A 54481-nucleotide genomic window follows, 5' to 3' on the forward strand; every position below is an offset into this window, starting at 1 on the left:
GCCGCGGCGGCGGGCGGCCGGGGCCTGCGGGCCGCGCTCACGGAGGCGCTGCGGGAGGCCGCGCGCAGCGGGCGGCTCGCGCCCGGGACACGGCTGCCGTCGTCCCGTTCCTTCGCCGCCGACCTGGGGATCGCCCGCAACACCGTCGCCGAGGCGTACGCGGAACTCGTCGCCGAGGGCTGGCTGACCGCCCGCCAGGGCTCGGGCACCCGCGTCGCCGAGCGGGCCAGGGTCCGCAGGGCCGCCGGCTCCCCGCAGGTACGCCGCCCCGCGCGCCGGGGGCCCGCGTACAGCCTGGTCGCCGGCTCCCCGGACCTGAGCGGCTTCCCCCGCGCCGCGTGGCTGGCGGCGGCCCGGCGGGCCCTGACCGGCGCCCCGAACGACGCCTTGGGGTACGCCTCCGACGCGCGCGGCCGGGTGGAGCTGCGGGAGGCGCTCGCCGGGTACCTGGCGCGGGCGCGCGGGGTGTACGCGGACCCGGACCGGATCGTGCTGTGCGCCGGCTTCGCGCACGCCCTGACGCTGCTCGGCCGGGTACTGAGGGGGCGTCGGGTGCGGGAGGCGGCCGTGGAGGGATACGGCCTCGACGTGCACCGGGAGCTGCTGGCCGGGGCCGGGCTGGTGACCCGGCCGCTGTGGGTGGACGAGGCCGGCGCCCGCACCCCGGACCTGACCGGACTCGGACCCCGCACGGGCGCGGTGCTGCTGACCCCGGCGCACCAGTTCCCGACGGGCGCGGCCCTCACCCCCGGGCGCCGGGCGGCGGCCGTGGACTGGGCGCGGACCACGGGCGGGGTGATCCTGGAGGACGACTACGACGGGGAGTTCCGTTACGACCGCCAGCCCGTCGGTGCGCTCCAGGGCCTGGACCCGGACCGGGTGGTGTACCTGGGCACCGCGAGCAAGTCCCTGGCCCCCGCGCTGCGGATGGGGTGGATGGTGGTCCCGCCGGACCTGCTGGAGGAGGTGCTGGCGGCGAAGGGCCCGGTCGACTGGACGTCCAGCGCCCTGGACCAGCTGACCCTGGCGGAGTTCCTCACCTCCGGGGCGTACGACCGCCACGTGCGCGGCATGCGCCTGCGCTACCGGCGCCGCCGGGACGAGCTGGTGGCCGCGGTGGCGGGCAGGGTGCCCGTCTCGGGCATCGCGGCCGGGCTGCACGCGGTGCTGGACCTCCCGCCGGGCACGGAGCGGTCCGTCGTCCAGGCCGCCGCCTGGCAGGACCTGGCCCTGGAGGGCCTGGCGCGGTTCCGCCACCCGGACTCGGCGATGCCGCCGCGCGAGGCCCTGATCGTCGGCTACGGCACCCCCTCCACCAGCGCCTGGCCCCCCGCCCTGAGGGCCCTGTCGGCCGCCCTGCCCCCGCCCGCCTGAGCCCGCGCCCCGCCGCGCGCCTACGGTTCCGGCTCCGGTCCGGGTTCGCCGAAGCGGGACAGGGCCAGGGATCCGGCCACCGCCACCGCGAAGCCGGCCACCGCGAGCCAGGTCAGCCCCTCGCGGGTGCGGTCCCCGAGCCACGCCACGCCCACGGCCGCCGGGCCGACCGTCTCGCCCAGCACCAGGCCCGCCGTCGCCGCCGTCACGGAGCCGCGCTGCAGGGCGGAGGTGAGCAGCAGGAACGCGGCCGCCCCGCCCAGCAGCAGCGCGTACAGCGCGGGGTCGCGCAGCGCCCGGGGTGAGACGGAGTCGATGAGCCGGACCGCCACCTCCACCACCCCGAAGCCCGTCCCCGCGGCCAGCCCCAGCACCAGCGCGCGCGGCCCGTCCGGCAGCCGCCCCGCCACCGTGCCGACCGCGGGCACCAGCACCGCCACGCCCAGCAGGCCCAGCTCCAGCGCGGGGGTGCCGCTGCCGGAGCCCTCCTCGCCCGAGGCCAGCCCGAGCATCAGCAGCCCCGCGCACACCACCCCCACCGCGCCCCGTTCCAGCCGCGACAGCCGCACCCGCAGCAGCCGGGCCGCGACCACGGCGGTCACCGCCAGGCTGGCGGCCAGCGCGGCCCCCACCGCGTAGATCGGAACGTGCCGCAGGGCGATGATCTGGAGCACGAAGCCGACCGCGTCCAGTGCGAGCCCCACCACGTACCGCCACTGCCGCACCGCCCGCAGGAACAGTGCCGCGTCCACGCCGGCGGCCGCACCCGGCCGGGCCGCCGCCCGGGCCGCCACGGCCTGGAGTACGGACGCCGTGCCGAAACAGACCGCCGCACCCAGTGCGCAAACCACCCCAAGCAGCACGAACCGACTCTAGGTCACCATCGTGACAAGGGTGTGACGGCGGCCGGATTCCATACCCCCGCGCCACCGCTCTAGGGTGCAGGCCATGGATACCGGCAACACCACCAGACGACGCATGCGCTCCGGCGCGGTCGCCCTCGGCGGCATGGGCCTGCTCGCCGCCACCCTCGTGGCCTGCGGGAGCAACGACGAGCCCGACAAGCGCTGCGCCTCCCGCTCCACGCTGAACCACCTGAACTCGAAGGAGTGCAGGAGCGGCGGCACCGGCTCGTACTACTACGGCGGCACCGTCCGCAACGGCAAGGTGACCGGCGGCAGCTTCGACAAGTCCGCCGTCACCCGCGGCGGCATCGGCGGCCACAGCAGCTCCGGCTCCTCCGGCGGCTGAGCGCAGATGCAGCGGCACACCATCGAACCGCGCCCCGGCTGGCAGAAGACCGTCGAGGAGCAGGGTCTGATCTACCCCCTCACCCGCTACCCCGACGACTCCCTGCGGCCCTACTGGGACGAGAGCGCGTACTACTCCTTCTCGCTCCCGGAGGTCGAGGCCCTGGAGGAGGTCGTCGAGGAGCTGCACGCCATGTGCCTGGCCGCGGCCGCGCACATCGTCGAGCACGACCGCTTCGCGGACCTCGGCATCACCGATCCGAAACTGGCCGCGCGGATCACCGAGTCCTGGCGGCGGCGCGCCGAACAGCCGTCCCTCTACGGCCGGTTCGACCTGCGCTACGACGGCGCCGGCGAGCCCGCCAAGCTGCTGGAGTACAACGCCGACACGCCCACCTCCCTGGTGGAGGCGGCGAGCCCGCAGTGGTTCTGGATGGAGGAGCGCTTTCCCGGCGCCGACCAGTGGAACTCCCTCCACGAGCGCCTCGTCGAGGCGTGGCGGCACCAGGCCGAGCTGCTGCCGCCGGGCCCGGTGCACTTCGCGCACTCCGAGACCGACGAGCTCGGCGAGGACCTGATGACGGTCGCCTACCTCCAGGAGACCGCCGAGCAGGCCGGACTGGAGACGCACGCGCTCTCGGTGGAGACGATCGGCTGGGACAGCCTCTCGGGCCGGTTCGTGGACGAGCGGCTCCGCTTCATCCGCAGCTGCTTCAAGCTCTACCCGTGGGAGTGGCTGGTCACCGACGAGTTCGGGCCGCAGGTGCTGGGCACCTACGACCACGGCGGCGGCTCGGGCACCACCGCCTGGATCGAGCCGCTGTGGAAGATGCTGCTCGCCAACAAGGCGCTGCTGGCGATCCTCTGGGAGCTCTTCCCCGACCACCCGAACCTGCTGCCCGCCTACCTCGACGGCCCGCGCGAGCTGGCCGCCACCTGCGGGTACGCGGCCAAGCCGCTGCTGGGACGCGAGGGTGCCGGGGTCACGCTGCACGAGGCGGGCGGGGGCGGCGAGCCCTTCGTGCCGGCCGAGGGGGAGACGTACGTCTTCCAGGCGCTGGCCCCGCTGCCCGACTTCGACGGCAACCGCGTCGTGCTCGGCGCGTGGGTCGTCGAGGAGGAGGCGGCGGGGCTCGGCATCCGGGAATCGGCGGGGCTCGTCACGGACGAGTACGCCCGCTTCCTGCCCCACGTCATTCTGTAGCGCCGTCAGGGGCGTTCGGGGCCGTCAGTTGTCGTCGCCGCAGTAGCTGTCGAAGGACGTTTCGGCCCCCGACTTCCAGCCGCGCCAGTAGGACTCGGAGTGGTCCTGGCTCGTGTCGGGCTGGGCCGGGACGTCGCAGTTCGACCGGGACGCCGCCGCCATTCCGGCCGTGTGCCCGTCCGAGTAGCCCTTCTGGTACTCCCTCGAGTCGCCGGCGGAGGGCGTGGACCCCGTGACCTTGCAGTTCACGAAGACGAAGTCCTGGTCCTCGTTGACCGCGAGGACGGTGTAGTCGACGTTCTTCTGGAACCGCTGGACCCGGAAGTTGCCGTCGGCGTCGATGTTCAGCGGTTCGGTGGACTCGCCGTCGTTGAGGTTGCGCGGGGGAGTGAACCCCTCGCCGGTGATGACGACGAACCGCCCTTGCGGGTCGGGCGTGACCGTGCAGCTGGCGGCGGGTACCGCCGCCGGGGCGGCGGCGGCCGGTGCGGCGAGGGCAGCGGCGCCGCCCAGGGCGACGCAGGACGCCAGGACGCCGCAGAGCAGGGTGTGTCGGTTGCGTCGGTGCATGGGGTTGCTCCCATCGGAGGGTCGGGCCCGGGATCGGCAGGGCGCGCACCCGTACGCGTCCTCCCATCGTCCGGCGGACCGCTCCCGGTGTCCACCGCGGGGCCGGGAGCGGCGACGGGCGCCGCCGGGACCGGAGGGTCCGGCCGCGCCCGCCGCGCCCGCCTCCCGGCGCCGTCGGCCGTCAGGCGGAGAGCACCGACCGCAGCTGGTCCAGCCCCCAGTCCAGGTCCTCCTTGGTGATCACCAGCGGCGGCGCGATCCGGATCGTCGACCCGTGGGTGTCCTTCACCAGGACCCCGAGCTCCATCAGCTTCTCGGAGACCTCGCGGCCCGTCCCGCGCGACGGGGCGACGTCCACGCCCGCCCAGAGCCCGCGGCCGCGTACGGCGGTCACCGCGCCGCCGCCGGTCAGCAGGTTCAGCTCCCGGTGCAGGTGGTCGCCGAGTTCGGCGGCGCGCTCCTGGTACTCGCCGGTGCGCAGCATCGCGATCACCTCCAGCGCGACGGCACAGGCCAGCGGGTTCCCGCCGAAGGTGGACCCGTGCTCGCCGGGGCGGAACACCCCGAGCACGTCCCGGTCGGCGACCACGGCGGACACGGGCACGACCCCGCCGCCGAGCGCCTTGCCCAGGACGTACACGTCGGGCACGACGCCCTCGTGCTCGCACGCGAAGGTCCGGCCGGTGCGGCCCAGGCCCGACTGGATCTCGTCCGCCATGAACAGGACGTTCCGCCGGCGCGTCAGTTCCCGTACGCCCGCCAGGTATCCGGCGGGAGGGACGAGGACCCCCGCCTCGCCTTGGATCGGCTCCAGCAGCACGGCCACGGTGTTGGCGGTGACGGCGGCGTCGAGGGCGGTCAGGTCCCCGTAGGGGACGATCTCGAAGCCGGGCGTGTAGGGGCCGTAGTGGTCGCGGGCCTCGTGGTCGGTGGAGAAGGACACGATGGTCGTCGTACGGCCGTGGAAGTTGTCCGCGGCGACGACGATCTTGGCCTGGCCGTCGGGGACGCCCTTGACCTCGTACCCCCACTTGCGGGCCGTCTTCACCGCGGTCTCCACCGCCTCCGCGCCCGTGTTCATGGGCAGCACCATCTCCTTGCCGCAGAGCGCGGCCAGTTCGGCGCAGAAGTCGGCGAAGCGGTCGTGGTGGAAGGCGCGGGAGGTGAGGGTGACCCGCTCCAGCTGGGCGCGGGCGGCGTCGATCAGCCTGCGGTTGCCGTGGCCGAAGTTGAGCGCCGAGTACCCGGCGAGCATGTCGAGGTACCGGCGGCCCTCCACGTCGGTCATCCACGCCCCCTCCGCCGTCGCGACGACGATCGGCAGGGGGTGGTAGTTGTGCGCGCTGTGTTCGTCGGCGGAGCGGATGGCATCAGCAGTTCTCGACACGGGGTCTCCGATCGTCCGTCTGGCTGGTGGCGCGGGTGACGTGGGTGACGTCCTTTGTATCGTCGCTCGGATCGTGGGAGCGGAAACCTCCCCGGTGCCGCGCCAGCTAAGGTGTCCGGTACGCACGGCGACTGGCGTACGGAGAACGAACTCCGGGGGAGTCGAGCGCGCACGACCGCACACAGGGCCGCTCGCCTGGGCCTCGCGGGGACGAACCGACATCGACCCCGGAGGAGCCGCGATGACCGCGCACCGCCAGCCCGCCCTGTACGCCACCGACCCCGAGCTCGCCTCGCTCGTCACCGCCGAGGAGACGCTCCAGGCGGAGACCCTGCGGCTGATCCCCAGCGAGAACTACGTCTCCGCGGCCGTGCTGGAGGCATCCGGCACCGTCCTGCAGAACAAGTACAGCGAGGGCTACCCCGGCCGCCGGTACTACGAGGGCCAGCAGAACATCGACCGGGTCGAGGCCCTCGCCGTGGAGCGGGCCAAGGGCCTGTTCGGGGTGGACCACGCGAACGTCCAGCCCTACTCCGGCTCCCCGGCCAACCTGGCCGTCTACCTGGCCTTCGCGAAGCCCGGCGACACGGTGATGGGCATGGCCCTGCCGATGGGCGGCCACCTGACGCACGGCTGGGGCGTCTCGGCGACGGGCTCCTGGTTCCGCGGCGTCCAGTACGGCGTGCGGGCCGACACCGGGCTCATCGACTACGACGCGGTCCGGGAGCTGGCCCTGGCGGAGCGCCCGAAGATCATCTTCTGTGGTGGCACGGCCCTTCCGCGGACCATCGACTTCGCGGCCTTCGCCTCGATCGCCGAGGAGGCGGGCTCGGTACTGGTCGCGGACGTGGCCCACATCGCCGGCCTGATCGCGGGCGGCGCCCACCCCTCCCCGGCGGGGCACGTGGACGTGATCTCCACGACCACCCACAAGACCCTGCGCGGGCCGCGCGGCGCGATGCTGATGTGCCGGGAGGAGCACGCGAAGGCCATCGACAAGGCGGTCTTCCCGGGCCTCCAGGGCGGCCCGCACAACCAGACGACGGCGGGCATCGCGGTGGCCCTGCACGAGGCCGCGCAGCCGTCCTTCGTCTCGTACGCGCACGCGGTCGTCGCCAACGCGAAGGCGCTGGCCTCCGCCCTGCTGGAGCGCGGCTTCGACCTCGTCTCGGGCGGCACGGACAACCACCTGATCCTGATGGACCTGACCTCGCGGGACGTGCCGGGCAAGGTCGCGGCGAAGGCGCTGGACCGGGCGGGGATCGTCGTGAACTACAACACGGTGCCGTTCGACCCGCGCAAGCCGTTCGACCCGTCGGGCATCCGCATCGGCACCCCGTCGCTGACGTCGCGGGGCCTGGGGGCGGAGCACATGCCGCTGGTGGCGGGCTGGATCTCCCGCGCGGTCGACGCCGCCGCGAAGTCCGACGAGCCGGCCCTGGCCGGGATCCGCTCCGAGGTCGCGGACCTGATGGCCGCCTTCCCGGCCCCCGGCCTGCCGCTCGCCTGACCGGGAGAGCGGGGCGGGGGACCCACGCCCCCCGCCCCGCCCACGGGGCCTGACGGGCCGCCCGGCCGGGGGCGGGATCCGGCCACCGGGCACCCCTCCGCGCGGGCCGTCCGGGGCCGCCCCCCGGCCCCGGGCCCGAACCGCACCGGTGGGTTCCGGCCGGTGTGCGGCCGGAGAGCGGCCCCGCACCTGAGAGAATGGGGGCATGGCTTCTGATCGTCCCCGCGCGCTCTCCGGCATCCAGCCCACCTCCGGCTCGTTCCACCTCGGGAACTACCTCGGAGCGATCCGCCAGTACGTCGCCCTCCAGGAGACGCACGACGCCTTCTACATGGTCGTCGACCTGCACGCGATCACCATGCCGCAGGACCCGAAGGACCTCCGCGCGAACACCCGCCTGTCCGCCGCGCAGCTCCTCGCCGCCGGCCTGGACCCCGAGCGGTGCACGCTCTTCATCCAGAGCCACGTCCCGGAGCACGCGCAGCTGGGCTGGGTCATGAACTGCATCACCGGCTTCGGCGAGGCCAGCCGGATGACCCAGTTCAAGGACAAGTCCGCCAAGGGCGGGGTCAACAGCGCCAGCGTCGGCCTGTTCACCTACCCGATCCTCCAGGTCGCCGACATCCTCCTCTACCAGGCGAACGCCGTCCCGGTCGGCGAGGACCAGCGCCAGCACATCGAGCTGACCCGCGACCTGGCGGAGCGCTTCAACCAGCGCTTCGGCCGGACCTTCACCCTTCCCGCCGCGCACATCGTCAAGGAGGTCGCGAAGATCTACGACCTCCAGGACCCGGCGATCAAGATGTCGAAGTCCGCTTCCTCTCCCAAGGGCCTGATCAACCTCCTCGACGAGCCCAAGGTCACCGAGAAGAAGATCAAGAGCGCGGTCACCGACACCGGTTCCGAGATCCGCTTCGACACCGAGAACAAGCCGGGCGTCAGCAACCTGCTCACGATCTACTCCACCCTCACGGGCGAGTCGGTCCCCGCCCTGGAGGCCCAGTACGAGGGCAAGGGCTACGGCGCGCTCAAGACCGACCTCGCCGGTGTGATGGTCGATTTCGTCACACCCTTCAAGCAGCGCACCCAGGAGTACCTGGACGACCCGGAGACCCTGGACTCCCTGCTGGCCAAGGGTGCGGAGAAGGCCCGGGCGGTCGCCGCGGAGACCCTGGCGCAGGCCTACGACCGCCTCGGTTTCCTGCCCGCCAAGCACTGACGGACCGGCGCCCCTGGCGGCCGAGGGCGTGCTGGCGCCACACTGAGCGGCAGCACCTCGTACACACACCAAGGAGACACACGTGGGGACCGTAACGCTCGGCGTTTCGATCGCGGTCCCGGAGCCGTACGGCCGCCAGCTCCAGCAGCTGCGCGCCGGCTTCGGGGACGCCGCCGCGCACGGCATCCCCACGCACGTCACCCTCGTACCGCCCACCGAGGTGGAGGCGGACCGGCTGCCCGCCATCCGCGCCCACCTGACGGAGGTCGCGCGGGCCTTCAGGGCCTTCCCGATGCGCCTGGAGGGGACGGGAACCTTCCGCCCCCTCTCGCCGGTCGTCTTCGTCCGGCTCGCCGAGGGCACCCCGGACTGCACCCGCCTCCAGGGGCAGGTACGCGACCCCCGCGGGCCGCTCGCCCGCGAGCTGGCCTTCCCGTACCACCCGCACGTCACGGTCGCCCACGGGATCTCCGAGGAGGCGATGGACCGGGCCTACGCCGAGCTGGCCGACTACGCCGCCGGCTGGCTGTGCGAGGGCTTCGCGCTCTACGAGCAGGGCTCGGACGGGGTCTGGCGCAAGCTGCGCGAGTACCCCTTCGGCGCGGGCGCCCCCGGAGTCCCGGCACAGCCCGCTCCGGTGGGCGACACGGCCGTGCCGCGCTCCTGACGCAGGGGGCGCAGGGCCTGGTGGGCGCGGAACCGCAGGCTCCGAAGCAGCAGGGTGTGGAACGGCCGGGCCGGGGGACGATCCGTAGGGCGAAAAGTCACAATCGACGACCGTAGTGCCCGAAAGCGACAATCCCGGCTATTTCCAGCAGCTCATTTACGGTGGCCCCATGGACTGGCTGAAGAAACTCCCGGTGATCGGCCCGGCGGCGTCCGCCGCCATGCGGACCCACGCCTGGCGTTCGTACGAGCGTCTCGACCGGGTGCACTGGACCCGGCTCGCCGCCGCGATCACCTTCATCAGCTTCCTCGCGCTGTTCCCCCTGATCACGGTCGCCGCCGCCGTCGGCGCCGGGCTGCTCAGCCGGGAACAGCTGGAGCGTCTCCAGCGCAGCCTCGCCGAACAGGTCCCCGGCATCTCCGACCAGCTCGACCTGGAGGCGCTCGTCGCCAACGCCGGCACCGTCGGCCTCGTCGCCGGCGCCCTTCTCCTCTTCACCGGCATCGGCTGGATCGGCTCCATGCGCGACTGCCTGCGCGCCGTCTGGGAGAAGGACGACGAGGACGAGGGCAACCCCTTCCTGCGCAAGGGCAAGGACGCCCTCGTGCTCCTCGGCCTCGGCGGCGCGGCCCTGGCCTCGGCGGCCGCGTCGATCGTCGGAGCCAGCGCGGTCGGCAAGTCCGCCGAGCTCCTCGGCATCCCGCGCGAGGGCGCCGGCGGGGCGCTGCTGCGCGCCGCGGCCTTCCTCGTCGGCGTACTGGCGGCCTTCCTGCTGCTGCTCTACCTGCTCACCCTGCTGCCCGGCGTGGAGCCGCCGCGCGGCCGGCTGATCCAGGCGGCACTGATCGGCGCGGCGGGCTTCGAGCTGCTGAAGCTGCTGCTCAGCGGCTACATCAGGGAGGTCGCGGCCAAGAGCATGTACGGGGCCTTCGGCGTGCCGATCGCCCTGCTGCTGTGGATCAGCTTCACGGCGCGGCTGCTCCTGTTCTGCGCGGCCTGGACGGCGACGCCCGACGGGGACGCGGACGCGGAAGACACCGAAGACACCGAAGACACCGAAGCCGCCGAAGCCGGCGCCGCCCCGGGGACGGCCTCGGACTAGCCGCCGCTGCCCGCACCGCCCCCCGGGCCGCGGCGGCCGCGCGGCCAGCGGCGGTTGACCGCGAACGCCCCGCCCGCCAGGGCGGCCAGCGCCCCGCCCGTGATGCCGAACGCCGTGCCGAGGCCGCTGCTGCCGGAGGCGTCGCCGCCCGCCGACGTCCCGCCCTTCTCGTGGGACTGGGCGGGGGAGCCGTGCGGGGAGGTGTCCGCGCTCTTCGGCGGCACCAGCTCGCCCACCGGTTTGACCTTCCCGGCGGCCTCGAAGCCCCAGTCGAAGAGCTGGGCGGTCTCCTCGTACACCCCGTTCAGCCCGCCGTTGTCCGGGTTCATCACCGTCACCAGCAGCTTCCTGTTCCCGCGCTGGGCGGCGCCGGTGAAGGTCGAGCCGGCCATGGTGGTGGTGCCGTTCTTCACCCCGGCGATGCCCTTGTACGGGCTGATGCCGCCCGCCCCGGTCATCAGCCGGTTGGTGTTCTGGATCTCGAAGTACTCGCGCGGCCTGCCCTCCTCCTGCCTGCCGGGGAACTTCGCCTCGACCGTGCCGCAGTACTCCCGGAAGTCCTGCTTCTGGAGCCCGGAACGGGCGATGAGGGTGAGGTCGTACGCACTCGACACCTGCTCGGGGGCGTCGTAGCCGTCGGGGGACACCACGTGGGTGTCCAGGGCCTGGAGCTCCTCGGCGTGCGCCTGCATGTCCTTGACGGTCTTCTCGACGCCGCCGTTCATGGCCGAGAGGACGTGCACCGCGTCGTTCCCGGAGCGCAGGAACACGCCGAGCCACAGGTCGTGGACGCTGTACTCGTGGTCCTCCTTGACCCCCACCAGGCTGCTGCCGGGGCCGACCCCCTCCATGTCCTCGTCGGTGACCCTGTGCACCCGGTCCTTGGGGAGGCCGGGCAGCACCGTGTCGGCGAAGAGCATCTTCAGGGTGGACGCCGGGGGCAGCCGCCAGTGGGCGTTGTGCGCCGCGAGGACCTCCCCGGTCTCGGCGTCCGCCACGATCCAGGACCGGCCGCTGAGGTTGGCCGGCAGGGAGGGCGCCCCGGGCAGCGGATTGACCTGGGTCCCGGGCAGCCCGAGGCGGGCGCCGCCGACGGTGGACATCGCGGGGGGCGGCGCCGGGGCGTGCGGTGCCTTCCGGGGCCTGCCCTTCCCGTCGGCCGGCGGGGGCGGGGCCGGCGCGGCGAGCGCGGGCGCGCTCGCGGGTGCCACGAGGACCGCTGGAAGCAGCAGTGCGGCGGAAAGGACCGTCAGCGCGGTCTTCTTGGCAGACACGCAGGTGAACGTACATCCCGATGGACTGCCAGGCGTCCGGGACCGGCCAACCGGGCCCAACCACACCCGGTACGGCCCACCCCGGCGCGTCCGTCCTGGGGACGAAACCGATACTGGGGACATGAAACTCAGCCGTACCGCGTCCTGGTTCCTCGCAGCGTTCGGAGCCTGGTCCTGGGTGATCTGGTCCACGTTCGTCAAGAACCTCTTCCACGACGCCAGCGGTCTGGCTTTCGACGACGGAAAGCCCACGGCCTACTTCTGGGTCCACCTTCTCCTGGCGGTCACGTCGTTTCTGCTGGGGACGGCCGTTGGTGTGATCGGGCTGCGCGGCGTCCTGGCCCTGCGACGGGAATCACGATGACCGTGGTCGTGGTGATCGTGGCGGTGGTCGCGGTACTGGCGCTGCTCGCGTCGGTCCACCGCTGGCTCTGGATCCGGCTGGTCCGCGACACGACCCGCGCGGGCGGCCCGGCACGGAAGGCGGGCACCGTCCTGGCCTTCGCGCTGCCGCTGCTGGCACTGGCGGCGCTGACCGCCGGGCGGGCGGGTGCGCCGTTCTGGCTGGAGCGGCTGGTGGCGTGGCCGGGGTACATGTGGCTGGCGGTGCTGCTGTACCTGACGATGGCGATGGCGGTGGCGGAACCGGTCCGCCGCCTGTGGCTCCGCCGGATTCCCGCACCCCCGGCCCCCCGGGCGCCGGAGGGGCTCGAACTGGCCTCCCCCGCGGGCGGACCGGCCGGGGCGGGCGGGGGAACGGCCCAGCCGGCCCCCGGCGCCGCCCCCGACCCGGCTCCGGGCGCGGCTCCCGAGCCGGCCGCCGGCGCGGCCTCCGACCCGGCCCGCGACCCGGCTCCCGGCCAGGCCCTCGATCCGGCCTCCGACCCGGCCCTCGATCCGGCCCCCGGCGCCGTCGGCCGGCGGGTGTTCGTCGCGCGGGTGCTCGGCGGGGCCGCCGTCGCCGCGGCCGCGGTGACCGTCGGGAACGGCACCCACGGCGTGCTGCGCGGGCCCCGCGTGAAGCGCGTGCAGGTGCCGCTGGCCCGGCTGCCCCGCGCCGCGCACGGGTTCCGCATCGCCGTCGTCAGCGACGTCCACCTCGGCCCGGTCCTCGGCCGCGCCCACACCCGCCGCATCGTCGACACCGTCAACCGCACCCAGCCCGACCTCATCGCCATCGTCGGCGACCTCGTGGACGGCGACGTCCGTGACCTCGGCCCCGCCGCCGAGCCGCTGCGCGAGCTGAGCGCCCGCCTCGGGAGCTACTTCGTCACCGGCAACCACGAGTACTTCTCCGGCGCCCAGCAGTGGATCGACCACGTCCGCGAACTCGGCCTCGTCCCCCTGGAGAACGCCCGCCGCGAGCTGCCCCACTTCGACCTCGCCGGGGTCAACGACGTCCAGGGCGAGAAGGAGGGCAAGGGACCGGACTTCCGCGCGGCCCTCGGGGACCGCGACCGCGCGCGTGCCTCCGTACTCCTCGCCCACCAGCCGATCGTGATCGACGAGGCCGTCCGCCACGGCGTGGACCTCCAGCTCTCCGGGCACACCCACGGCGGCCAGCTGTGGCCCGGCAAGTACCTGGCCGAGCTGGCGAACCCGACCGTCGCGGGCCTGGAACGCTACGGCGACACCCAGCTGTACGTGTCGCGGGGCGCGGGTGCCTGGGGGCCGCCGGTCCGGGTCGGCGCGCCGTCCGACATCACCGTCGTCGAACTGGCCTCGTACCAGGCCTGACCCCGCGACTCCCCGGCCGGTGACCCGGGACCCTCACTCCTCCCCGGAGCGGACGGAGCCGGGGTCCGGGGTCCGCGTCGCGGCGCGCGAGGCCGCCGTCTGCGCCATGCCCGGCAGGAAGTCCGCGAAGAGCTCGTGCACCTCGCGCACCAGCGGCCGCAGCACCCGGAACCGGGCCAGCACGATGCCGCGCGTGGTCAGCTGCGCCCCGCGCTCGGCGAGCCGGCGGGTCTTCTCGCTGCCGGGCGAGCGGTCGAAGACCCAGTACAGGACCAGGCCCATCTGGGAGAGCCACATCAGTTCCGGCAGGGCGTCGGCCAGTTCGGCGGGCACCTTGGTCTTCGCCCCGGCCAGCACCTCGCGGTGGATGTCGATGGCCGCCTTGCGCGCCGGTTCCGATTCCGCGGAGAACGGGCTGAGCGGACTCTCGGGGTCCGCCGCGTTCTTGAAGAACTGCGAGGCGAACTCGTGGTACGGCTCCGCGATTTCGAGCCAGCTCGTCAGTACGCCGGCGAGCCGCTTCTGGAGATCGGTCTCCTGGTCCAGGATGGGCCGGACCGCCGCCTGGTGGGCCGCGCCGATCCGGTCGTAGAAGCCCTGGACGAGGTGTTCCTTCGACTCGAAGTAGTAGTACGCGTTGCCGACCGAGACCCCCGCCTCCTTGGCGATGCCCCGCATGGTCGTCTTGTCGAACCCGCGCTCCTGGAAGAGCCGGAGCGCGGTTTCGAGAATGAGCGTGCGGGTCTGCTCGCTTTTGGGAGCCTTCTGATCTGTCACGGTGTCCGACTTTATCGGGGCGCGGAGCACTGCTCGTCACAGGCCGGTTCCCCGGGCTCCGCTTCGGACTTGGAACGTACGGCGTGCCGTACGGCGGCGGCCGTGTGCATGGCGGCCCTGGCGAAGGGACGGCCCGCCGGGGTGGCGAGCCAGTCGGCCTTCGCACGGTGCTCGGCCAGGGCCCACAGGCAGACGACGAAGGCGTCCGTCCCGCGCCACAGCTGCCCCGCGTCGCCGACGACGGTGATCTCGCGGAGCGTCTCGGCGTGCGCCAGCCCCGGGAACCGCCGCCGCGCCTCGGCGGAGGCGGCCGGCACCAGCCGCAGCGGGACCAGCTGCCGTTGCCGGCCCAGCCAGTTCCGGACGTGGACGCACACGGGGCAGTCGGCGTCGTACAGGACGGTCAGGGACCGGACGGCACCGGCCCGCACGGCCCGCGCCACGGGTCAGGCCCCGGCCGGCACGGTCCACCCCTGCGGGGGGAGCGGCGGCATCGGCGGCCGCTGAGCGGCCTGCCGCTCCATGATCCCCCGGCGGCGCATCCGGCTCAGCACCCACACGTTGCCGAGGTGCATGACGCCGAGGACCAGCAGGACGACGCCGAGCTTGACCGACAGGGCCTCGAAGAGGCCCCGGGCTTCGAGGACCGTCTCGCCCGAGCGCAGGTACAGGGTCACGAAGCCGATGTTGACGAGGTAGAAGCCGACCACCAGGAGGTGGTTGACGGCGTCCGCGAGCTTCTCGTTCCCCTGGAGGACGTCGGCGATGAAGACGCGGCCGTTGCGGCTGAGCGTGCGGGCGACCCAGACGGTCAGTCCGATGCTGGTGAACAGGTAGATGACGTACGCGGCCACGGTGAGGTCCATTGCCCCAGCCCCCTTGAACGTGTTCAACTCTCTGGCAGGCCCGACTGTAGACCCCTTTTTGAACAGGTTCAAGCGGCCGGTGCCGAGCCCCGGGTACGCGAAAGGGCCCCGCCCCCGGAGGATGTCCGGGGGCGGGGCCCGATGCCCGCCGGTCTCGGCCGAGGCCGGGACCGGCGGGCGGGGTCCTGCTCGGCGCCGCGGGCGGCGCCTCGAAGGGATCAGAAGCGGCGGGTGATCAGCGCCCGCTTGACTTCCTGGATCGCCTTCGTGACCTCGATGCCGCGCGGGCACGCGTCGGTGCAGTTGAAGGTCGTGCGGCAGCGCCACACACCGTCCTTGTCGTTCAGGATCTCCAGCCGCTGCTCGCCGGCCTCGTCACGCGAGTCGAAGATGAAGCGGTGCGCGTTGACGATCGCCGCCGGGCCGAAGTACTGGCCGTCGTTCCAGAACACCGGGCACGAGGACGTGCACGCGGCGCACAGGATGCACTTGGTGGTGTCGTCGAAGCGCTCGCGGTCCTCGGCGGACTGCAGGCGCTCGCGCGTCGGCTCGTTGCCCTTGGTGACCAGGAACGGCATGACGTCGCGGTACGCCTGGAAGAAGGGCTCCATGTCGACCACGAGGTCCTTCATCACCGTGAGGCCCTTGATGGCCTCGACGGTGATCGGCTTCTCCGGGTTGATGTCCTTGATCAGCGTCTTGCAGGCGAGCCTGTTCTTGCCGTTGATCCGCATCGCGTCGGAGCCGCAGATGCCGTGCGCGCACGAGCGGCGGAAGGTCAGCGTGCCGTCGAGGTCCCACTTGATCTTGTGGAGACCGTCGAGCACGCGCTCCTTCGGGTCGATCTCGATCTGGAAGTCCTGCCACTCCGCCTGGTCGGAGACCTCGGGGTTGAAGCGGCGGATCCGGAAGGTGACCGTGATGTACGGCGAGGCGGCGGCCGCCGCCTCCATCTTGTCCAGGGTCGGGGTGGCCATCAGTACTTACGCTCCATCGGCTGGTAGCGGGTGACGACGACGGGCTTGTAGTCCAGGCGCACGGAGTCCTGGCCGTCGGCGCCGACCTCGCGGTACGCCATGGTGTGGCGCATGAAGTTGACGTCGTCGCGGTTCGGGTAGTCCTCGCGGTAGTGACCGCCGCGCGACTCCTTGCGCGCCAGGGCGGACACGGCCATGACCTCGGCCAGGTCGAGCAGGTTGCCCAGCTCGATGGCCTCCAGCAGGTCCGTGTTGAAACGCTTGCCCTTGTCCTGGACGGACACGTTCTTGTAGCGCTCGCGCAGCTCCGCGATCTTCTCGACCGCGGTCTTGATGGTCTGCTCCGTACGGAAGACCATCACGTTCGCGTCCATCGTCTCCTGGAGCTCCAGGCGCAGGTCGGCGACCCGCTCCTTGCCCGTGGAGTTGCGCAGGTGCTCGACGAGGTCGGCCACCTGCTGCGCCGGGTTCTCCGGCAGCTCGACGTAGTCGTTCTCGGCCGCGTACTTGGCCGCCGCGATGCCGGAGCGCTTGCCGAAGACGTTGATGTCCAGCAGCGAGTTGGTGCCCAGGCGGTTGGCGCCGTGCACCGAAACGCACGCGACCTCGCCGGCCGCGTACAGGCCGGGGACGACGGTGGTGTTGTCCGCCAGGACCTCGCCCTCGACGTTGGTCGGGATGCCGCCCATGGCGTAGTGCGCGGTGGGCTGGATCGGGATCGGGTCCGTGTACGGCTCGATGCCCAGGTAGGTGCGCGCGAACTCGGTGATGTCCGGGAGCTTCGCGTCGAGCTGCTCCGGCGGCAGGTGCGTCAGGTCCAGGTACACGTGGTCGCCGGCGGGACCGCAGCCGCGGCCCTCGCGGATCTCCGTGTAGATGGAGCGCGAGACGACGTCACGGGACGCGAGGTCCTTCATGACCGGCGCGTACTTCTCCATGAAGCGCTCGCCGTCCTTGTTGCGGAGGATGCCGCCCTCACCGCGGGCGCCCTCCGTCAGCAGGATGCCCATGCGCCAGATGCCCGTCGGGTGGAACTGGAAGAACTCCATGTCCTCCAGCGGCAGGCCGCGGCGGTAGCAGGCCGCCTGGCCGTCACCCGTGAGGGTGTGCGCGTTGGAGGTCACCTTGAAGAACTTGCCGGTGCCGCCGGAGGCGTAGATGACGGCCTTCGCCTGGAACACGTGGATCTCGCCGGTGGCGAGCTCGTACGCGACCACACCGGCCGACTTCTTGACGCCGTCCTCCTCGACCAGGAGCTGGTCCAGGACGTAGAACTCGTTGAAGAACTCCACGCCCTCCTTGACGCAGTTCTGGTACAGCGTCTGGAGGATCATGTGGCCGGTGCGGTCCGCGGCGTAGCAGGACCGGCGGACCGGGGCCTCGCCGTGGTTGCGCGAGTGGCCGCCGAAACGGCGCTGGTCGATCGTGCCGTCCGGGGTGCGGTTGAACGGCAGGCCCATCTTCTCGAGGTCGAGGACCGCGTCGATGGCCTCCTTCGCCAGGATCTCGGCGGCGTCCTGGTCGACCAGGTAGTCACCGCCCTTGACCGTGTCGAAGGTGTGCCACTCCCAGTTGTCGTCCTCCACGTTGGCCAGCGCGGCGGCCATGCCGCCCTGCGCGGCGCCCGTGTGGGAGCGGGTGGGGTAGAGCTTCGTCAGCACGGCGGTGCGGCTGCGCTTCGTCGCCTCGATGGCGGCGCGCATGCCCGCGCCGCCGGCGCCGACGATGACGGTGTCGTACTTGTGGATCTTCATGAGTCGATTCGCCTCAGCCCGTGCCTAGCGGATGTTCGGGTCGAAGGTGAAGATCACCAGCGTGCCCAGAAGGATGGTGAACACCGTGGCGGTGTAGAGCAGGCCCTTCAGCCACAGCCGCGTGTTGGCGCGCTCCGCGTAGTCGTTGATGACGGTACGCAGACCGTTGGCGCCGTGCAGCATGGCCAGCCACAGCATCAGCAGGTCCCAGACCTGCCAGAACGGGGACGCCCAGCGGCCGGCCACGAAGGCGAAGCCGATCTTGGAGACGCCGCCGTCCAGCACCAGCTGGATCAGCAGGTGGCCGATGACCAGGACGACGAGGACGATGCCCGAGAGGCGCATGAAGAGCCAGGCGGCCATCTCGAAGTTGCCGCGGGTCGAGCGCGGGGTCTTGCCCGTGCGCTTGCGCGGCGCCTCGATGTAGGGCGCCGGGTTGTCGGTGTCGTAGAGGGAAACGCCCTCCACGTCGCCGATCGCCTTGGCGGAAGAAGTGTCAGAGGACATGCGTGTCACTTCCCGAACAGTTCGAGGTAGGCGTGGCCGAGTACGGGGTACAGGGCCCCGCCCATCAGGACGACCCAGACCACGACGACCGACCAGAGCATCGTCTTCTGGTGGCGGGGGCCCTTGGACCAGAAGTCCACGGCGATGACACGGAGACCGTTGAGCGCGTGGAAGAGGATGGCGGCCACGAGGCCGTACTCCAGCAGCGCGACGATCGGGGTCTTGTAGGTAGCCACGACATCGTCGTACGCCTCGGGGGAGACGCGGACGAGAGCGGTGTCGAGGACGTGTACGAACAGGAAGAAGAAGATGAGGACGCCGGTGACTCGATGAGCCACCCAGGACCACATTCCTTCCCGGCCGCGGTACAACGTTCCAGCCGGCACGGAAAACCCTCCGGAAGCGGGGCGGGGGCCAGCCGGCTTCTTTGTCGGTCGGGCCCGGCCGGGTACGGTCCACCGGCCCCGGACATCGTAGCGACGCTTTGTCGGTTCCCTCGCCCGGGGTCCGCCGGTGTGATCAAACAGGCACGGACGGGCTACCCCGCAGGGGCAAATAGTCCGAAATCGGCAGCAGACAGGCCGTCGTCGGGGTCCGGTCGGTGCGCTCCGGCGAGTCGGTCCAGCAGACGGACCATCCGGGAGCGGGCGAGCAGGCGCAGTTCGTCGGCGGCGATCGAGCGCTCCTCGTCGATCTCGTGAGCCATCCTCCGGCGGATCGCGGCCAGCAGCTGGTCCACCTGTTCCTCCGGCGGGTGCCCGTCCAGGCAGATCACGAAGGCGTGCCCGAAGGTCCGCTCGTACTCCGCCCGCGCCGCGTCGAGGGCGAGGAGCGCGGCGTACGGGGCTCCCTGGCCCAGCTCCGCCGAGGACTCCAGGGCCAGCGCCTCGGAGAGGTCGCCCTGGGAGAGGTCGTACGCGGCCTCGTCCGCGCCCGCCAGCAGGGAGGCGGTGTCGGGGTAGGGGCGGTGGGCGGCCACCCGGTGGGCCCAGCGCCCGCTGCCGCAGCAGCGCAGCAGGACCGCGCGGGCGGTCTCGGGGGGCAGGGCGTTGAAGCGCGCCAGTCCGGCGCCGGGGGCGGAGGCCGGACCGCGGACCTGTGCCGGAAGCTGGCTGGACAGCGGTTCTCCTCGGGGCGTGGCGCGGGTGTGCCGCCACGCTAGCGATCTCGGAGGGGCGGTGCCCTGCCCATACGGGGATTTCACCCGGAAGTGAGCCGAAAGGATGAGGCGGGGAGGTTTGCCCCGGCTGGAGAGGGGAGGACGACCGGGGCCGCCACCCCCCACAGGAGAGGCCCCGGTCGCCATCCGTCACGGACTCGTGCGACAAGCCCGTATCCATGTCAGCGTATGGAGTGCGTTTTCTGTCACACCCCGCTCCGCGCAGGCTTGGTCGCTGGTTGTAGAACTCGTGGACGAGAGTGCTTGAAAGCCGTAACGTGCGGATTTGCGCCACACGTACAGGACGTCGAACGGGTTGGGGACTTTGCTGGGGGACGACGCGGAGCTGACCGCCGCGGTGCTCGCGGCACAGGACGGCGACGAGAGCGCGTTCCGGACTGTGTACCGCGCCGTGCACCCGCGCCTGCTCGGATACGTACGCACGCTCGTCGGTGACGGCGATGCCGAGGACGTGACCTCCGAAGCCTGGCTGCAGATCGCCCGCGACCTCGGATCCTTCACCGGCGACGCCGACCGCTTCCGCGGCTGGGCCGCCCGGATCGCCCGCAACCGGGCCCTGGACCACATCCGCATGCGCGGCCGCCGCCCCGCCATCGGCGGCGACGAGACCGAGCTGACCGGCCGGGCCGCGGACTCCGACACGTACGGCGAGGCCATGGAAGCCCTGTCCACCGGGCGGACCATGAAGCTGATAGCCCAGCTCCCGCAGGACCAGGCGGAGGCCGTCGTCCTGCGGGTGGTCGTCGGCCTGGACGCGAAGAGCGCGGCGGAGACCCTCGGCAAGCGGCCCGGAGCCGTCCGTACGGCCGCCCACCGGGGGCTGAAGAAGCTCGCGGAACTGCTGGGCGCGGAGTCCGGCCCCGCCGGCGGGGCGGGCGGGACGGAAAACGAAGCGGAATCCCGCGCCCGGGTCGGCCATAATGCCGGGGACCAGGCACGGGAGCGCGATCTCGACGCGGTACCCGCACAGCGCGCGCGGGCGGCGGACCTGGTGGAGCAAACCGGTGTGACGCATTCACGTTGGCGGACGCAGAAGGACATGTGATGGCCGACGAGCACAACGCGTGGCTGGACCGGGCCGCGGCGGACGAACTGCTGCGCGGAGGAACCCCCGACCCGGTCGGCGCCGACCCCCGCGCCCGGGCGGAGGCCGCCCGGATGCGCGCCGCCCTCGACGCCCTGACGCCCCGGACCGCCGGCGGCGAGCTGCCCGGCGAGGAAGCCGCCCTGGCCGCCTTCCGCGCGGCCCGCGCCACGGGGCCCGCGACGGAGCCCGCCGGGACCCCCGCCCCGGCCCCCGGCGGCGCCGGCGAACCCCTGGTCGACCTGGCTCCGATACCCCCCGTACGCATCCCCGCGCAGCGGCGCCCCGCCACGGCCGCGCGGTTCGGGCTGGCGGCCGCACTGGCCGGCGTCGCCGTCGGCGGGATCGCGGCCGTCGCCGGAACCGGCCTGCTGGACCGTGCCGCGCACCTGACGGCGGGCCCCGCCCCGGCGGTCTCCGTCACCGCCGACTCGGACCCGGCGCCGGCCGGGGAGACCGCGGGCCCCAGCCCCCTCGCCCCGCAGCTGCGGCCGACCCCGTCCCCGGGCGGCGGCGGCTTCTCGTACGGCCCGGACGCCTCGCGGATGCCGGGCACGGACACGCGTACGCCCCCCGGCACCACCCCCGGCCCGTCGGCGCCGCCCGGCACGGCCGCCACGGGCGGCGGGGGCGCGGCGGGCACCGACGGCACCCCTGACAGGTTCATCGACAGCAGCGCCGGCGGCGCCGGCAGCGGCGGTGCCGGCGGCGGCCACAGCGGCACCGAAAAGCCCCGGCCCGAGGACCTGTGCCGGGAGAACAAGGCGAAGAACCTCAGCGACGACCGGCGCGAGTACCTCGCCAAGCTCGCGGGCGGGGCCGCGAAGGTCCAGCGCTTCTGCGCGACCCTGCTGGACGGAGCCCCACGGGGCGGCGGCGTCCCGCAGAGCGGTGCGGCCCAGGGCGGCGTTCCGCTGCCCTCGCCGTCCTCCCTGACGAGCGGCGGACTGGGCTTCCGCAGCCGCTGAAACGGTGGCCGCGACCGTCGGCTGAATCGTTTCCGCAGACCCTCCGGCCGGGGCAGTAACACTTTTCGAACCGCCGGCGCAGTACGTATCGAGCCGACTGGTCATCGGCCGCGCACGAGCCGGGGTTCCCCCCGTACCCCTGGGCTCGGCGCACCCGGCGCGGGCGGGGCACGTTCCCCCGGCCCTGCCCGCGCCCCCTCTCCTCACGACCGCCACCGGCCCCCGGACCACCGGCCCCGGTCACCAGTAGACGACGACCTTGTCGCCCACCTTCACCTGGTCGAACAGCTCCGACAGCTTCTTCTTGTCCCGGACGTTCACACAGCCGTGCGAGGCGCCGTCATAGCCGCGGGCCGCGAAGTCGGACGAGTAGTGCACCGCCTGGCCCTGGCTGAAGAACATCGAGTACGGCATCGACGTGTGGTAGATCGTCGACGTCCACTGCTTCGCCTTCCACTCCACCTGGAACAGGCCCTCGCGGGTCGGCGTGTTCTCCGAGCCGAAGCGCACGTCCATCGTGGAGACGACCTTGCCGTCGATCATCCAGGCCAGGGTGCGGCTCTCCTTGCTGATGCACATCACCCGCCCCTGCATGCAGCGCGGATCCGGGGCGTCCACCTCGTTGGTGGTCGGCGGGCGCAGCTCCTGCTCCGTCGGCTTCTTGCTGAGGCCCTGCACCTTCTGCCAGGTGGCCTCGTCCACCGACCCGGTCGCGGGCAGCCCGTGCTGCGACTGGAAGGCCTTGACCGCGGCGGTCGTCTTCGAACCGTAGAAGCCGGTGGGCGCCGTCGACACCAGCTTCAGCTGGCGAAGCCGCGCCTGGAGTTCCCGGACCTGCTCGCTCTCGTCGCCGTTGGCCATGAGCGCCTTGGGGCCGGGGGCGGCCGAGGACGACGGCGACGGTGAGGACGAGGACGACGGGGACTGGGAGGGCGACGCGGAGGGCGAGGACTCGCCCGGCTTGTCGTCCTGCTTGGACGGGGAGGCCGTGGGGGACGCCGCCGGTGAGGAGGGGGCGGCCGGACCGGCACCGGCGCCCTGGGGAGCGCACGCGGTCGCGGCGAGCGCGACGGCGGCGGCCAGGCCGAGCGTACGGACGATGGCTCTCTGTCGCTGCATGGTGGGGTCCCCCGGATTCAACGTCGTGTATCAGGGTGACGCCTCGACGGCACGGAAAGTTGCACCCCGCCGCGCGGTGTCGCCAAGACGGCTCCGGTCCCACCCGGACAGCGGCGCCGACGAGGCCCCGGACGGCGGCCGGCAGGTGCCCCGGACCTGCCGCCCGGCGGCTCCCCGGCTCTCCCGTGCCGGCATGGCGCCCAGGCGGGGGCCCGGACCCGCTCCCTCTCCGCCGGACCCCCGCACCACACTCGAACGAGTGGCGGCGCGCGCCGTCCGGGCGGCCGGGAGGACGGCCGTCAGGCGCGTCAGCCGCCTCCCGCCCGCCCCCGCGAGGTAGGCAGGGACCCCACCGGTCCCATCCGGGACAGGACCCCCACGGAGGCACGTCGATGGCACGAACCGAGAGCGGAATCCCCCTCGAACCCGTCTACGGCCCGGCCGACCTCACGGGCTGGGACCCCCGGGTCCGGCTCGGCAGCCCCGGGGAGTACCCCTACACCCGCGGCATCCACCCCACGATGTACACCGCACGGCCCTGGACCATGCGCCAGTACGCCGGGTTCGGCACGGCCGCCGAATCCAACGCCCGCTACCGGGCGCTCATCGAGGGCGGCGGGACCGGCCTCTCCGTGGCCTTCGACCTGCCCACCCAGATGGGGCACGACTCCGACGCCCCCCTCGCGCACGGGGAGGTCGGCAAGGTCGGCGTCGCCGTCGACTCGGTCGAGGACATGCGGATGCTCCTCGACGGCATCCCCCTCGACCGGGTGTCGACCTCGATGACCATCAACGCCCCCGCCGCCCTGCTGCTCCTGATGTACCAGCTGGTCGCGGAGGAACAGGGCATCCCGGGCGGGCGGCTGACGGGCACCGTCCAGAACGACGTCCTGAAGGAGTACATCGCCCGCGGGACGTACATCTTTCCGCCCGGCCCCTCCCTGCGGCTGACGGCCGACGTCTTCGGCTACTGCCGCGAGGAGATGCCCAGGTGGAACACCATCTCCGTCTCCGGCTACCACATGGCCGAAGCCGGGGCATCGCCCGTGCAGGAGATCGCCTTCACCCTCGCCGACGCGATCGCGTACGTCCGTACCGCGCTCGGCGCCGGGATGGCGGTCGACGAGTTCGCGCCCAGGTTGTCCTTCTTCTTCGTCGCCCGCACCACCCTCCTGGAGGAGGTGGCGAAATTCCGGGCCGCGCGGCGGATCTGGGCCCGGGTGATGCGCGAGGAGTTCGGGGCCCGCGACCCGAAGTCCCTGATGCTGCGCTTCCACACCCAGACGGCAGGGGTGCAGCTGACGGCGCAGCAGCCCGAGCTGAACCTCGTACGCGTGGGCGTGCAGGCGCTGGCCGCCGTGCTGGGCGGCACCCAGTCCCTGCACACCAACTCCTTCGACGAGGCCATCGCGCTGCCGACGGAGAAGGCGGCCCGCCTCGCGCTGCGCACCCAGCAGGTGCTGGCGTACGAGACGGACGTGCCGCTGACGGTCGATCCCTTCGCCGGGTCGTACGCGGTGGAGCGGATGACGGACGAGGTGGAGGCGGCCGCGCTCGCCCTGATGCGGCGGATCGAGGACCTGGGCGGGGCGGTCGCGGCGATCGAGGCGGGCTTCCAGAAGGAGGAGATCGAGGCCAACGCCTACCGCATCGCGCGCGAGCAGGAGAGCGGCGAGCGGATCGTGGTCGGCGTCAACCGCTTCGCGCTGGAGCGGGAGGAGCGGTACGAGCCGCTGCGGGTGGACCCGGCGATCGAGGCCCGGCAGTGCGCCGCTCTGGAGCGGCTCAGGGCGACGCGGGACGGACGGGCGGTGGGGCGGACGCTGGCCGCACTGCGGGAGGCGGCGGCCGGCACGCGGGAGAACGTACTGCCCCCGATGAGGGAGGCCCTGCGGGCGCGGGCCACGGTGGGGGAGGTGTGCGGGGTGCTGCGGGAAGTCTGGGGGAGCTACGAACCGTCCGGTCCCACCCACTGAAATCGACTGGCGAGACAGGTGCGTCCTCATGGGACACTCCTGCCCATGCTGGGTGTGACTGATCTTCCTACGTATCTCGCCGCCGTCGTGCTGATCGTGCTGCTGCCGGGGCCGAACTCGCTCTACGTGCTCTCCGTCGCCTCCCGGCGCGGGGTCAAGGAGGGGTACAAGGCCGCCTGCGGGGTGTTCAGCGGGGACACCGTGCTCATGGTGCTCGCGGCGGTCGGGGCGGGCGCGCTGCTCCAGGCCAGCCCGGTGCTGTTCACCGTGGTCAAGGTCCTCGGCGCCGGCTACCTCGGCTGGCTGGCCGTCGGCATGCTGCGCGCCGCCCGGGGCATGTGGCGCAGCCGCGGGGTCCGGGACGAGGAGCCGGCCGGGCAGGAGACGGCCGCCGGCACGGCCGAGCGGCCCTACCGGCGGGCGCTGCTGGTGAGCCTGCTCAACCCGAAGGCGATCCTCTTCCTGCTCTCCTTCTTCGTGCAGTTCGTCGACCCCGGGTACGCCTACCCGGCGCTGTCGTTCCTGCTGCTCGGGGCGGTCTCGCAGCTGATCAGCTTCCTCTACCTGTCCACCCTGATATTCGCCGGCACCCGGCTGTCCACCGCGTTCCGCCGCCGCAAGCGGCTGTCGGCCGGCGCGACCTCGGCGGCGGGCGTGGTCTTCCTCGGTTTCGCCGCGAAGCTCGCCGTCAGCTGATCACCCCGCCGGGGGCCGGGGCCGTGCGAGCGGCCGCTTCCGCCCCCGGCACGGGGCGCCGCGGCGGCCGGATGAGCGCATGAGTTTACCCCCGGCCGCGACCGGTCATGCCTCCAGAGGTCCTTTTCTTTCCCCTAAGGGCATGAACTTTTGGTGATCTCCGGACAGTTGACCCATCCGTGCGCCTACCCTTCAACGGGTGAACCAGTTGATGTCCCGCGAGCCCCAGACCGCCCTGCCCGGCAAGCCTGCCCGGCCCGAGCTGCCCGGCAAGCTGCCGGACCGGCTCCGTGCCGAACTGATCGCTTTCCGCCGGGACCTGCACATGCACCCCGAGCTAGGACACCAGGAGTTCCGTACCACCGCGGCGATCAAGGCCCGGCTGGAGGAGGCCGGCCTGCGACCACGCGTCCTGCAGTCCGGTACCGGGCTCATCTGTGACGTCGGCACCTGGGACGGGGAACGGCCGATGCTGGCCCTGCGCGCGGACATCGACGCCCTGCCCATCCCGGACGCCAAGACGCACGTCCCGTACCGCTCCACCTACCCGGACCGCGCCCACGCCTGCGGCCACGACGTCCACACCGCCGTCGTCCTCGGCGCCGGCCTGGTCCTCGCCGAGCTCGACCGCCAGGGCCTGCTGCCCCGCCCGGTGCGGCTGCTGTTCCAGCCGGCCGAGGAGGTGCTGCCGGGCGGCGCGACCGAGGCCATCGAGTCCGGGGTGCTGGACGGCGTCGGCAGGATCATCGCGGTGCACTGCGACCCCCGGGTCGACGCCGGCATGATCGGCCTGCGGCCCGGCCCCATCACCTCGGCCTGCGACCGCCTGGAGGTGACCCTGGCCGGCCCGGGCGGCCACACCGCCCGCCCGCACCTGACCACCGACATGGTGACGGCCGCCGCGCGGGTCGCCGTCGACGTCCCGGCCCTGCTGGCCCGCCGGATGGACGCCCGCTCGGGCATGTCCGTGACCTGGGGCCGGATCGAGTCCGGGCACGCCTGCAACGTCATCCCGATGCACGCCGAGCTGTCCGGCACGGTCCGCTGCCTGGACCTCAACGCCTGGTACGAGGCCCCGGACATGATCCACGCGGCGATCGACGAGGTCGCCACCATGCACGGGGCCAAGTTCGAGATCAACCACGTGCGCGGGGTGCCCCCGGTGGTCAACGACCCGGTGGTCACCGAGCTGCTCCGGGAGGCCATGGGCGCCCGGTGCGGCCCGGAGTCGGTCGAGGACACCGAGCAGAGCCTCGGCGGCGAGGACTTCTCCTGGTACCTGGAGCACGTCCCCGGCGCCATGGCCCGCCTCGGCGTCCGCCGACCCGGCGACACCGCCAAGCGGGACCTGCACCGGGGCGACTTCGACGTCGACGAGTCCGCGATCGGCTACGGCGTGGAGTTCTTCACGGCCGCCGCGCTCCTCGACGGACGCCGCGGCAGGCCCGTCGGCTGAAAATCGCGAAAAGCTCTGTACAGCACCGGCGGGCCGGCCGTCGGAGGCGTCCAGCCCTTGGTACACAAGGGCCGGACGCCCGTCCCGTTACCGATCGGTCACTGTCCGGTTCGCGTCGATCCGATAACGACTCATGAACGGGCCTTTAACTGACATCTACGCGCGTTACGATCGCCGCGAAACCAGCGCCGGTCGTGGCGCTTCGGTCAGGTTTTGAAGGAGCCTCCCCTTGCGCCGGATCACCAGGATCGCCACCGTGGGCCTCGCGTCCGCGGCGCTGGCCCTCTCGGCCACCGCCTGTGGCGGAAAGAAGTCCTCGGACAGCCCGTCTGCCGACGGCAGCGCCTCCTCCTCCGCGGGCGCGGCCATCGCGTACGACATCGGCGGCCGTGGCGACCAGTCGTTCAACGACGCCGCCTACGCGGGCCTCGAGAAGGCCGAGAAGGACCTGAAGGTCAAGGGCGCCGAGGCGGAGCCCACCGAGGGCGAGAGCGAGGCCGACAAGGTCCAGCGCCTCACCGAGCTGGCCCGCAAGGGCAACAACCCGGTCATCGGCGTCGGCTTCGCCTACGCGCCGGCCATCAAGAAGGTCGCGGCGAAGTTCCCGAACACCACGTTCGGCATCATCGACGACACCTCGGTGACCGAGAAGAACATCGCCAACCTGGTCTTCAACGAGGAGCAGGGCTCCTACCTGGCCGGCGTGGCCGCCGCCAAGGCGTCGAAGAGCGGCACGGTCGGCTTCATCGGCGGTGTCGAGGTTCCGCTGATCAAGAAGTTCGAGGCGGGCTTCGCCCAGGGCGTCAAGGACACCAACCCCAACGCGAAGGTACTGACCAAGTACCTCTCCCAGCCGCCGGACTTCGGTGGCTTCGCCAAGCCCGACCTGGGCAAGGCCGCGGCCAAGGGTCAGATCGACGGCGGCGCCGACGTGATCTACGCCGCCGCCGGCCTCGCCGGCTCGGGCGCCATCGAGGCCGCCGCGACCTCCGGCAAGTGGGCCATCGGTGTCGACTCCGACCAGTACAACCAGGCCGGTCTGTCGAAGTACAAGGACAAGATCCTGACCTCGGTCACCAAGGACGTCTCCGACGCGGTCTACAACCTGATCAAGTCGGTCAAGGACGGCAGCCCGCAGTCCGGTGAGGTCCGCTACGGCCTGGACAAGGACGGCGTCGGCCTGGCCGACTCCAACCCCGAGTACAAGAACATGGCCGACCTGATCGCCGCGGTGGACAAGGCGAAGGCCGACATCATCGCGAAGAAGATCACCGTCAAGACCACGCCGTAACGGCCCGTCTGACGTCCCGTCGCGGTCACCGGGGTCCGGGAAGCGGTCTCAACCGCTCCCGGACCCCGCACCGCGTCTCCCCCCTGAGTCGGTGACCACTTGTGGCCAGTTGGCCGCAAGTTTTCACTTCCGACAGTGCTACGCGCGTAGAGGCATGGTGGACGCGATACCGTCCGACTCCCGCCCACCCGCCCGGCCGATCTCCGCCCTGTCCCCCTGCCCACTCGGCTTTTCCAGCTCCTTCCGCGCCAAGGAGAGTGCGTCATCAACGCGTCCAGCCCCCCTCTCGCCGTAGAACTGCACGGCATCACCAAGCGTTTCCCCGGCGTCGTCGCCAACAAGGACATCGCCATCTCCGTCCGCAAGGGCACGGTCCACGCCCTCATCGGTGAGAACGGTGCCGGCAAGTCGACCCTGATGAAGATCCTCTACGGCATGCAGAAGCCGGACGAGGGCACCATCGCCATCGACGGGGAGCAGGTCTCCTTCAACAACCCCGGCGAGGCCATCGCCCGCGGCATCGGCATGGTGCACCAGCACTTCATGCTGGCCGACAACCTCACCGTCCTGGAGAACGTCGTCCTCGGCGGCGAGAAGCTCTACGGCATCGGCGCCAAGGCCCGCAAGAAGATCAAGGAGATCTCGGACGCGTACGGCCTCGGCGTGCGCCCCGACGCCCTGGTCGAGGACCTCGGCGTGGCCGACCGCCAGCGCGTGGAGATCCTCAAGGTCCTCTACCGCGGTGCCAAGACCCTCATCCTCGACGAGCCGACCGCCGTGCTCGTGCCGCAGGAAGTGGACGCGCTCTTCGACAACCTGCGCGAGCTCAAGGCGGAGGGCCTGACGGTCATCTTCATCTCGCACAAGCTGGGCGAGGTCCTGAAGGTCGCCGACGACATCACCGTCATCCGCCGCGGCACCACGGTCGGCACCGCCGACCCGAAGACCGCCACGACCAAGCAGCTCGCCGAGCTGATGGTCGGCAGCGAGCTGCCCTCGCCGGAGACCCGCGAGTCCACGGTGACCACGACGCCCATGCTGAAGGTCGACGGCCTGACCGTCGCCGACGCGGGTGTGGTCATCGCCCCCGAGACCTCCACGAGCGCCCTCGGCGACTCCGACACCGGTATCCGCGAGACCCCGGTGGCCGGCCGCCTGCTGCTCGACGGGATCAGCTTCACGATCCACAAGGGCGAGGTCCTCGGCATCGCCGGTGTCGAGGGCAACGGCCAGACGGAGCTGATCGAGGCCCTCATGGGCATGATCACCCCCGACGCGGGCGTCATCACCCTCGACGGCGACGACATCACCAAGACCCCGGTGCGCAAGCGCCGCGAGGGCGGCATCGGCTACATCCCCGAGGACCGCCACCGCCACGGCCTGCTGCTGGAGTCCCCGCTCTGGGAGAACCGCATCCTCGGCCACGTCACCGAGGCGCCCAACTCCCGGCGCGGCATCCTCGACCCGAAGGCCGCCCGCAAGGACACCGAGCGGATCGTGCGCGAGTACGACGTCCGCACCCCGGGCATCGACGTCACCGCGGCCTCGCTCTCCGGCGGCAACCAGCAGAAGCTGATCGTCGGCCGCGAGATGAGCCACAACCCCAAGTTCCTCATCGCCGCCCACCCCACGCGCGGTGTGGACGTCGGCGCGCAGGCGCAGATCTGGGACGCGATCCGCGAGGCCCGCCGCGAGGGCCTCGCCGTGCTGCTGATCTCCGCCGACCTGGACGAGCTGATCGGCCTGTCCGACACGCTCCGCGTCATCTACCGCGGCCGCCTGGTCGCGGACGCCGACCCGGCGACGATCACCCCCGAGGAGCTCGGCACCGCCATGACGGGCGCCGCCACCGGGCACCTGGAAGCCACTGACGACCACTCCGCCGAGGTCGACGGCGACACGACGGAGGACGAGGCCCGATGAAGAAATTCGACAAGGACCGGCTGCTTCTCGGCTTCGCCGGACCCGCGCTGGCACTGGTCAGCGCCTTCGTACTCAGCATGATCGTGCTGGCCGCTTCGGGCGTGGACCCGATCGAGCCGCTGCGCATCATGATCGAACAGTCCGGCTACGAGGACGTCCAGGTCCTCATCCTTAACCAGGCCGGCACGTACTACCTGGCAGCCCTGGCCGTCGCCATCGGCTTCCGGATGAACCTCTTCAACATCGGTGTGGACGGCCAGTACCGCCTCGCCGCGATGGTCAGCGCCCTGGTCGGCGCGGCGGTCACGCTGCCCGGCCCGCTGCACATCCTGGTGATCGTGCTCGTCGCGATGCTCGTCGGCGCCTTCTGGTCCGGCATCGCGGGCGTCCTCAAGGCCAAGCGCGGCGTGAGCGAGGTCGTCTCGACGATCATGCTCAACGCCATCGCGACCTCGCTGATCGCCTGGCTGATCCTCCCCAAGAACCTCGGCGTGCAGCCGGTCGGCTCCAACGACCTGACCACCGGTGACATCCCGGAGTCCGGCTGGTTCCCGGGCGTGGAGCTCAGCGACGGCCTGGAGATCTACGGCTTCACCTTCATCGCCTTCGCGCTGGGCGTCGTCTACTGGTTCGTGCTCAACCGCACCCGCTTCGGCTTCGACCTGCGCGCCACCGGCGCCAGTGAGTCCGCCGCCCAGGCCTCCGGTGTGGACGCCAAGAAGATGATCATGACCTCGATGCTCATCTCGGGCGCCGTCGCCGGTCTGGTCAGCATGCCGCTGCTGCTGGGCGAGTCCCACACGTACAACCTGTCCTTCCCGGCGGGCATCGGCTTCACCGGCATCACCATCGCGCTGCTCGGCCGCAACAACCCGGTCGGCATCTTCTTCGCCGCGCTGCTGATCGCCTTCATCGACAAGGCCTCGGCCGGCCTCGACACGGCCGGCTTCGCCAAGGAAATCGGCACGATCATGAAGGGCCTGATCGTGGTCGCCGTGGTCGTCAGCTACGAGCTCGTCCGCCGCTACGGCATCCGCCGTCAGCAGCAGAAGGTCGGCGAGGAGCTGGCCGCAGGCCACGCCATCAAGACCGAGAAGGAGGTCGCGGCGTGAGCGCCAGCACCGTTTCCACGACGAAAGCCGCGCCCAAGCCGGGCGGCCGCCGCAAACTCACCCTGCCCTGGATCCTGCTGATCATCGCGGGTGGCCTCGCGCTGGTCTCGCTGGTCCGGGTCATCTCCGGCGCGAACGACCTGACCTCCGTCGGCCAGGTCTCCGGGGCCCTCCAGCTCGCCGTGCCGATCGGCCTCGCGGGCCTCGGCGGCCTGTGGGCCGAGCGGGCCGGCGTGGTCAACATCGGCCTCGAGGGCATGATGATCCTCGGCACCTGGTTCGGTGCCTGGGCCGGCTACCAGTGGGGTCCCTGGTCGGGCGTCCTGATGGGCATCGTCGGCGGCGCCATCGGCGGCCTGCTGCACGCGATCATCACCGTCACCTTCAACGTCAACCACATCGTCTCCGGTGTGGCGGTTACCATCCTGGCGACGGGCTTCACCCAGTACCTGTCGAACTTCACTTTCGACAAGGCCGCGGGCGGCTCCTCCAAGCAGTCCCCGCGCATCGAGTCCATCACCGAGATCACCGTCCCGGGACTCTCCAGCGGGCTGGACGGCCTCCAGGCCAAGCACTGGTTCCTGGTCTCGGACGTCGCGGGCGTCCTCGGCGGCCTGGTCACCCACCTGTCGCTGCTGACCATCGTCGCCGTGCTGCTGATCCCCGCCACCTGGTGGGTGCTGTGGCGCACCGCCTTCGGCCTGCGCCTGCGCTCCTGCGGTGAGAACCCGGTCGCGGCGGAGTCCCTCGGCGTCAACGTCTACAAGTACAAGTACATCGCCGTGATCGTCTCCGGCGGCCTGGCGGGCCTCGGCGGCGCGTTCCTCGCGATCGTCTCCACCGGCATCTACCAGGAGGGCCAGACCGGCGGCCGCGGTTACATCGGTCTCGCCGCGATGATCTTCGGTAACTGGATGCCGGGCGGCATGGCGCTGGGTGCGGGCCTCTTCGGCTTCACCGACAGCCTCAAGCTGCGCGGCGGCGCCGAGAACGTCCACGCGATGCTGCTGCTGATCGCCATCCTGCTGGTGCTCGCCCTCGGCTGGCAGCTGTACAAGAAGAAGTACCTCCAGGCCGGTATCGCCGCCGTCTGCGCCGCCGGGCTCTTCGCCTGGTACGCGGCCACCGACCAGGTGCCCAGCCAGTTCGTGGATGCCGCCCCGTACGTGACGACGCTGCTGGTGCTCGCGCTGTCGGCGCAGCGCCTGCGGATGCCGAAGGCGGACGGCATGCCGTACCGCAAGGGCCAGGGCAAGTGACCCCGGACCAGGCGGTGGACTGGGAGGCCCTGCGGACGGCCGCCCGGGCCGCGATGACCCGGGCGTACGCCCCCTACTCGGGCTTCCCGGTCGGGGTCGCCGCCCTGGTGGACGACGGCCGGGTGGTCACCGGCTGCAACGTGGAAAACGCCAGCTACGGCCTCGGCCTGTGCGCCGAATGCGGTCTGGTCTCCTCCCTCCAGGCCACCGGCGGCGGCCGGCTCACCCACTTCACGTGCGTGGACGGCAAGGGCGAGATCCTCGTGCCCTGCGGCCGCTGCCGCCAGCTGCTCTACGAGTTCGGCGGCCCGGAGCTGCTGGTGGAGACACCGGACGGCATCCTGCCGCTGAGCGCGATGCTGCCGCAGGCCTTCGGGCCCGACCACCTGAGATAGCCGCACCGACGGCCCTCCGCCCTGCCGGGCGGAGGGCCGTCGCCGCTCTCGCCCCCTCCTCGAGAACTCCTTGAACCTCCCTCCCTCATCTCTATGCGCGTAGAAGGAAGTCACCTCATGGACGTCATCTCCGTCATCCGGACCAAGCGGGACCGCGGTGAGCTGAGCCCCGAGCAGATCGACTGGGTCATCGACGCGTACACCCGCGGGGTCGTCGCGGACGAGCAGATGTCGGCGCTCGCGATGGCCATCCTGCTCAACGGCATGAACCGGGCCGAGATCGCCCGCTGGACCGCCGCGATGATCGCCTCGGGCGAGCGGATGAACTTCGACTCCCTCTCCCGCCCGACCGCCGACAAGCACTCCACCGGCGGCGTCGGCGACAAGATCACCCTCCCGCTGGCCCCGCTCGTCGCCGCCTGCGGCGCGGCCGTGCCGCAGCTCTCGGGCCGGGGCCTCGGCCACACCGGCGGCACCCTGGACAAGCTGGAGTCGATCCCCGGCTGGCGGGCCCTGCTCTCCAACGAGGAGATGCTGCACGTCCTCGACACCACCGGCGCCGTCATCTGCGCCGCGGGCGACGGCCTGGCCCCGGCGGACAAGAAGCTCTACGCCCTGCGCGACGTCACGGGCACGGTCGAGGCCATCCCGCTGATCGCCTCCTCGATCATGTCGAAGAAGATCGCCGAGGGCACGGGCTCGCTCGTCCTCGACGTGAAGGTCGGCTCCGGCGCCTTCATGAAGAACATCGAGGACGCCCGCGAACTGGCCTCCACCATGGTGGCCCTGGGCACCGACAGCGGCGTCAGGACGATCGCCCTGCTCACCGACATGTCCACCCCGCTCGGCCTCACCGCGGGCAACGCCCTGGAGGTCCGCGAGTCCGTCGAGGTCCTCGCCGGCGGCGGCCCGGCCGACGTGGTCGAGCTGACCATCGCCCTGGCCAAGGAGATGCTGGACGCGGCGGGCATCAAGGACGCCGACCCCGCGAAGGCCCTCGCCGACGGCTCCGCCATGGACGTGTGGCGCCGGATGATCTCCGCCCAGGGCGGCGACCCGGACGCGGCCCTCCCGGTGGCCCGCGAGCAGCACGTGGTCACCGCTTCCGCCTCGGGCGTGCTGACCCGCCTCGACGCGTACGCGGTCGGCGTCGGCGCCTGGCGCCTGGGCGCGGGCCGCGCCCGCAAGGAGGACCCGGTCCAGGCGGGCGCGGGCATCGAGCTGCACGCGAAGCCGGGCGACACCGTCACCGCCGGCCAGCCGCTGATGACCCTGCACACGGACACCCCGGAGAAGTTCGAGTACGCCCTGGCCTCCCTGGAGGGCTGCCACGACATCGCCCCGGCCGGCACGGCGTACTCCGCCACGCCCATCGTCCTGGACCGCATCGCCTAGCCCGGCCGGGGGTGGGCCCAGGGCGCCGCCGCGCGGGCGGCTCCCCGGCCCACCCCCGCCCGTTTCCCGGGCCGCGTGCGCGGCCGCCGATGAGTCCGGGGGCCGGTGACGGTCATCCACCCGTGGAGATCAGAACCCTGGCCCTGGACGAAGGGCCCCATCCGGACGTCCCCGCGCTCTGCGCACGCCTCGGCGAGCTGTGCCGGGACGGCCCGGGCCGGCCGGTGACCTGCGACGTGCGCGCCGTCACGGCCCCCACCCTCGCCACCGTCGACGCGCTCGCGCGCCTGGCGCTCGCCGCCCGCCGCCACGGGACCCCCCTCCGGCTCACCGGGGCGGGGCCGGCCCTGCTGGCCCTACTGCGCCTCGTGGGTCTCGTCGAGCTGCTCGGGCAGGCCGAACAGGGGGAACCAGCGGGCGGTGTCCAGGAAGGCGTTGAGGCCGACGATCCGGCCGTCTGATATCTCCAGCACCTGGAGCGCCCACGGCACGTGCCCGGGCAGGCCGTCCTCGCGGGGGCGGTACTGGCCGAAGGCCGGCAGGCCGTTCGCCGTCGTCGGGACCAGGCGCGAGCCCTTGCAGCCGATGCCCTGGTTGAGGTGCCACGCGGCGATGTCCTCGTGGCCCCGCAGCCACAGGTCGTAGGGCGGCATCGACAGCACCGCGTCCTCGTGCAGCAGCGCGGTGAGCCGCGTGATGTCGTACGCCTCGAAGGCGGACAGGTACTGCTCCAGCAGCTTCGCCTGCTCCGCGTCCAGCGGGTCCGCCGGATCACCCGGGCGCAGCGCCTGCCCCGCGAGGGTCGCCCGCGCCCGCTGGAGCGCGCTGTTCACCGCCGCCACCGAGGTCTCCAGCAGCTCGGCGACCTCGTCCGCCTTCCAGGCCAGAACCTCCCGCAGGATCAGCACGGCCCGCTGCTTCGCCGGGAGGTGCTGGAGGGCCGCGACGAAGGCCAGCCGGACGGACTCCTTGGCCAGGGCCATCTCCGCCGGGTCGGCGGTCTGCGGCAGTACCCGCCCGTCGGGCACCGGCTCCAGCCAGGTCACCTCGGGCCGCTCGCTGAGCACGGCGGAGGCCTGGTGCTGCGGGGCGGACAGGTCCATCGGCCGCGCCCGCCTGTTCCCCGCCTTCAGCAGGTCGAGGCAGACGTTCGTGGCGATCCGGTACAGCCACGACCGCAGCGAGGAACGCCCCTCGAACTTCTCGTACGCCCGCCAGGCGCGGACGTACGTGTCCTGCACCGCGTCCTCGGCGTCGAAGGACGACCCGAGCATCCGGTAGCAGTAGCCGGTCAGCTCGACGCGGTAGCGGTCCATCGCCGCGTCGAGTTCCGTTGACGAGGTCGCGAGGTCACTCATGGCTGCCGTCCCCCAGGTGGTTTCCGTCCCTTCGGAAACTACCCGAGGGGTCCGACAACGGCAGCCCGAGCGGTGGGGAAGGTCAGGTCCCGGGCTTGCGGCCGTACACGTAGACGTCCTCGCCGTTGCCCAGCATGTTCCAGTACGCCTTGGCGTCGGTCGTCGTCATGTTCACGCAGCCCCCGGAGCCCGGCGGGTTCCACATGCTCTTGGTGACCGAGTGGAAGGCGATCCCCCCGTCGAAGAACTGCGAGTACGGCATCGCGACGTTGTAGATCGTCGACCAGTGGTTGATGCTCCGGTAGTAGATCTTCTTCAGGCCGGTCCGCGTCGGCGTCTCCGCCTTGCCGGTGCGCACCGGCACCGGGCCGTACTTCAGCGTGGCCCCGTCCTGGATCCAGCTGAGCTGGCGGGTCAGGTCGACGCACGCGATCCGCCCCAGGTTGGTGGGGCACTTGCGGTCGGCGTTCGGGTTGGTGCCGGCCGCCCGCTGCGCCAGCATCGTGCTCATCGTCTGCCAGGTCAGCGGCCCGGCGTACCCCATGGTCGGGGTGATCCCGTGGGTGGCCTGGAAGGACTGTATGGCCGTGCAGTCGGCCGCCGACTGCACCCCGTCCACCGGCCGCCCCAGGAACTGTTCGACCTGCCGCTGGTAGGGCCCGGTGGTCACGTTGCAGGCGGCGGCCTGCGCCGTACCGCCCCCCAGGACCACCAGGGGCGCCGCCAGTGCCAGAGCCCCGCCGAACACCACCGCAGCCCGCCGCCGCGCGCGCACGCGTATCGCCGCCATCCGGTCCTCCCCTGCCGCGCCCGCACCGTGGGGGCGCCAATGCCCTCCACGCTAGAGCGAGTTGCGCACGCCGCACAGACTTTGAACGGACTTGGCCGGTGCGGGCCGCAGACGGAGCGCCGGGCGACCGTTTCCGAGGCCCCGCAGCGCACCCCGAGCCGCCCGCCAGGGCCCCGGAGAGGACCCCCCGCGAGCCTCAGCGGGCCGCCGCGGCCCGCCCGCCCGGGGCGAGCGGCCGCCGCCGCTCGGCGCGGGCCGCGTGGGACCCGTACAGGGTGATCGCGACGACGCCCAGCACCGCGAGCAGCGCGATGCCCACGGTGGCCGCCCACCCCGAGGCGTGGTACGCCAGCGCGCCCAGGGTGCCGCCCGCGCTGGAGCCGAGGTAGTACGCGGACTGGTAGAGCGCCGAGGCCTGCGCCCGGCCCGTCCTCGCCGTGCGGCTCACCGCCGCGGAGGCCACCGCGTGCCCCGCGAAGAAGCCGGCCGTGATCAGCACCAGCCCCGGCAGGACCAGCAGGAGCGAGTCCCCGAGCGACAGCAGCAGCCCCAGGGCCGTCGTGGTCACCGCCAGGTACAGCGCCCCGCGCCGGCCCGCCCGGGCCACCAGCTGCCCGGCCGCCGCCGAGGAGGCCGTACCCACCAGGTAGACCAGGAAGACCGACCCGACCACGCCCTGCCCCAGCGAGAACGGCGCCTCCACCAGGCGGTACCCGATGACGGTGTACACGGCGCCGAAGACGGTCATGAACAGCGCGCCGATCCCGTACAGCCGCAGCAGCAGCGGATCGCGCAGGTGACCGGCGACGGTACGCCCCACCGCGCGCGGGTTCAGCGACGCCGGCCGGAAGAACCGCGCCCGGGGCAGCAGCACCAGGAAGGCCACCGCGCAGGCCAGCGCCATCACGCCGACGGCCAGCAGCCCGCCGCGCCAGCCCCACAGCTGCGCGCCCCAGCCGGTGACGATCCGGCCGCTCATGCCGCCGATGGAGTTGCCCGCCACGAACAGGCCGATCGCACCGACCAGTGCCTTCGGCCGGACCTCCTCCGCCAGGTACGCCATCGCGGAGGCGGGGATGCCGGCGATGGCCGCGCCCTGCACCGCGCGGAGCGCCACCAGCCACTCCAGGCTCGGCGCGAACGGCACCAGCAGGCCGATGCCGACGGCCACCACCATCGAGCAGGTCATCATCCGGGTCCGGCCGAACCGCTCGGACAGCGCGCTGAGCGGCAGGACGAACAGGGCGAGCGCGCCGGTGGCCGCGGAGACCGTCCAGCTGGCCCGGCCGGCCGTCACGCCGAAACCGGCGGAGAGCGCGGGCAACAGGGCCTGGGTGGAGTAGAGGAGGGCGAAGGTCGCGAGGCCCGCGGCGAAGAGCGCGAGGCTCATCCGGCGGTAGCCGGGACGGCCGGGGGAGCGGGGCTCGACCAGGGGTGCCGGCGGCGAAGGGAACGACGGGGTGGAGGCACCCGGGATGACGGGTGCCCCGGTATGAGCGGGAGGCATACGTCGAAGGTAGGTGTCCCTTTTTCATGCGTCCAATGCACGAATCCGGGATAATCGATCCACTCACGCATCAGCACAGCTCACGGCTTCGGATATCAATGAACCGTTACGAAGAAGACATGTCCGTGACACAACAGCTGGCCCCCCGGCTCGCTCAGTTCGTCGCGGTCGCCCGGCACGAGCACGTCACGCGCGCCGCCCACGAGCTGGGCGTACCGCAGTCCACCCTGTCCCGGGCCATGGTCCGCCTCGAACAGGACCTGGGGGTCTCGCTGTTCGCCCGAAAGGGCCGTACCGTCGCCCTCACCACGGCCGGCCGCACCTTCCTCGCCTCCGCCGAACAGGCCCTCGACGGGATTGCCCGCGCCGCCGGATCCGTCCAGCACGACGCCGACCCGTCCTCCGGCAAGGTCGCGTTCGGCTTCCTGCACACCCTGGGCCCCGAGACCGTACCCGGTCTGATCCGCGCCTTCCGGGCCGACCACCCGCGCGTACGGTTCTCCCTCGTCCAGAACTACGGCGAGGCCATGCTGGAGAAGCTCCGCGCAGGGGAACTCGACCTCTGCCTGACCTCGCCGGTGCCCGACGCCCCCGACCTGGTGGCCCGCCGCCTCGACGAGCAGCGGCTGCGCCTGGTGGTCCCGGACGACCACCGCCTCGCGGTGCGCAAGCGGATCCGGCTGGCCGAGGCCGCGGAGGAAACCTTCGTCACCCTGGAGGCCGGCTACGGCCTGCGCCGGATCACCGACGACCTGTGCGCGGAGGCCGGGTTCACGCCCCGGGTCGCCTTCGAGGGCGAGGAGGCCGAGACCCTGCGCGGCCTGGTCGCGGCGGGCCTCGGAGTCGCCCTGCTGCCCCCGCCGGCGGTGCCCCGGCCGGGGGTGGTGGAGCTGACGGTGACGGCGCCGCGCGCGGTGCGCGAGATCGGCGTGGCCTGGCTGGACGGCCACCCGGACACCCCACCGGTGGCCGCGTTCAAGCGCTTCCTGCTTTCCCGCAGGGGCCGCCTGATCCCGGAACTGGAGGCCCAGGGTTAGCCGGTGGCCGCCGGGCGCGGAGCAAGTAGTCCGCCTGGAAGCGGGACTTGGCGCCGATCGCGCGCATGATCTCCGCGATGTGGCGCTGGCAGGTGCGTTCCGACATGCCCAGGCGGCGCGCGATCACCTTGTCCTCCAGCCCCTCCGACAGCAGCAGGACGATCGTCTGCCGCAGTTCCTCCGAGACCGCCCGGGACGCCTCCGGGCACGCCCTCTTCACGCGCCGCTCGCGCGGCTCGGCGCCGGGGCGCCTCCCCGGCTTCGCGGCGCTGCGCCGGACTCCGTCCGCCGACCCGCCGGGCCGGGCCTGGCGGGGCCGCGGTCCGGTTGCCGCTGTCGGGCCGCGCGGCATCCTGTTCTCCCTGGGCTGACCGTCGAGCCCGGCCCCGCCGGGTTCTTCCAGGCAGGCCGCATCGCCGTCACCGGACCGGTCCGTCGGGCCCCCGGGCCTCGGCCCGGCCGGCCGGTGGCCGCCGGGCGCGGAGCAAGTAGCCCGCCTGGAAGCGGGACTTGGCGCCGATCGCGCGCATGATCTCCGCGATGTGGCGCTGGCAGGTGCGTTCCGACATGCCCAGGCGGCGCGCGATCACCTTGTCCTCCAGCCCCTCCGACAGCAGCAGGACGATCGTCTGCCGCAGTTCCTCCGAGAGCGCCCGGGACGCCTCAGGGCTCACCGTCGTGGGGAACGGCCGCGCGCCCGGCCAGGACCGTTCGAACGCCGCCGTCATGAAGTGCACGACGCCGGGTTCCCGCACCACCAGCGCCGCGCCCTGACGGTCCGGCACCGCCATCACCCCGGTGTGCGCGTCGAAGACCAGCATCCGCATCAGCCCGTCGCCGAGCGTGCGCACCTGCGCCCCGAGCGCCGTGACCCGCTCGACGTACGCGGCCGTGGGGCGTGAGTAGCGTGCCGTGTGGTGGTACAGCGTCCGCATCCGGACCCCGCGCGCCAGCAGCGACTCGTCCCGGCCCACCGCCTCCTCCAGGGTCTCCTGCGGCCGGCCCCCGCCCGGCTGGGAGGTCAGCAGTTCCCGCTCGCACCCCGCCGCCAGCTCGGTGATCAGCCCGCGCACCGCGCCCAGGTCGGTCACCAGCTCCAGCCGGCCCGACCCGCTCAGGTCCCGGTGCGCGGCCCCCGCCTCGTACGCGGGCACCAGCGCCTCCAGCCGCCCGCGCAGCCGGTCCATCTCGTCGTGGGTCTCGCGTACGAGCAGCGCCAGCGGAGCCAGTGCCCGGGCCGCCGCCGCGCGGGGCGCCACCGCGCTCCACCGTTCCGGCCCGTCGCCCGGGGCCCGCTGGAGCAGGTGCGCCGCGGCGAGTTCCGTGACCGCCGCCCCGGCGCGGGCTCCCAGGGCGGCGGTGGCCTCGGCGGCGGTGAAGGCCTGCCGCTCGACGGCGTACGCGTACAGGCGCCGTGCCGCGGGGCTCAGGTCCTGGGGGTCTTCGGCATCGGCTGGCATATGCACATTCGTCCCGGCCTGTGCCCGTTCGTAAACCCCTCGGGTTCCCGCAAGGCGGCAAGCCGACGCCCGGACGCGGGCTTCCGGCATATGCCGAACCGGCACAGTGGTCCCACGACGCGAGGCCGCGCCGCGGGGCCATCCGACCGAGAGGGGACGGAACGGCCGGCCCCGACCGCCGGCGCGGCCCGTGGCCCGGCCCGGTCCGGTCAGGCCGGCTTCGCGTAGTTCCCGAAGCCCGTCCAGTCCAGGACCATGCACGGTTCGTCGCCGACCACCCATGCGTCGTGGCCGGGTGCGAGCTGCATGAAGTCCCCGGGGCCGTACTCGGTGCCCTCGCCGTCGTCCATCACGACCTGCATGCGGCCGCTGACGACGTACCCCGTGTGCGCCGACTGGCAGCTGTCCGTGCCCGCCAGCGGCTTGATGTGTTCCGACCACTTCCAGCCCGGCTCGAAGACCGCGCGCCCGACGGCGCCGCCGTCCGTCATGAGCACGTCCAGCCTGCCCTTGCCATCGGTGAACGGGCGCGTCTCGTCCGCGCTGTCGAAGCTCTTGCGTACCATCCCGGTCATGGCGGATCGCCTCCAGGAGAGAGCCACCCCGAGTCCACTCCCCACTCTACGCTCAGCCCCGCAGGGACCGCCCGAAGCCGGAGGCCAGCGGCATCCGCAGGCCCAGCGGCGGGGGCGCCGACAGCGCGTCCACGACCGGGCGGGAGTACCGGCCGGAGAACACGGCGCCCAGTACGAAGTCCACCGCCAGCGCCACCACTTCCGACCGGTGCTCGCGCAGGCCGTGCCCGTCCGAGTGCACCTCGAACCGGCAGGTAGAACGATTCGCCTTCTTCGCCCGCGCCGCCAGCCGGAACGAGGATTCCGGGTCGCTTCGCGCGTCGTTCGTGCCGTGCACGATCAGCACCTGCCGGCCCGCGAGCTGTTTCACCGGTTCAGGGGTGTCCGCGTCCTCGCCCTCCGGTAAGCAAGGGGCCAGGGCCACCACCGCGTTGACGGCCGAGTGCCCGGCCGCCCGCAGTGCCGCCCGGCCGCCCGCGCCGAAGCCGGCCAGGCACACCGGTACGTCCCCGTACAGCCGGACCACCTCGTCCGCCGCCCACCCGGCGGCTTCCTCCCGGGGCGCGTCCCCGTGCACCACGGTGTGCGCCACCAGCCCCTGCGCCCCGCCCGCCCGGACCAGCGCCCGCGCGAGCGGACGTACCGGACCGGAGGGGAATCTGGACGCTCCCGGAAGCAGGAGCACCACACCACTGACCGTCGAGACCGAGCCGTTCGCGCCGGCCGCCCGCCCCAGGCGGGCCCCGCGCGCCGGCGGCGCATGCTGTGCCATGGCGGAACAGTCTCAGACCGGCGGGTGTACGCGACCCGTCCGTACGGTCTCTGTTACATATCGACCCCGCTGCCGACGCGCTGCTCTACGCGCGTAGGAGTAGAGTGCCGGGATGACGAGCGAGACCCCCAACCTGCCCACCCCGGACCAGATCCGCCGCTCCCCGAAGGTGCTCCTGCACGACCACCTCGACGGTGGACTGCGCCCCGGCACCATCATCGAGCTGGCCGCCGAGGCCGGTTACGACAAGCTGCCCGAGACGGACGCCGACAAGCTGGGCGTCTGGTTCCGTGACGCCGCGGACTCCGGCTCCCTCCCGCGCTACCTGGAGACGTTCGCGCACACCTGCGCCGTCATGCAGACGAAGGAGGCCCTCTTCCGGGTCGCCGCCGAGTGCGCCGAGGACCTCGCCGAGGACGGCGTCGTGTACGCGGAGATCCGCTACGCCCCCGAGCAGCACCTCGAAGCCGGCCTGACCCTCGAAGAGGTCGTCGAGGCCGTGAACGACGGCTTCCGCGAGGGCGAGCGCCGCGCCAAGGCCAACGGCCACCGCATCCGCGTCGGCGCCCTGCTGACCGCCATGCGCCACGCGGCCCGCGCGCTGGAGATCGCCGAGCTGGCCAACCGCTACCGTGACAACGGCGTGGCCGGCTTCGACATCGCCGGCGCCGAGGCCGGGTTCCCCCCCACCCGCCACCTCGACGCCTTCGAGTACCTCAAGCGCGAGAACAACCACTTCACCATCCACGCGGGCGAGGCCTTCGGCCTCCCGTCGATCTGGCAGGCCCTGCAGTGGTGCGGCGCCGACCGCCTCGGCCACGGCGTGAAGATCATCGACGACATCGAGGTCGCCGAGGACGGCTCGGTCACGCTGGGCCGCCTGGCCTCGTACGTCCGGGACAAGCGCATCCCCCTGGAGATGTGCCCCACCTCGAACCTGCAGACCGGGGCGGCCGTCTCGTACGCGGAGCACCCGATCGGCCTGCTGCGCAAGCTCCACTTCCGGCTGACGGTCAACACCGACAACCGCCTGATGAGCGGCACCAGCATGAGCCGCGAGTTCGAGCACCTGGTCGACACCTTCGGCTACTCGCTCGACGACATGCAGTGGTTCACCGTCAATGCGATGAAGTCCGCGTTCATTCCTTTCGATGAACGACTGGCCATGATCAACGACGTGATCAAGCCGGGCTACGCGGAGCTGAAGTCCGAATGGCTGTTCCGGCAGACCGCTTCCACCAGCGGAACCGTCTCGGCCTAGGCCACGGCCTGACCCACGGAAAGCGTCCGGGAATCGCAATTCCCGGACGCTTTCTCGTATTTAAGGATGTTTGCGGGAGCGGGTTTGAAGTGGCTAGGTTGCGGAGCCGCTCAGTTTCCCCGTCGCAAGGACGATTTTTCATGAAGCAGTCTGCTGCCAAGTCCCTCGGTGTCGCTGTGATTGGTGCCGCCCTCGCCGCGGGCGCCGCCGGTACCGCCTCCGCCTCGGCGCTCCCCGCCGCCAGCCTGACGGACACCCTCGGCTCCCTGACCAGCGCCACCAGCTCCCTCACCGACCAGACGCAGCAGGCGGCCCAGGAGGGCGAGGCCACCGACGCCGCCGCCCCGGTCACCAGCCTGCTCGGCGGCCTGCCCCCGCTGCCCGGCGGCATCGGCGGCTGACCGGAGCGCCGGTAAATCGCACACACGCGCACGCGGCGCACGCCCCTTCGAAGAGGCGTGCGCCGCGTCGCGCGGTGTGCCACGATCACCACCAACTGCCCGCCGACACCCTGGGTATGAGGTTCGGTCATGCGCATCACGGCACGTTTCACGGCACCCGCGACGAGGCTCGCGCTGCTCCCCGCCCTGCTCCTCGGAGCGGCCGCGTGCGGCAGCGGTACGCAGGCCCCCGCGCCCGGGAAGACCCCCGACCCCAAGGGCTCCGCGGCCGTCCGCCCCTCGGGCGCGCCCGGCGCTCCGCCGGCCCCCGCCGCGCCCAAGGCCCGGGACGCGAGCCTGGAGCGGGCCGCCCTCGTCCAGGGCGACCTGGCCGGCTACCAGATCTCCGCGCAGGGCAAGAACCCGAACGCCCCCGACGGTCAGCCGCAGGCCGACAAGAAGGCCTGCCAGCCGCTCGCCGACATCATGGGCGACAAGCCCGATCCGGCGGCCCGCGAGACCGTCAACCGCGGCATCGGCTCCCAGAAGCAGGTCGGACTCGCGGTCTCCGCCTCCGTCAGCTCCTACGGGGAGAGCGAGGCCAAGCGGGTGGTGTCCCGGCTGCGCGAGGCCGTCGCGGCCTGCGGTACGGGCTTCACCGCCACCGTCGAGAAGCAGACCGGCCGCTACCGGGACGTGAAGGCCGTCCCGTACAGGACGGCGGGCGACGAGACGGTCAGCTGGACCACCACCGCCGCCGCCGAGGGCGTCTCGGCGCCGGTCCACCTGGTCGTCGTGCGCGAGGGGGGCCGGGTCGTACGGCTGATGGCCCTGAACGTGGCCGCCGCGGACCAGAAGGCGCTGGTCCCGCAGGAAGTGGCCGACAAGCAGCTCGAGAAGGTCCGGAAGGCGGGCTGAGTCCCGCCGGAGCACCGGTCGCGCCCCGGTATCCCGGGGCCGGCTCCCGCGAGCGGGGACTACCAGGCGGTCCGCGCCGTGCCCGCGCCGGCCTTCTCGTTCGGCAGCAGCAGCCACAGCGCGAGGTAGATGAGGACCTGCGGTCCGGGCAGCAGGCACGAGGCCACGAAGATGATCCGCATCGTGCGGGCCTTGATACCGAAACGCCGTGCGAGCCCGGCGCAGACGCCGCCGATCATCCGTCCGTCACGGGGGCGGGTAATCGCGCTCATTTTCTTCTCCTTCGTAGGGATCGCGCTCCGGGATCTTCCCTTCCGCGATGCCTCAATACTCGCGCGGAACCGCCGAAAGGACCTCGGTCCAGGGTCCGATGCCGACCCTGGAAATTCTCGGGGTGGGCCCCTGAGACGCGTGGGCGCGGCGCAGCCGGGCGCGCAGTACCGGTACGACGGACAGGTGGACGATCACCACTCCGGCGGTGTTCAGCAACAGCGCGTCCACGTCCAGCACCCGGCCCGGTACCGCGGTCTGGAACATCTCGATGCCCAGTGAGATCAGTACGGCCGCGGCCGCCGTCCGTGCCAGCGAGGACCAGGCGGCCAGCGGCCCGGGCGTCAGCCGCCCCCCGGCCAGCGGCAGCAGCACCCCCAGCGGGGCCAGCAGCGCCAGCCCCTCGCCGATCCGCCGGGCGGCCTCCAGCGGCCCGTGGGCGAGGTCCGCCCTGATCCCGTCCAGCGGGGTCAGGTTCGCGGCGGCCGCCCAGGGGACGTCCAGGGGGCTCAGGGTCAGCCACCCGACGACCAGCAGGTGCGCGGCCAGCAGGGCCCCGCTCAGGAGCCGGGACCGGACCGGGAGCTGTGTGGCGGTGGCGGCGCTGCCGCTGCCCTCATGACGGTGCACACCTGCGAGGACGCACCCCCCGGCGGCACCGGTTCCGGTAGCCGGGGCCGTTACACGGCGGTTACGCCGGCCCGCGTACGGCCCGCTCAGCCCGTGGCCAGGAGCACGGCCAGCAGCACCGCGCCGGCCACGGCGGGCGCGATGATCTCGTACGCCCAGCGCACGGTGACGCCGCCCTGCGCGCCGGGCCGGCCCGCCCCGCGCTCGGCGAGCTCGCGCAGCTCGTCCACGGCCCGGTCGGCGGAGGCCCGCTGCGGCGCGGCCGGCTCGGCCCCCTTGTCCTGGGCCGTCATCCCCTTGCCGGTCAGCGCGTCCCGGCGGCTGAACTGCCGTCCGGCCTTCTTGCGCTCGCGCAGCGACACCGGCACCGACCACAGCTGGTACTTCGACCCCTGCGCCAGCACCTCCGCCGAGTACCCGGCGCGGACCGCGTCGACGGCGGCCCAGGGCAACTCGATGATGCGGAAGGGGTTGCGGATCCGCATCCGGTCGTCGTTGGCGAAGACGGCCGGCCGCAGGGTGAAGGCGACGATCAGCGGGACGGTGAGCAGGGCGACGGCGATGCCGGTCCACCGCGTACTCCCCCCGCCCCGTACGGCGGCGTCCCCGCACAGCCACGCGACGAGCGCGAGCAGCAGCACCCCGGTGACGACGGCCATGGGGGAGCGGTAGACGCGGTCGGCGTAGACCGGCTCGTGGGGGGAGGGCGTAGTCATGCCGCCGATTGTGCCGCATGGGTCCGCCGGGGGTGCGGGCGCGCGGCCCCGAAGCTCCGATGGCGGATGTCACGCCCATATGTGCACTGAGGGGGGTGACAGGCGCTACGCGCGTAGATATGCTCATCTGGTGACCATGCCCACCACCCTCTCCGCATTCGCTGACGTGACGGCGTCCGACAGCGCGCTGCGCCGCTTCCTGCACGGGCTGCCCGGCGTAGACGCAGTCGGCCTGGAGGCCCGCGCGGCCTCGCTCGGCACCCGCTCGATCAAGACGACGGCCAAGGCGTACGCCATCGACCTGGCCATCTCGATGATCGACCTGACGACGCTCGAGGGTGCGGACACCCCGGGCAAGGTCCGGGCGCTCTCCGCCAAGGCCGTCCACCCCGACCCGACCGACCGCGGCACGCCCATGACCGCCGCGGTCTGCGTCTACCCCGACATGGTGGCCACCGCCAAGGCGGCGCTGAACGGCGCCGACGTCAAGGTCGCCTCCGTCGCCACCGCCTTCCCGGCCGGGCGCGCCGCCCTGCCGGTCAAGCTGGCCGACACCCGTGACGCCGTCGCCGCCGGCGCCGACGAGATCGACATGGTCATCGACCGTGGCGCCTTCCTCGCCGGCCGCTACCTGGAGACGTACGAGCTGATCCGGGCCGTCAAGGAGGCCTGCGTCCGCCCCGACGGGACCGCCGCCCGCCTCAAGGTCATCTTCGAGACCGGCGAGCTGTCGACGTACGACAACATCCGCCGCGCCTCCTGGATCGGCATGCTCGCGGGCGCCGACTTCATCAAGACCTCCACCGGGAAGGTCGGCGTCAACGCGACCCCGGCCAACACCCTGCTCATGCTCGAAGCCGTACGCGACTTCCGGGCGCAGACTGGAATCCAGATCGGTGTGAAGCCGGCCGGCGGCATCCGCACCACCAAGGACGCCATCAAGTTCCTGGTCCTCGTCAACGAGACCGCGGGCGAGGACTGGCTGACCAACGAGTGGTTCCGGTTCGGCGCCTCCAGCCTGCTGAACGACCTGCTCATGCAGCGCCAGAAGCTGAGCACCGGGCGTTACTCCGGTCCCGACTACGTGACGGTGGACTGATCACCATGGCATCCCTCTTCGAGTACGCACCGGCCCCCGAGTCCCGCTCGGTCGTCGACATCGCCCCCTCCTACGGGCTCTTCATCGACGGCGAGTTCACCGACGCCGCCGACGGCAAGGTCTTCAAGACCGTCAGCCCCTCCAGCGAGGAGGTGCTGGCCGAGGTCGCCCAGGCCGGTGCCGCCGACGTCGACCGCGCCGTCAGGGCCGCCCGCAAGGCCTTCGAGAAGTGGTCCGCGCTGCCCGGCTCCGAGCGCGCCAAGTACCTCTTCCGCATCGCCCGGATCATCCAGGAACGCAGCCGCGAACTGGCCGTCCTGGAGACCCTGGACAACGGCAAGCCGATCAAGGAGACCCGCGACGCGGACCTCCCCCTGGTCGCCGCGCACTTCTTCTACTACGCGGGCTGGGCCGACAAGCTCGACCACGCCGGCTACGGCGCGAACCCGCGCCCGCTCGGGGTGGCCGGCCAGGTCATCCCGTGGAACTTCCCGCTGCTGATGCTCGCGTGGAAGATCGCCCCGGCGCTCGCCACCGGCAACACCGTCGTCCTGAAGCCCGCCGAGACCACGCCGCTGTCCGCCCTGTTCTTCGCGGACATCTGCCGCCAGGCCGGCCTGCCCAAGGGCGTCGTCAACATCATCCCCGGCTACGGGGACGCGGGCGCCGAGCTCGTCGCGCACCCGGACGTCAACAAGGTCGCCTTCACCGGCTCCACCGCGGTCGGCAAGGCCATCGCCCGCCAGGTCGCCGGCACCGACAAGAAGGTCACCCTGGAACTGGGCGGCAAGGGCGCCAACATCGTCTTCGACGACGCCCCCATCGACCAGGCCGTCGAGGGCATCGTCACCGGCATCTTCTTCAACCAGGGCCAGGTCTGCTGCGCGGGCTCCCGCCTGCTGGTGCAGGAGTCGATCCACGACGAGCTGCTCGACTCCCTCAAGCGCCGCCTGTCCACGCTGCGGCTGGGCGACCCGCTCGACAAGAACACCGACATCGGCGCGATCAACTCCGCCGAGCAGCTCGCCCGGATCACCGCGCTCGCGGAGACCGGCGAGGCCGAGGGCGCCGAGCGCTGGTCCCCGGCCTGCGAGCTGCCGTCCGCCGGCTACTGGTTCGCCCCGACGCTCTTCACGAACGTCACCCAGGCGCACACCGTCGCCCGCGACGAGATCTTCGGGCCGGTCCTGTCCGTGCTGACCTTCCGCACCCCGGACGAGGCCGTCGCCAAGGCCAACAACAGCCAGTACGGCCTGTCCGCCGGCATCTGGACGGAGAAGGGCTCCCGCATCCTCGCGGTCGCCAACAAGCTCCGCGCGGGTGTGGTGTGGGCCAACACCTTCAACAAGTTCGACCCGACCTCGCCCTTCGGCGGATACAAGGAATCGGGCTTCGGCCGCGAGGGCGGCCGCCACGGCCTGGAGGGCTACCTCGCCCCGTCGACCCCGAAGGGGGAGCGCTGATGAGTGCCGTTGAGACATCGACGCGTCTGAACGTCTTCAAGACCTACAAGCTGTACGTCGGGGGCAAGTTCCCCCGCTCCGAGAGCGGCCGGGTGTACGAAGTGACGGACTCGAAGGGCAAGTGGCTGGCCAACGCCCCCCTGTCCTCCCGCAAGGACGCCCGTGACGCGGTCGTCGCGGCCCGCAAGGCCTTCGGCGGCTGGGCCGGCGCCACCGCCTACAACCGCGGGCAGATCCTCTACCGCATCGCCGAGATGCTGGAGGGCCGCCGCGAGCAGTTCGTCCGGGAGGTCGGCGACGCCGAGGGACTGTCCAAGTCCAAGGCCGCCGCCGTCGTGGACGCGGCGATCGACCGCTGGGTCTGGTACGCGGGCTGGACCGACAAGATCGGCCAGATCGCGGGCGGGGCCAACCCGGTCGCGGGCCCGTTCTTCAACCTGTCCACCCCGGAGCCGACCGGTGTCGTCACCGTCGTCGCCCCCCAGGAGTCGTCCTTCCTCGGCCTCGTCTCGGTGATCGCCCCGGTCATCGCGACCGGCAACACGGCGGTCGTCATCGCGAGCGAGGCGTCCCCGCTCCCCGCGCTCTCCCTGGGCGAGGTGCTGGCCACCTCCGACCTGCCCGGCGGCGTGGTGAACATCCTCTCCGGCAAGGCCGCCGAGATGGGCCCCCACCTGGCGGCCCACCAGGACGTCAACGCCATCGACCTGGCGGGCGCCGACGAGGCCCTCGCCAAGGAGCTGGAGATCGCGGCGGCGGACAACCTCAAGCGCGTCCTGCGTCCACAGCCTGTGGACGACTGGACCGCCGACCCGGGCACCCACCGCATGACGGCCTTCCTGGAGACCAAGACGGTCTGGCACCCGACGGGTTCGCTGGGCTCCGGCGGTTCCTCGTACTAGAACGGCCGGCGTGAGACCGGCCCTGGCGGCGACCCCCGTGCCGCCAGGGCCTTCGCGCGTCCGCTACTTGGGCAGGACCGGCCCGAGCAGCGAGGTCACCGCCGCCGTCGGGAGCTCCTTGACCGACGGGCCCTGCGTCAGGATCCCCGTGACCATCGTGGTCCCCACGGCCGGGAAGTCCGCGACCTTCGTCGCCACCCCGTTGTCGAGGGGGTCCACCCCGGTCCTGGCGAGCGGATTCACCTTGAGGTTCCCGATCGGGTCGGCGACCCCGGCCACCGCCGCCTGGAGGTCGGTCTCCGCGGACTGGAGGCGGCTCTCGGCCGCCTGGGCCCCGCCGGCCGCCATCGCCAGGGCCGCCCCGGCCATGGACAGGCTCAGGCCGGCTGCGCGGAGCCGCTGGGAAGACGGTTCGGATGCTGCGTGACGTGCCATGGGTTCCTGCCTGTGGTCGTAGTCGCGTGCGCACACACAGTAGTGGAGGCGGGATCCCGGATTCCAACCGCGCGTGTGAGGCCCGTCGCAGGAGACGTCACCGGTGCGCCGACACCCCGGGTCATGCCTCACACTGGTATCCCGTGAGCCGTTCATCTTCCCTTCCCACGCGCGTCGTCCTGCTGACGGGCCCCTCGGGCTCCGGCAAGTCCAGGCTCGCGGCCCGCTCGGGCCTCCCCGTCCTGCGTCTGGACGACTTCTACAAGGAAGCGGCGGACCCGACCCTCCCGCTGGTCGAGGGCAGCTCCGACATCGACTGGGACTCCCCGCTGTCCTGGGACGCGGACACCGCCGTCGCCGCCATCGCGGAACTCTGCGCCACGGGCCGTACGGACGTCCCCGTCTACTCCATCGCCACGTCCTCCCGGACCGGCACGGAGACCCTCGACATCGACCGCACCCCGCTGTTCATCGCGGAGGGCATCTTCGCCGCCGACATCGCGGCCCGCTGCCGGGAACTGGGCCTGCTCGCCGACGCCATCTGCCTGCGCGGCCGGCCCTCGACCACATTCCGCCGCCGCCTCGCGCGCGACCTGCGCGAAGGCCGCAAGTCCCTGCCGTTCCTGCTGCGCCGCGGCTACCGCCTGATGCGCGCCGAACGCGGCATCGTCGCCCGGCACGTGGCCCTCGGCGCCCACGCCTGCGGCCGCGACGAGGCCCTCGGCCGGCTCACCGCCGCCGCCGCGGGCCGCCACCGCACCCCCACCGCCCTCTGAAGGCGCGGCAAAAACACGTCGAAAAGCGAAAAGGCGGGATCACGCGGACCCCCGGCCGCTTGATCCCGCCTCTTCTCCCCCTGCGGCCCCCGCCCCACCCCCGTAGGACGGGCCCCCCGGCCCCATGGTCTCTGGTTACGCGACGAGCTCCCCGAAGGACTCCGCCTCGTCACGTCCGAAGCTCAGCACCTCGTCCTCCCGCAGCCGGCGCAGCGAGCGCCAGATGCTCGACTTCACGGTGCCGACGCTGATGCCCAGGATCTCCGCGATCTCCGGGTCCGTACGGCCCTCGTAGTAGCGCAGCACCAGCATCGTGCGCTGCGGCTCCGGAATGCGGGCCAGCGCCTGCCACAGCACCGCGCGCAGCTCCGTACCCCGCATGGCGTCCGTGTCGGAGGCCGTCTCCGGCAGCTCCTCGGTCGGGTACTCGTTCAGCTTCCGCCGGCGCCAGGCACTGATGTGCAGGTTCGTCATCGTGCGGCGCAGGTACCCGCCGACCGCCGCCTTGTCGCTGATCCGGTCCCAGGCGCGGTACGTGGAGAACAGCGCGCTCTGCAACAGGTCCTCCGCCTCGTGGCGGTCGCCGGTGAGGTGGAAGGCCGTCGCGTACAGCGCCGCCCGCCGCTCCTGGACGTACGCGGTGAACTCCGCCTCCGACGCGGAGGACGGCGTGCTGCGCTGCGCGGGAACCGCCTGGTACTGCTTCGCGTCAATGGCTGTGACGTGCGCCGGCCGCTGACGGGCGACCGTCACCGTACGGACACCCGCCCGGCGGTTCACATCGTGCAGCCGCGTGACGACCGCGCTGGTCGTGGTGCTGTGCAGCGTGTTCATCTCGCGCCCCCCGTCGTGGAGTCTGCTTCGGTCCGTCGTGTCGATGAGAAAAGACTGCCCGCCGGGTATAACCAGGGTGTCCGCCGACTGTCACAGGCCTGTCACAGCCACCGCTGCGCCGGCGAGTGGCGCGATTGCACCCCTCCGGACGGTCGAACTGCGCACGGCCGATGGGACAGAATGAGCCCGTGCCTTTCCTGTTGCTGATCGAGGACGACGACGCCATCCGCACGGCCCTCGAACTCTCCCTGTCACGCCAGGGCCACCGAGTGGCCACCGCGGCGACGGGCGAGGACGGCCTGAAACTGCTGCGAGAGCAGCGGCCGGACCTGATCGTGCTGGACGTGATGCTGCCCGGGATCGACGGCTTCGAGGTGTGCCGGCGGATCCGCCGCACCGACCAGCTGCCGATCATCCTGCTCACCGCCCGCAGTGACGACATCGATGTCGTCGTGGGCCTGGAGTCCGGAGCCGACGACTACGTGGTCAAGCCCGTCCAGGGCCGCGTGCTCGACGCCCGCATCCGCGCCGTGCTGCGCCGGGGCGAGCGCGAGGCCAGTGACTCCGCCGTCTTCGGGTCCCTGGTCATCGACCGGGCCGCGATGACGGTCACGAAGAACGGCGAGGACCTCCAGCTGACCCCGACCGAACTGCGGCTGCTGCTGGAACTCAGCCGCCGGCCCGGCCAGGCGCTCTCCCGTCAGCAGCTGCTGCGGCTGGTCTGGGAGCACGACTACCTCGGCGACTCGCGGCTCGTCGACGCCTGCGTGCAGCGGCTGCGCGCCAAGGTCGAGGAAGTGCCCTCCTCGCCCACGCTGATCCGTACCGTCCGGGGTGTCGGCTACCGGCTGGACTCCCCGCAGTGACCAAGGCCCTGTTCGCGGGCCGGCGCTGGACGAGCCTGCGGCTGCGCCTGCTGGTGGTGTTCGCGCTGGTCGCGCTGACGGCCGCGGTGTCCGCGTCCGGCATCGCGTACTGGCTCAACCGCGAGGCGGTGCTCACCCGTACCCAGGACGCGGCCCTCGGCGACTTCCGCCAGGAGATGCAGAACCGGGCCGCGGCACTGCCCGCCGAGCCGACGCCCGAGGAGATGCAGCACACCGCCGAGCTGATGGCGGGGAGCAGCCCCGGGTACAGCGTGCTGCTCGTCCACGAACGCAAGGACGGGCGCAAGGTGATCGGCGCCGCGGGCGCGGTCCCCTTCGGGCTGAACGACGTACCGGCCTCCCTCCAGCACGCCGTCAACGACCGGCAGAAGACCACCGCCGCCAACGACTCCGAGTACCACATGTACTGGCAGCGGACGAAGCCGCAGGGCAACCCGTACCTGGTCGGCGGCACGCGGATCGTGGGCGGCGGGCCCACCGGCTACATGTACAAGTCGCTCGCCACGGAGCGGGACGACCTCAACGCGCTGGGCTGGTCGCTGACCATCGCGACCGGACTGGCGCTGCTCGGCTCCGCGCTGCTCGCGCAGGGCGCGGCACGGACCGTCCTGAAGCCCGTACAGCGGCTCGGGGACGCGGCCCGGCGGCTCGGCGAGGGCGAGCTGGACCACCGGCTCGACGTCTCGGGGACCGACGAACTCGCGGACCTGTCACGGACGTTCAACCGGACGGCGGAGGCGCTGGAGAAGAAGGTCGCCGACATGAGCGCCCGCGAGGAGGCGAGCCGGCGGTTCGTGGCGGACATGTCGCACGAACTGCGCACGCCGCTCACCGCGCTGACGGCGGTCGCCGAGGTGCTGGAGGAGGAGGTCGAGTACCTCGACCCGATGATCGCCCCGGCGGTCGGGCTCGTCGTCAGCGAGACGCGGCGGCTGAACGACCTCGTGGAGAACCTGATGGAGGTCACCCGCTTCGACGCGGGCACGGCCCGGCTGGTGCTGGACGACGTGAACGTCGCCGACCAGGTCACGGCGTGCATCGACGCGCGGGCCTGGCTGGACGCCGTCGAACTCGACGCCGGACGCGGGATCGTGGCCCGGCTGGACCCGCGCCGGCTGGACGTCATCCTGGCCAACCTCATCGGCAACGCGCTCAAGCACGGCGGCTCGCCGGTACGGGTGTCGGTGCGGGTGGAGGGGGAGTGGCTGGTCATCGCGGTCAAGGACAACGGGCCGGGCATCCCCGAGGAAGTGCTGCCGCACGTCTTCGACCGCTTCTACAAGGCGAGCGCGTCCCGGCCCAAGTCGGACGGCAGCGGGCTCGGCCTGTCGATCGCGATGGAGAACGCGCACATCCACGGCGGTGACATCACGGCCGAGAACGGACCGGAGGGCGGAGCGGTGTTCACGCTGCGGCTGCCGGTGGACGTGGGGAAGGTGATCGCCGGTGGCGGCACGGAGGGGTAGGGCCGCGGCGCTGGCCGTGGGGGTGCTCGCCCTGTCCGGGTGCGGCATCCGGGCCACGACGGTCCCCGTCGACGTGGGACCGGCGCCGTCGCGGGTGTCCTGCGAGACGGCCGGACAGCCGGCGGGGGCCGGCGGGGTACAGGGCTTCCGCGCGACGGTGGAGCTGGTGTGCGGATCGCAGCTGGTCGGCGTGGAGCGGGTGGTGCCCGTACCCGAGAAGCGGGCCTCGCGGGATCCCCTGGTGCTGGTCGCGCAGGCACTGCTGGAGGAACTGGAACGCAGGCCGTCCGGGGAGGAACGGGACGCGGGCTTCACCACCAGCGTCCCCGACGGCCTGTCGGCGGCCCCCGCGCGGGCCGGCGACCCGGCGGGCACGCTGCGGCTGAGCCGCAAGCCGGAGGACCTCCCGCCGGTGGCGCTGGCACAGATCGTCTGCACCCTGTCGGCGAGCGACGCCCTCTCGGCGGGCCCGGGCCCGGTGGTCCTGGGCGGCCCGGACGCGGACCCGCCGCGCGCGTGGGAGTGCACGGACGCGGTCCGCTCCCGCCCGGAGTCCGTCCCGACCCTGGGGGACCTGGCGTCGCCGTCACCGTCGCCTTCGGCGCCGTAGGGGCGGGGGCGTACGAGGCTCGCGCCTCGGGCCGGCCGTCTCCCCGCGAGGGGTCGGGGGCCGGTCGGCGGCTGCCCACGCCTGTACGACCGCTTCGCCGGCCATGCCAAGAACTGTGGGATCCCGGTGTCCCGTACCTCTTCGGTCAACCCGAGAAGGGCCACGGCCACACAGTCGCATGATCGTTAGGGTTCGGGCATGACCTCACGGGACGACTTGCTCATCGATCTGATCAACCGGACGGAGATGGAGGGCGAAGGCCCGCGCATCACTGTCGTGGCGCAGGGCGTGGTGATATCCGGCCGT

General features: G+C 72.3%; 59 protein-coding genes and 1 riboswitch (2 of these 60 only partly in view). Of the genes, 34 read left to right on the forward strand and 25 right to left on the reverse strand.

Features of this window, described 5'->3' with window-relative positions; translation table 11 throughout:
* Positions 1-1374, forward strand: the 3' portion of a protein-coding gene (gene pdxR / locus ACZ51S_RS12015) for a MocR-like pyridoxine biosynthesis transcription factor PdxR (protein ID WP_468475440.1). The gene continues 48 nt to the left of window position 1, outside the view; the window shows 1374 of its 1422 coding nt (coding positions 49-1422); its start codon lies beyond the left edge, outside the window; the stop codon is at positions 1372-1374.
* Positions 1375-1394: 20 nt separating this feature from the next.
* Here the strand turns inward: pdxR and ACZ51S_RS12020 are convergent, their stop codons facing one another.
* Positions 1395-2237 carry a DMT family protein gene (locus ACZ51S_RS12020; protein ID WP_468803815.1) on the reverse strand — a complete coding sequence of 281 codons (843 nt, stop codon included), beginning with the start codon at positions 2235-2237 and terminating at the stop codon, positions 1395-1397.
* Between the two features lie 85 nt (positions 2238-2322).
* On the opposite strand from ACZ51S_RS12020, the gene ACZ51S_RS12025 reads away from it, so the two are divergent.
* Positions 2323-2625 carry a hypothetical protein gene (locus ACZ51S_RS12025; protein ID WP_468475441.1) on the forward strand — a complete coding sequence of 101 codons (303 nt, stop codon included), beginning with the start codon at positions 2323-2325 and terminating at the stop codon, positions 2623-2625.
* A gap of 6 nt (positions 2626-2631) precedes the next feature.
* Entirely contained in the window at positions 2632-3828 is a 1197-nt protein-coding gene (locus ACZ51S_RS12030; RefSeq protein WP_388934601.1) for a glutathionylspermidine synthase family protein, read from the forward strand.
* 24 nt (positions 3829-3852) lie between these two features.
* Here ACZ51S_RS12030 and ACZ51S_RS12035 read toward each other — a convergent pair whose 3' ends face one another.
* A complete protein-coding gene (locus ACZ51S_RS12035) occupies positions 3853-4398 on the reverse strand; it encodes a hypothetical protein (protein WP_468960652.1) in 546 nt (181 codons plus the stop codon).
* Positions 4399-4579: 181 nt separating this feature from the next.
* Complete coding sequence (rocD, locus tag ACZ51S_RS12040; RefSeq protein WP_468475443.1) at positions 4580-5785, reverse strand: ornithine--oxo-acid transaminase; 1206 nt, start codon at positions 5783-5785, stop codon at positions 4580-4582.
* Between the two features lie 117 nt (positions 5786-5902).
* Positions 5903-5993, forward strand: a riboswitch (ZMP/ZTP riboswitch).
* 33 nt (positions 5994-6026) lie between these two features.
* Here rocD and ACZ51S_RS12045 point away from each other — a divergent pair.
* From ACZ51S_RS12045 to ACZ51S_RS12060, 4 genes are all read left to right on the forward strand, one after another.
* Entirely contained in the window at positions 6027-7295 is a 1269-nt protein-coding gene (locus ACZ51S_RS12045; protein ID WP_388934593.1) for a serine hydroxymethyltransferase, read from the forward strand.
* A 205-nt stretch (positions 7296-7500) separates the two neighbouring features.
* Positions 7501-8514, forward strand: a complete 1014-nt coding sequence (gene trpS, locus ACZ51S_RS12050; protein WP_468475444.1) for a tryptophan--tRNA ligase — start codon at positions 7501-7503, stop codon at positions 8512-8514.
* A gap of 82 nt (positions 8515-8596) precedes the next feature.
* On the forward strand, positions 8597-9181 hold the full coding sequence (locus tag ACZ51S_RS12055; protein ID WP_468475445.1) for a 2'-5' RNA ligase family protein: 585 nt from the start codon (positions 8597-8599) through the stop codon (positions 9179-9181).
* Between the two features lie 169 nt (positions 9182-9350).
* Positions 9351-10283, forward strand: coding sequence for a YhjD/YihY/BrkB family envelope integrity protein (locus tag ACZ51S_RS12060; protein WP_468803816.1), 933 nt, complete (start codon positions 9351-9353; stop codon positions 10281-10283).
* Here ACZ51S_RS12060 and ACZ51S_RS12065 read toward each other — a convergent pair.
* Entirely contained in the window at positions 10280-11557 is a 1278-nt protein-coding gene (locus ACZ51S_RS12065) for a D-alanyl-D-alanine carboxypeptidase family protein (RefSeq protein ID WP_468803817.1), read from the reverse strand. The genes ACZ51S_RS12060 and ACZ51S_RS12065 overlap by 4 nt on opposite strands.
* Before the next feature lie 121 nt (positions 11558-11678).
* On the opposite strand from ACZ51S_RS12065, the gene ACZ51S_RS12070 reads away from it, so the two are divergent.
* Together ACZ51S_RS12070 and ACZ51S_RS12075 are read left to right on the forward strand one after the other, a co-directional pair.
* Positions 11679-11921 carry an SCO4848 family membrane protein gene (locus ACZ51S_RS12070; protein WP_468475448.1) on the forward strand — a complete coding sequence of 81 codons (243 nt, stop codon included), beginning with the start codon at positions 11679-11681 and terminating at the stop codon, positions 11919-11921.
* Positions 11918-13294 (forward strand): metallophosphoesterase, encoded by a 1377-nt coding sequence (locus ACZ51S_RS12075; protein WP_468960655.1) that lies wholly within the window; start codon positions 11918-11920, stop codon positions 13292-13294. Before ACZ51S_RS12070 ends, ACZ51S_RS12075 begins: the two co-directional genes overlap by 4 nt.
* A 33-nt stretch (positions 13295-13327) precedes the next feature.
* Here ACZ51S_RS12075 and ACZ51S_RS12080 read toward each other — a convergent pair whose 3' ends face one another.
* The 8 genes from ACZ51S_RS12080 to ACZ51S_RS12115 form a co-directional block, all read right to left on the reverse strand.
* On the reverse strand, positions 13328-14071 hold the full coding sequence (locus ACZ51S_RS12080) for a TetR/AcrR family transcriptional regulator (protein ID WP_468475450.1): 744 nt from the start codon (positions 14069-14071) through the stop codon (positions 13328-13330).
* Between the two features lie 11 nt (positions 14072-14082).
* Entirely contained in the window at positions 14083-14502 is a 420-nt protein-coding gene (locus ACZ51S_RS12085) for a thiol-disulfide oxidoreductase DCC family protein (RefSeq protein WP_468960657.1), read from the reverse strand.
* 15 nt (positions 14503-14517) lie between these two features.
* Positions 14518-14937, reverse strand: coding sequence for a hypothetical protein (locus tag ACZ51S_RS12090; RefSeq protein ID WP_468475452.1), 420 nt, complete (start codon positions 14935-14937; stop codon positions 14518-14520).
* A gap of 218 nt (positions 14938-15155) precedes the next feature.
* Complete coding sequence (locus tag ACZ51S_RS12095) at positions 15156-15914, reverse strand: succinate dehydrogenase iron-sulfur subunit (protein WP_388934568.1); 759 nt, start codon at positions 15912-15914, stop codon at positions 15156-15158.
* Positions 15914-17668, reverse strand: a complete 1755-nt coding sequence (gene sdhA / locus ACZ51S_RS12100) for a succinate dehydrogenase flavoprotein subunit (protein WP_468170047.1) — start codon at positions 17666-17668, stop codon at positions 15914-15916. The genes ACZ51S_RS12095 and sdhA overlap by 1 nt, the downstream gene beginning before the upstream one ends.
* 24 nt (positions 17669-17692) lie before the next feature.
* Positions 17693-18175 (reverse strand): succinate dehydrogenase hydrophobic membrane anchor subunit, encoded by a 483-nt coding sequence (locus ACZ51S_RS12105; RefSeq protein ID WP_267033120.1) that lies wholly within the window; start codon positions 18173-18175, stop codon positions 17693-17695.
* A gap of 5 nt (positions 18176-18180) precedes the next feature.
* Complete coding sequence (gene sdhC, locus ACZ51S_RS12110) at positions 18181-18561, reverse strand: succinate dehydrogenase, cytochrome b556 subunit (protein WP_388934565.1); 381 nt, start codon at positions 18559-18561, stop codon at positions 18181-18183.
* A gap of 152 nt (positions 18562-18713) precedes the next feature.
* Positions 18714-19295: a 2-oxo-4-hydroxy-4-carboxy-5-ureidoimidazoline decarboxylase gene (locus ACZ51S_RS12115; RefSeq protein ID WP_468475595.1), complete on the reverse strand. Its 582-nt coding sequence runs from the start codon at positions 19293-19295 to the stop codon at positions 18714-18716.
* Positions 19296-19659: 364 nt separating this feature from the next.
* Between ACZ51S_RS12115 and ACZ51S_RS12120 the strand changes: the two genes are divergently transcribed.
* Both ACZ51S_RS12120 and ACZ51S_RS12125 read left to right on the forward strand, forming a co-directional pair.
* On the forward strand, positions 19660-20400 hold the full coding sequence (locus tag ACZ51S_RS12120) for an RNA polymerase sigma factor (protein ID WP_468475596.1): 741 nt from the start codon (positions 19660-19662) through the stop codon (positions 20398-20400).
* Positions 20400-21407, forward strand: coding sequence for a hypothetical protein (locus ACZ51S_RS12125; RefSeq protein WP_468960659.1), 1008 nt, complete (start codon positions 20400-20402; stop codon positions 21405-21407). The genes ACZ51S_RS12120 and ACZ51S_RS12125 overlap by 1 nt, the downstream gene beginning before the upstream one ends.
* A 240-nt stretch (positions 21408-21647) precedes the next feature.
* Here the strand turns inward: ACZ51S_RS12125 and ACZ51S_RS12130 are convergent, their stop codons facing one another.
* The gene (locus ACZ51S_RS12130; RefSeq protein ID WP_468475454.1) at positions 21648-22526 is read right to left on the reverse strand and encodes a L,D-transpeptidase family protein; all 879 of its coding nucleotides are present in this window, start codon (positions 22524-22526) and stop codon (positions 21648-21650) included.
* Between the two features lie 392 nt (positions 22527-22918).
* Here ACZ51S_RS12130 and ACZ51S_RS12135 point away from each other — a divergent pair, with 392 nt between their 5' ends.
* From ACZ51S_RS12135 to ACZ51S_RS12180, 10 genes are all read left to right on the forward strand, one after another.
* Positions 22919-24502, forward strand: a complete 1584-nt coding sequence (locus tag ACZ51S_RS12135; protein WP_468475455.1) for an acyl-CoA mutase large subunit family protein — start codon at positions 22919-22921, stop codon at positions 24500-24502.
* A 45-nt stretch (positions 24503-24547) separates the two neighbouring features.
* Positions 24548-25198 (forward strand): leucine efflux protein LeuE, encoded by a 651-nt coding sequence (gene leuE / locus ACZ51S_RS12140; protein WP_468475456.1) that lies wholly within the window; start codon positions 24548-24550, stop codon positions 25196-25198.
* 211 nt (positions 25199-25409) lie between these two features.
* Positions 25410-26654, forward strand: coding sequence for an amidohydrolase (locus ACZ51S_RS12145; protein ID WP_468475597.1), 1245 nt, complete (start codon positions 25410-25412; stop codon positions 26652-26654).
* A 229-nt stretch (positions 26655-26883) separates the two neighbouring features.
* Positions 26884-27945, forward strand: a complete 1062-nt coding sequence (locus ACZ51S_RS12150; RefSeq protein ID WP_388934551.1) for a BMP family lipoprotein — start codon at positions 26884-26886, stop codon at positions 27943-27945.
* Between the two features lie 264 nt (positions 27946-28209).
* On the forward strand, positions 28210-29868 hold the full coding sequence (locus ACZ51S_RS12155; RefSeq protein WP_388935005.1) for an ABC transporter ATP-binding protein: 1659 nt from the start codon (positions 28210-28212) through the stop codon (positions 29866-29868).
* The gene (locus ACZ51S_RS12160; protein ID WP_468170024.1) at positions 29865-30980 is read left to right on the forward strand and encodes an ABC transporter permease; all 1116 of its coding nucleotides are present in this window, start codon (positions 29865-29867) and stop codon (positions 30978-30980) included. Before ACZ51S_RS12155 ends, ACZ51S_RS12160 begins: the two co-directional genes overlap by 4 nt.
* Positions 30977-32239 (forward strand): ABC transporter permease, encoded by a 1263-nt coding sequence (locus ACZ51S_RS12165; protein WP_468475457.1) that lies wholly within the window; start codon positions 30977-30979, stop codon positions 32237-32239. Before ACZ51S_RS12160 ends, ACZ51S_RS12165 begins: the two co-directional genes overlap by 4 nt.
* Positions 32236-32634 carry a cytidine deaminase gene (locus tag ACZ51S_RS12170; RefSeq protein WP_388934541.1) on the forward strand — a complete coding sequence of 133 codons (399 nt, stop codon included), beginning with the start codon at positions 32236-32238 and terminating at the stop codon, positions 32632-32634. Before ACZ51S_RS12165 ends, ACZ51S_RS12170 begins: the two co-directional genes overlap by 4 nt.
* Before the next feature lie 117 nt (positions 32635-32751).
* On the forward strand, positions 32752-34029 hold the full coding sequence (locus ACZ51S_RS12175) for a thymidine phosphorylase (RefSeq protein ID WP_468475458.1): 1278 nt from the start codon (positions 32752-32754) through the stop codon (positions 34027-34029).
* 122 nt (positions 34030-34151) lie between these two features.
* On the forward strand, positions 34152-34490 hold the full coding sequence (locus ACZ51S_RS12180) for an STAS domain-containing protein (RefSeq protein WP_468475459.1): 339 nt from the start codon (positions 34152-34154) through the stop codon (positions 34488-34490).
* Here the strand turns inward: ACZ51S_RS12180 and ACZ51S_RS12185 are convergent.
* The 3 genes from ACZ51S_RS12185 to ACZ51S_RS12195 form a co-directional block, all read right to left on the reverse strand.
* Positions 34386-35387 carry a sigma-70 family RNA polymerase sigma factor gene (locus ACZ51S_RS12185; protein WP_468475460.1) on the reverse strand — a complete coding sequence of 334 codons (1002 nt, stop codon included), beginning with the start codon at positions 35385-35387 and terminating at the stop codon, positions 34386-34388. The genes ACZ51S_RS12180 and ACZ51S_RS12185 overlap by 105 nt on opposite strands.
* Positions 35388-35469: 82 nt before the next feature.
* On the reverse strand, positions 35470-36177 hold the full coding sequence (locus ACZ51S_RS12190; RefSeq protein ID WP_388934530.1) for a L,D-transpeptidase family protein: 708 nt from the start codon (positions 36175-36177) through the stop codon (positions 35470-35472).
* 196 nt (positions 36178-36373) lie between these two features.
* Positions 36374-37684 carry an MFS transporter gene (locus ACZ51S_RS12195; protein ID WP_468803823.1) on the reverse strand — a complete coding sequence of 437 codons (1311 nt, stop codon included), beginning with the start codon at positions 37682-37684 and terminating at the stop codon, positions 36374-36376.
* 98 nt (positions 37685-37782) lie between these two features.
* Between ACZ51S_RS12195 and ACZ51S_RS12200 the strand changes: the two genes are divergently transcribed.
* Complete coding sequence (locus ACZ51S_RS12200; RefSeq protein WP_388934525.1) at positions 37783-38721, forward strand: LysR family transcriptional regulator; 939 nt, start codon at positions 37783-37785, stop codon at positions 38719-38721.
* Here ACZ51S_RS12200 and ACZ51S_RS12205 read toward each other — a convergent pair.
* On the reverse strand, positions 38660-38872 hold the full coding sequence (locus tag ACZ51S_RS12205; RefSeq protein ID WP_468960807.1) for a LuxR C-terminal-related transcriptional regulator: 213 nt from the start codon (positions 38870-38872) through the stop codon (positions 38660-38662). The two genes, ACZ51S_RS12200 and ACZ51S_RS12205, sit on opposite strands and share 62 nt — an antisense overlap.
* Here ACZ51S_RS12205 and ACZ51S_RS12210 point away from each other — a divergent pair.
* A complete protein-coding gene (locus ACZ51S_RS12210) occupies positions 38769-39092 on the forward strand; it encodes a hypothetical protein (protein ID WP_468960820.1) in 324 nt (107 codons plus the stop codon). The two genes, ACZ51S_RS12205 and ACZ51S_RS12210, sit on opposite strands and share 104 nt — an antisense overlap.
* Positions 39093-39140: 48 nt before the next feature.
* Here the strand turns inward: ACZ51S_RS12210 and ACZ51S_RS12215 are convergent, their stop codons facing one another.
* The 3 genes from ACZ51S_RS12215 to ACZ51S_RS12225 form a co-directional block, all read right to left on the reverse strand.
* Positions 39141-40181, reverse strand: coding sequence for a helix-turn-helix transcriptional regulator (locus ACZ51S_RS12215; protein ID WP_468960663.1), 1041 nt, complete (start codon positions 40179-40181; stop codon positions 39141-39143).
* 209 nt (positions 40182-40390) lie between these two features.
* A complete protein-coding gene (locus ACZ51S_RS12220) occupies positions 40391-40756 on the reverse strand; it encodes a cupin domain-containing protein (protein WP_468475463.1) in 366 nt (121 codons plus the stop codon).
* A gap of 52 nt (positions 40757-40808) precedes the next feature.
* Positions 40809-41528: an alpha/beta hydrolase gene (locus tag ACZ51S_RS12225; RefSeq protein ID WP_468475464.1), complete on the reverse strand. Its 720-nt coding sequence runs from the start codon at positions 41526-41528 to the stop codon at positions 40809-40811.
* 112 nt (positions 41529-41640) lie between these two features.
* Here ACZ51S_RS12225 and ACZ51S_RS12230 point away from each other — a divergent pair, with 112 nt between their 5' ends.
* From ACZ51S_RS12230 to ACZ51S_RS12240, 3 genes are all read left to right on the forward strand, one after another.
* Positions 41641-42789 (forward strand): adenosine deaminase, encoded by a 1149-nt coding sequence (locus ACZ51S_RS12230; protein WP_468475465.1) that lies wholly within the window; start codon positions 41641-41643, stop codon positions 42787-42789.
* A gap of 140 nt (positions 42790-42929) precedes the next feature.
* A complete protein-coding gene (locus ACZ51S_RS12235; protein WP_388934510.1) occupies positions 42930-43190 on the forward strand; it encodes a hypothetical protein in 261 nt (86 codons plus the stop codon).
* Between the two features lie 129 nt (positions 43191-43319).
* Complete coding sequence (locus tag ACZ51S_RS12240) at positions 43320-44087, forward strand: hypothetical protein (protein WP_468475466.1); 768 nt, start codon at positions 43320-43322, stop codon at positions 44085-44087.
* A 59-nt stretch (positions 44088-44146) separates the two neighbouring features.
* On the opposite strand, the gene ACZ51S_RS12245 is transcribed toward ACZ51S_RS12240, so the two are convergent.
* The 3 genes from ACZ51S_RS12245 to ACZ51S_RS12255 form a co-directional block, all read right to left on the reverse strand.
* Positions 44147-44359 (reverse strand): PspC domain-containing protein, encoded by a 213-nt coding sequence (locus ACZ51S_RS12245; protein ID WP_468475467.1) that lies wholly within the window; start codon positions 44357-44359, stop codon positions 44147-44149.
* Positions 44360-44411: 52 nt separating this feature from the next.
* Positions 44412-44987 (reverse strand): VanZ family protein, encoded by a 576-nt coding sequence (locus ACZ51S_RS12250; protein WP_468475468.1) that lies wholly within the window; start codon positions 44985-44987, stop codon positions 44412-44414.
* Positions 44988-45073: 86 nt separating this feature from the next.
* A complete protein-coding gene (locus ACZ51S_RS12255; protein WP_388934501.1) occupies positions 45074-45703 on the reverse strand; it encodes a PH domain-containing protein in 630 nt (209 codons plus the stop codon).
* Positions 45704-45839: 136 nt separating this feature from the next.
* On the opposite strand from ACZ51S_RS12255, the gene deoC reads away from it, so the two are divergent.
* Genes deoC through ACZ51S_RS12270 form a run of 3 tightly spaced genes read left to right on the forward strand, consistent with a single transcriptional unit; the run spans position 45840 to position 49167 of the window.
* Entirely contained in the window at positions 45840-46802 is a 963-nt protein-coding gene (deoC, locus tag ACZ51S_RS12260) for a deoxyribose-phosphate aldolase (RefSeq protein WP_388935003.1), read from the forward strand.
* Between the two features lie 5 nt (positions 46803-46807).
* Positions 46808-48265 carry an aldehyde dehydrogenase family protein gene (locus ACZ51S_RS12265; RefSeq protein ID WP_468475469.1) on the forward strand — a complete coding sequence of 486 codons (1458 nt, stop codon included), beginning with the start codon at positions 46808-46810 and terminating at the stop codon, positions 48263-48265.
* Positions 48265-49167: an aldehyde dehydrogenase family protein gene (locus tag ACZ51S_RS12270; protein WP_468475470.1), complete on the forward strand. Its 903-nt coding sequence runs from the start codon at positions 48265-48267 to the stop codon at positions 49165-49167. Before ACZ51S_RS12265 ends, ACZ51S_RS12270 begins: the two co-directional genes overlap by 1 nt.
* 63 nt (positions 49168-49230) lie before the next feature.
* Here ACZ51S_RS12270 and ACZ51S_RS12275 read toward each other — a convergent pair whose 3' ends face one another.
* Positions 49231-49602, reverse strand: a complete 372-nt coding sequence (locus ACZ51S_RS12275) for a hypothetical protein (protein ID WP_388934495.1) — start codon at positions 49600-49602, stop codon at positions 49231-49233.
* Between the two features lie 143 nt (positions 49603-49745).
* On the opposite strand from ACZ51S_RS12275, the gene ACZ51S_RS12280 reads away from it, so the two are divergent.
* Positions 49746-50378, forward strand: a complete 633-nt coding sequence (locus ACZ51S_RS12280; RefSeq protein WP_388934492.1) for a uridine kinase family protein — start codon at positions 49746-49748, stop codon at positions 50376-50378.
* A gap of 135 nt (positions 50379-50513) precedes the next feature.
* Here ACZ51S_RS12280 and ACZ51S_RS12285 read toward each other — a convergent pair whose 3' ends face one another.
* The gene (locus tag ACZ51S_RS12285) at positions 50514-51212 is read right to left on the reverse strand and encodes a SigE family RNA polymerase sigma factor (RefSeq protein WP_468475471.1); all 699 of its coding nucleotides are present in this window, start codon (positions 51210-51212) and stop codon (positions 50514-50516) included.
* A gap of 188 nt (positions 51213-51400) precedes the next feature.
* Between ACZ51S_RS12285 and afsQ1 the strand changes: the two genes are divergently transcribed.
* The 4 genes from afsQ1 to ACZ51S_RS12305 form a co-directional block, all read left to right on the forward strand.
* On the forward strand, positions 51401-52078 hold the full coding sequence (gene afsQ1 / locus ACZ51S_RS12290) for a two-component system response regulator AfsQ1 (protein WP_180291024.1): 678 nt from the start codon (positions 51401-51403) through the stop codon (positions 52076-52078).
* A complete protein-coding gene (locus ACZ51S_RS12295; RefSeq protein ID WP_468475472.1) occupies positions 52075-53565 on the forward strand; it encodes a sensor histidine kinase in 1491 nt (496 codons plus the stop codon). The genes afsQ1 and ACZ51S_RS12295 overlap by 4 nt, the downstream gene beginning before the upstream one ends.
* Entirely contained in the window at positions 53546-54175 is a 630-nt protein-coding gene (locus ACZ51S_RS12300) for a hypothetical protein (RefSeq protein WP_468475473.1), read from the forward strand. The genes ACZ51S_RS12295 and ACZ51S_RS12300 overlap by 20 nt, the downstream gene beginning before the upstream one ends.
* 198 nt (positions 54176-54373) lie before the next feature.
* A protein-coding gene (locus tag ACZ51S_RS12305) for a hypothetical protein (RefSeq protein WP_468475474.1) crosses the window boundary here: on the forward strand, positions 54374-54481 show its beginning. It continues 240 nt past the right edge of the window; only the first 108 of its 348 coding nucleotides appear in the window; it begins with the start codon at positions 54374-54376; its stop codon lies off the right edge, out of view.

This window comes from Streptomyces sp. NPDC034043, from assembly GCF_055575675.1.

Coding starts and splice junctions, on each gene's coding strand:
- ACZ51S_RS12125 (WP_468960659.1), top strand. CDS start 20,400: ATGGCCGACGAGCACAACGCGTGGCTGGACCGGGCCGCGGCGGACGAA.
- ACZ51S_RS12030 (WP_388934601.1), top strand. CDS start 2,632: ATGCAGCGGCACACCATCGAACCGCGCCCCGGCTGGCAGAAGACCGTC.
- ACZ51S_RS12135 (WP_468475455.1), top strand. CDS start 22,919: ATGGCACGAACCGAGAGCGGAATCCCCCTCGAACCCGTCTACGGCCCG.
- ACZ51S_RS12045 (WP_388934593.1), top strand. CDS start 6,027: ATGACCGCGCACCGCCAGCCCGCCCTGTACGCCACCGACCCCGAGCTC.
- ACZ51S_RS12060 (WP_468803816.1), top strand. CDS start 9,351: ATGGACTGGCTGAAGAAACTCCCGGTGATCGGCCCGGCGGCGTCCGCC.
- deoC (WP_388935003.1), top strand. CDS start 45,840: ATGCCCACCACCCTCTCCGCATTCGCTGACGTGACGGCGTCCGACAGC.
- ACZ51S_RS12275 (WP_388934495.1), bottom strand. CDS start 49,602: ATGGCACGTCACGCAGCATCCGAACCGTCTTCCCAGCGGCTCCGCGCA.
- ACZ51S_RS12245 (WP_468475467.1), bottom strand. CDS start 44,359: ATGAGCGCGATTACCCGCCCCCGTGACGGACGGATGATCGGCGGCGTC.
- ACZ51S_RS12105 (WP_267033120.1), bottom strand. CDS start 18,175: ATGTCCTCTGACACTTCTTCCGCCAAGGCGATCGGCGACGTGGAGGGC.
- ACZ51S_RS12145 (WP_468475597.1), top strand. CDS start 25,410: ATGTCCCGCGAGCCCCAGACCGCCCTGCCCGGCAAGCCTGCCCGGCCC.
- ACZ51S_RS12160 (WP_468170024.1), top strand. CDS start 29,865: ATGAAGAAATTCGACAAGGACCGGCTGCTTCTCGGCTTCGCCGGACCC.
- ACZ51S_RS12190 (WP_388934530.1), bottom strand. CDS start 36,177: ATGGCGGCGATACGCGTGCGCGCGCGGCGGCGGGCTGCGGTGGTGTTC.
- ACZ51S_RS12090 (WP_468475452.1), bottom strand. CDS start 14,937: ATGGACCTCACCGTGGCCGCGTACGTCATCTACCTGTTCACCAGCATC.
- ACZ51S_RS12070 (WP_468475448.1), top strand. CDS start 11,679: ATGAAACTCAGCCGTACCGCGTCCTGGTTCCTCGCAGCGTTCGGAGCC.
- ACZ51S_RS12075 (WP_468960655.1), top strand. CDS start 11,918: ATGACCGTGGTCGTGGTGATCGTGGCGGTGGTCGCGGTACTGGCGCTG.
- ACZ51S_RS12200 (WP_388934525.1), top strand. CDS start 37,783: ATGAACCGTTACGAAGAAGACATGTCCGTGACACAACAGCTGGCCCCC.
- ACZ51S_RS12225 (WP_468475464.1), bottom strand. CDS start 41,528: ATGGCACAGCATGCGCCGCCGGCGCGCGGGGCCCGCCTGGGGCGGGCG.
- trpS (WP_468475444.1), top strand. CDS start 7,501: ATGGCTTCTGATCGTCCCCGCGCGCTCTCCGGCATCCAGCCCACCTCC.
- ACZ51S_RS12175 (WP_468475458.1), top strand. CDS start 32,752: ATGGACGTCATCTCCGTCATCCGGACCAAGCGGGACCGCGGTGAGCTG.
- ACZ51S_RS12265 (WP_468475469.1), top strand. CDS start 46,808: ATGGCATCCCTCTTCGAGTACGCACCGGCCCCCGAGTCCCGCTCGGTC.
- ACZ51S_RS12285 (WP_468475471.1), bottom strand. CDS start 51,212: ATGAACACGCTGCACAGCACCACGACCAGCGCGGTCGTCACGCGGCTG.
- ACZ51S_RS12270 (WP_468475470.1), top strand. CDS start 48,265: ATGAGTGCCGTTGAGACATCGACGCGTCTGAACGTCTTCAAGACCTAC.
- ACZ51S_RS12235 (WP_388934510.1), top strand. CDS start 42,930: ATGAAGCAGTCTGCTGCCAAGTCCCTCGGTGTCGCTGTGATTGGTGCC.
- ACZ51S_RS12195 (WP_468803823.1), bottom strand. CDS start 37,684: ATGCCTCCCGCTCATACCGGGGCACCCGTCATCCCGGGTGCCTCCACC.
- sdhA (WP_468170047.1), bottom strand. CDS start 17,668: ATGAAGATCCACAAGTACGACACCGTCATCGTCGGCGCCGGCGGCGCG.
- ACZ51S_RS12025 (WP_468475441.1), top strand. CDS start 2,323: ATGGATACCGGCAACACCACCAGACGACGCATGCGCTCCGGCGCGGTC.
- ACZ51S_RS12095 (WP_388934568.1), bottom strand. CDS start 15,914: ATGGCCACCCCGACCCTGGACAAGATGGAGGCGGCGGCCGCCGCCTCG.
- ACZ51S_RS12215 (WP_468960663.1), bottom strand. CDS start 40,181: ATGCCAGCCGATGCCGAAGACCCCCAGGACCTGAGCCCCGCGGCACGG.
- ACZ51S_RS12035 (WP_468960652.1), bottom strand. CDS start 4,398: ATGCACCGACGCAACCGACACACCCTGCTCTGCGGCGTCCTGGCGTCC.
- ACZ51S_RS12240 (WP_468475466.1), top strand. CDS start 43,320: ATGCGCATCACGGCACGTTTCACGGCACCCGCGACGAGGCTCGCGCTG.
- ACZ51S_RS12220 (WP_468475463.1), bottom strand. CDS start 40,756: ATGACCGGGATGGTACGCAAGAGCTTCGACAGCGCGGACGAGACGCGC.
- ACZ51S_RS12255 (WP_388934501.1), bottom strand. CDS start 45,703: ATGACTACGCCCTCCCCCCACGAGCCGGTCTACGCCGACCGCGTCTAC.
- leuE (WP_468475456.1), top strand. CDS start 24,548: ATGCTGGGTGTGACTGATCTTCCTACGTATCTCGCCGCCGTCGTGCTG.
- ACZ51S_RS12230 (WP_468475465.1), top strand. CDS start 41,641: ATGACGAGCGAGACCCCCAACCTGCCCACCCCGGACCAGATCCGCCGC.
- ACZ51S_RS12185 (WP_468475460.1), bottom strand. CDS start 35,387: ATGAGTGACCTCGCGACCTCGTCAACGGAACTCGACGCGGCGATGGAC.
- ACZ51S_RS12130 (WP_468475454.1), bottom strand. CDS start 22,526: ATGCAGCGACAGAGAGCCATCGTCCGTACGCTCGGCCTGGCCGCCGCC.